The sequence below is a fragment of the Paraburkholderia sp. genome (assembly GCF_035501035.1).
GTDB lineage: Bacteria > Pseudomonadota > Gammaproteobacteria > Burkholderiales > Burkholderiaceae > Paraburkholderia.
The window spans coordinates 1-42,192 of sequence record NZ_DATJWR010000227.1; the positions used below are offsets into that span (position 1 = coordinate 1).

At 64.3% G+C, this 42,192-nt stretch carries 38 protein-coding genes, 1 tRNA gene and 1 pseudogene; 23 read left to right on the top strand and 17 right to left on the bottom strand.

Going from position 1 to position 42,192, the window contains the following annotated elements; translation table 11 throughout:
* Positions 1–123: 123 nt before the first annotated feature.
* A protein-coding gene (locus VMJ11_RS16660) for an IS5 family transposase (protein WP_414694414.1) occupies positions 124–932 on the bottom strand; the annotation gives its coding sequence in 2 pieces (ribosomal slippage) (positions 124–593 and positions 593–932; 810 coding nt in all).
* A gap of 491 nt (positions 933–1,423) precedes the next feature.
* Positions 1,424–2,209, bottom strand: a complete 786-nt coding sequence (locus tag VMJ11_RS16665; protein ID WP_325620489.1) for an IclR family transcriptional regulator — start codon at positions 2,207–2,209, stop codon at positions 1,424–1,426.
* Positions 2,210–2,397: 188 nt separating this feature from the next.
* Here VMJ11_RS16665 and VMJ11_RS16670 point away from each other — a divergent pair, with 188 nt between their 5' ends.
* Together VMJ11_RS16670 and VMJ11_RS16675 are read left to right on the top strand one after the other, a co-directional pair.
* On the top strand, positions 2,398–3,681 hold the full coding sequence (locus tag VMJ11_RS16670; protein ID WP_325620524.1) for an MFS transporter: 1,284 nt from the start codon (positions 2,398–2,400) through the stop codon (positions 3,679–3,681).
* Positions 3,682–3,685: 4 nt separating this feature from the next.
* Positions 3,686–4,132: a type II 3-dehydroquinate dehydratase gene (locus VMJ11_RS16675; RefSeq protein ID WP_325620490.1), complete on the top strand. Its 447-nt coding sequence runs from the start codon at positions 3,686–3,688 to the stop codon at positions 4,130–4,132.
* A 184-nt stretch (positions 4,133–4,316) separates the two neighbouring features.
* Here the strand turns inward: VMJ11_RS16675 and VMJ11_RS16680 are convergent, their stop codons facing one another.
* On the bottom strand, positions 4,317–5,234 hold the full coding sequence (locus tag VMJ11_RS16680) for a LysR family transcriptional regulator (protein ID WP_325620491.1): 918 nt from the start codon (positions 5,232–5,234) through the stop codon (positions 4,317–4,319).
* A gap of 195 nt (positions 5,235–5,429) precedes the next feature.
* Between VMJ11_RS16680 and VMJ11_RS16685 the strand changes: the two genes are divergently transcribed.
* Entirely contained in the window at positions 5,430–6,179 is a 750-nt protein-coding gene (locus VMJ11_RS16685) for an SDR family oxidoreductase (protein WP_325620525.1), read from the top strand.
* A 253-nt stretch (positions 6,180–6,432) separates the two neighbouring features.
* Here VMJ11_RS16685 and VMJ11_RS16690 read toward each other — a convergent pair whose 3' ends face one another.
* Positions 6,433–7,341, bottom strand: a complete 909-nt coding sequence (locus tag VMJ11_RS16690) for a LysR family transcriptional regulator (RefSeq protein WP_325620492.1) — start codon at positions 7,339–7,341, stop codon at positions 6,433–6,435.
* Positions 7,342–7,448: 107 nt separating this feature from the next.
* Here VMJ11_RS16690 and mdlC point away from each other — a divergent pair, with 107 nt between their 5' ends.
* From mdlC to VMJ11_RS16715, 5 genes are all read left to right on the top strand, one after another.
* Positions 7,449–9,119: a benzoylformate decarboxylase gene (gene mdlC / locus VMJ11_RS16695; protein WP_325620493.1), complete on the top strand. Its 1,671-nt coding sequence runs from the start codon at positions 7,449–7,451 to the stop codon at positions 9,117–9,119.
* A gap of 48 nt (positions 9,120–9,167) precedes the next feature.
* Positions 9,168–10,619: an aldehyde dehydrogenase gene (locus VMJ11_RS16700; RefSeq protein ID WP_325620494.1), complete on the top strand. Its 1,452-nt coding sequence runs from the start codon at positions 9,168–9,170 to the stop codon at positions 10,617–10,619.
* 9 nt (positions 10,620–10,628) lie between these two features.
* Positions 10,629–11,552, top strand: a complete 924-nt coding sequence (locus VMJ11_RS16705) for a 2-dehydropantoate 2-reductase (RefSeq protein ID WP_325620495.1) — start codon at positions 10,629–10,631, stop codon at positions 11,550–11,552.
* A gap of 160 nt (positions 11,553–11,712) precedes the next feature.
* Entirely contained in the window at positions 11,713–13,110 is a 1,398-nt protein-coding gene (locus VMJ11_RS16710) for an MFS transporter (protein ID WP_325620496.1), read from the top strand.
* 259 nt (positions 13,111–13,369) lie between these two features.
* Complete coding sequence (locus tag VMJ11_RS16715; RefSeq protein WP_325620497.1) at positions 13,370–14,506, top strand: porin; 1,137 nt, start codon at positions 13,370–13,372, stop codon at positions 14,504–14,506.
* Between the two features lie 72 nt (positions 14,507–14,578).
* Here the strand turns inward: VMJ11_RS16715 and VMJ11_RS16720 are convergent, their stop codons facing one another.
* A complete protein-coding gene (locus tag VMJ11_RS16720; RefSeq protein WP_325620498.1) occupies positions 14,579–15,793 on the bottom strand; it encodes a polysaccharide pyruvyl transferase family protein in 1,215 nt (404 codons plus the stop codon).
* A 7-nt stretch (positions 15,794–15,800) separates the two neighbouring features.
* Positions 15,801–16,031: a hypothetical protein gene (locus VMJ11_RS16725; protein ID WP_325620499.1), complete on the bottom strand. Its 231-nt coding sequence runs from the start codon at positions 16,029–16,031 to the stop codon at positions 15,801–15,803.
* A gap of 479 nt (positions 16,032–16,510) precedes the next feature.
* On the opposite strand from VMJ11_RS16725, the gene VMJ11_RS16730 reads away from it, so the two are divergent.
* Complete coding sequence (locus VMJ11_RS16730) at positions 16,511–16,948, top strand: PRC-barrel domain-containing protein (protein ID WP_325620500.1); 438 nt, start codon at positions 16,511–16,513, stop codon at positions 16,946–16,948.
* Positions 16,949–17,040: 92 nt separating this feature from the next.
* Here VMJ11_RS16730 and VMJ11_RS16735 read toward each other — a convergent pair whose 3' ends face one another.
* Positions 17,041–17,895 carry an urea carboxylase-associated family protein gene (locus tag VMJ11_RS16735; protein WP_325620501.1) on the bottom strand — a complete coding sequence of 285 codons (855 nt, stop codon included), beginning with the start codon at positions 17,893–17,895 and terminating at the stop codon, positions 17,041–17,043.
* A 340-nt stretch (positions 17,896–18,235) separates the two neighbouring features.
* Between VMJ11_RS16735 and VMJ11_RS16740 the strand changes: the two genes are divergently transcribed.
* From VMJ11_RS16740 to VMJ11_RS16750, 3 genes are all read left to right on the top strand, one after another.
* Positions 18,236–19,135 (top strand): LysR family transcriptional regulator, encoded by a 900-nt coding sequence (locus VMJ11_RS16740; protein ID WP_325620502.1) that lies wholly within the window; start codon positions 18,236–18,238, stop codon positions 19,133–19,135.
* A 232-nt stretch (positions 19,136–19,367) separates the two neighbouring features.
* Entirely contained in the window at positions 19,368–19,676 is a 309-nt protein-coding gene (locus VMJ11_RS16745) for an antibiotic biosynthesis monooxygenase (protein WP_325620503.1), read from the top strand.
* A gap of 52 nt (positions 19,677–19,728) precedes the next feature.
* A complete protein-coding gene (locus tag VMJ11_RS16750) occupies positions 19,729–20,742 on the top strand; it encodes a zinc-binding alcohol dehydrogenase family protein (RefSeq protein ID WP_325620504.1) in 1,014 nt (337 codons plus the stop codon).
* Between the two features lie 62 nt (positions 20,743–20,804).
* Here the strand turns inward: VMJ11_RS16750 and VMJ11_RS16755 are convergent, their stop codons facing one another.
* A complete protein-coding gene (locus tag VMJ11_RS16755; protein WP_325620505.1) occupies positions 20,805–21,326 on the bottom strand; it encodes a MarR family transcriptional regulator in 522 nt (173 codons plus the stop codon).
* A 212-nt stretch (positions 21,327–21,538) separates the two neighbouring features.
* Between VMJ11_RS16755 and VMJ11_RS16760 the strand changes: the two genes are divergently transcribed.
* Positions 21,539–23,623, top strand: a complete 2,085-nt coding sequence (locus VMJ11_RS16760; protein ID WP_325620506.1) for an NADPH-dependent 2,4-dienoyl-CoA reductase — start codon at positions 21,539–21,541, stop codon at positions 23,621–23,623.
* A 108-nt stretch (positions 23,624–23,731) separates the two neighbouring features.
* Here VMJ11_RS16760 and VMJ11_RS16765 read toward each other — a convergent pair whose 3' ends face one another.
* Positions 23,732–24,238, bottom strand: a complete 507-nt coding sequence (locus VMJ11_RS16765; RefSeq protein WP_325620507.1) for a universal stress protein — start codon at positions 24,236–24,238, stop codon at positions 23,732–23,734.
* Positions 24,239–24,445: 207 nt separating this feature from the next.
* On the opposite strand from VMJ11_RS16765, the gene VMJ11_RS16770 reads away from it, so the two are divergent.
* Positions 24,446–25,474 (top strand): alpha/beta hydrolase, encoded by a 1,029-nt coding sequence (locus VMJ11_RS16770; RefSeq protein WP_325620508.1) that lies wholly within the window; start codon positions 24,446–24,448, stop codon positions 25,472–25,474.
* A gap of 177 nt (positions 25,475–25,651) precedes the next feature.
* Here the strand turns inward: VMJ11_RS16770 and VMJ11_RS16775 are convergent, their stop codons facing one another.
* Positions 25,652–26,209, bottom strand: coding sequence for a glycine zipper domain-containing protein (locus tag VMJ11_RS16775; RefSeq protein WP_325620509.1), 558 nt, complete (start codon positions 26,207–26,209; stop codon positions 25,652–25,654).
* 89 nt (positions 26,210–26,298) lie between these two features.
* Entirely contained in the window at positions 26,299–27,186 is an 888-nt protein-coding gene (locus tag VMJ11_RS16780; protein WP_325620510.1) for a LysR family transcriptional regulator, read from the bottom strand.
* A 97-nt stretch (positions 27,187–27,283) separates the two neighbouring features.
* Here VMJ11_RS16780 and bla point away from each other — a divergent pair, with 97 nt between their 5' ends.
* Positions 27,284–28,189 carry a class A beta-lactamase gene (gene bla / locus VMJ11_RS16785; RefSeq protein WP_325620511.1) on the top strand — a complete coding sequence of 302 codons (906 nt, stop codon included), beginning with the start codon at positions 27,284–27,286 and terminating at the stop codon, positions 28,187–28,189.
* Positions 28,190–28,457: 268 nt separating this feature from the next.
* A complete protein-coding gene (locus VMJ11_RS16790) occupies positions 28,458–30,188 on the top strand; it encodes a methyl-accepting chemotaxis protein (RefSeq protein WP_325620512.1) in 1,731 nt (576 codons plus the stop codon).
* A 95-nt stretch (positions 30,189–30,283) separates the two neighbouring features.
* Here the strand turns inward: VMJ11_RS16790 and VMJ11_RS16795 are convergent, their stop codons facing one another.
* The gene (locus VMJ11_RS16795) at positions 30,284–31,705 is read right to left on the bottom strand and encodes an aldehyde dehydrogenase family protein (protein ID WP_325620513.1); all 1,422 of its coding nucleotides are present in this window, start codon (positions 31,703–31,705) and stop codon (positions 30,284–30,286) included.
* 99 nt (positions 31,706–31,804) lie between these two features.
* Here VMJ11_RS16795 and VMJ11_RS16800 point away from each other — a divergent pair, with 99 nt between their 5' ends.
* Complete coding sequence (locus VMJ11_RS16800) at positions 31,805–32,770, top strand: LysR family transcriptional regulator (protein WP_325620514.1); 966 nt, start codon at positions 31,805–31,807, stop codon at positions 32,768–32,770.
* A 474-nt stretch (positions 32,771–33,244) separates the two neighbouring features.
* A tRNA-Leu gene (locus VMJ11_RS16805) sits at positions 33,245–33,329 on the top strand.
* A 151-nt stretch (positions 33,330–33,480) separates the two neighbouring features.
* On the opposite strand, the pseudogene VMJ11_RS16810 reads toward VMJ11_RS16805, so the two are convergent.
* A pseudogene (locus tag VMJ11_RS16810) lies at positions 33,481–33,652 on the bottom strand (IS3 family transposase); the annotation flags it as partial.
* A 137-nt stretch (positions 33,653–33,789) separates the two neighbouring features.
* The gene (locus VMJ11_RS16815; RefSeq protein ID WP_325620515.1) at positions 33,790–34,683 is read right to left on the bottom strand and encodes a LysR family transcriptional regulator; all 894 of its coding nucleotides are present in this window, start codon (positions 34,681–34,683) and stop codon (positions 33,790–33,792) included.
* A 778-nt stretch (positions 34,684–35,461) separates the two neighbouring features.
* On the opposite strand from VMJ11_RS16815, the gene VMJ11_RS16820 reads away from it, so the two are divergent.
* Positions 35,462–36,139, top strand: a complete 678-nt coding sequence (locus tag VMJ11_RS16820; protein ID WP_325620516.1) for a heavy metal response regulator transcription factor — start codon at positions 35,462–35,464, stop codon at positions 36,137–36,139.
* Positions 36,136–37,542, top strand: a complete 1,407-nt coding sequence (locus VMJ11_RS16825) for a heavy metal sensor histidine kinase (protein ID WP_325620517.1) — start codon at positions 36,136–36,138, stop codon at positions 37,540–37,542. Before VMJ11_RS16820 ends, VMJ11_RS16825 begins: the two co-directional genes overlap by 4 nt.
* A 280-nt stretch (positions 37,543–37,822) precedes the next feature.
* On the opposite strand, the gene VMJ11_RS16830 is transcribed toward VMJ11_RS16825, so the two are convergent.
* A complete protein-coding gene (locus VMJ11_RS16830; RefSeq protein WP_325620518.1) occupies positions 37,823–38,176 on the bottom strand; it encodes a DUF4148 domain-containing protein in 354 nt (117 codons plus the stop codon).
* Between the two features lie 345 nt (positions 38,177–38,521).
* On the opposite strand from VMJ11_RS16830, the gene VMJ11_RS16835 reads away from it, so the two are divergent.
* Entirely contained in the window at positions 38,522–39,301 is a 780-nt protein-coding gene (locus VMJ11_RS16835; protein ID WP_325620519.1) for an alpha/beta hydrolase, read from the top strand.
* Between the two features lie 81 nt (positions 39,302–39,382).
* Here the strand turns inward: VMJ11_RS16835 and VMJ11_RS16840 are convergent, their stop codons facing one another.
* Positions 39,383–39,535, bottom strand: a complete 153-nt coding sequence (locus VMJ11_RS16840) for a hypothetical protein (RefSeq protein ID WP_325620520.1) — start codon at positions 39,533–39,535, stop codon at positions 39,383–39,385.
* Positions 39,536–39,640: 105 nt separating this feature from the next.
* On the opposite strand from VMJ11_RS16840, the gene VMJ11_RS16845 reads away from it, so the two are divergent.
* Positions 39,641–39,931 carry a hypothetical protein gene (locus VMJ11_RS16845; RefSeq protein WP_325620521.1) on the top strand — a complete coding sequence of 97 codons (291 nt, stop codon included), beginning with the start codon at positions 39,641–39,643 and terminating at the stop codon, positions 39,929–39,931.
* Between the two features lie 378 nt (positions 39,932–40,309).
* Here the strand turns inward: VMJ11_RS16845 and VMJ11_RS16850 are convergent, their stop codons facing one another.
* Positions 40,310–40,633 (bottom strand): hypothetical protein, encoded by a 324-nt coding sequence (locus tag VMJ11_RS16850; protein WP_325620522.1) that lies wholly within the window; start codon positions 40,631–40,633, stop codon positions 40,310–40,312.
* Positions 40,634–41,008: 375 nt separating this feature from the next.
* Between VMJ11_RS16850 and pstS the strand changes: the two genes are divergently transcribed.
* Positions 41,009–42,034 carry a phosphate ABC transporter substrate-binding protein PstS gene (gene pstS / locus VMJ11_RS16855; protein ID WP_325620523.1) on the top strand — a complete coding sequence of 342 codons (1,026 nt, stop codon included), beginning with the start codon at positions 41,009–41,011 and terminating at the stop codon, positions 42,032–42,034.
* The last annotated feature ends 158 nt before the right edge of the window (positions 42,035–42,192 follow it).

A 42,192-nucleotide genomic window follows, 5' to 3' on the forward strand; every position in this document is an offset into this window, starting at 1 on the left:
GGGTCGAAATCGGTAGTTCACAGCCGGCGGCAGACGTGCTTGCCGCGGCCGCTTCTCAGCACCTCGCAGTTGGTCGGGTCGGTTGTCGGGCGCGTGGTGACAGACTTAGAAGCTGTGGCGAAATTAATTAGACAGCTTTAGTCGACTCCAGCAAATCCTGGAACAGGCAAGCGATAGGAAGGCCTCGTGGATATGGGCATATCGTTCATAGCGAATCTTCAATCGTCTGAAGGAGTGCAGCCAGGCAATCGAGCGCTCGACGACCCAACGCGTTTTACCCAGACCGCTACCGTGCGGTGTGCGCAGCCTGGCAAGCAAAGGAGTGATGCCACGCTCGCGCAAGCGTCGGCGGTGCGCGTCGGAACTATAGCCACGGTCGCCCTGCACGATTTTTGGCTTGCGCAACGGGCGTCCGCGCTTGCCGCGCACGCAGGGAATCGCGTCTACCGGCGCATCCAGTTGGGCGACATCGTGAACATTCGCACCAGTCAGGATGACCGCGAGAGGGATGCCTTGCGCGTCGACGATGATGTGGTGCTTGCTGCCGAGCTTGCGCCGGTCCGTCGGATTGGGGCCTGCTTTTTTCCCGCTGCCATCGCGCGAATTGAAGAACTGTCGACGATGGCACGCGCCATATCGAGCTGTCCGCGACGACGCAGCTCCGCCAATAGCGTCTCGTGCATACGTTGCCAGACGCCCGCTTTCTGCCATGCGACCAGTCGTCGCCAGCAAGCGGTGCCCGAACCGCAGCCCATTTCCTGGGGAAGCAGATTCCACGCAATCCCTGAGCGCAGCACAAACACGATGCCGGCCAGTATGGCGCGGTCCGGTGTCGGTTTGCGGCCCGCGTATCGGCGATTGCGCGGCTCTCGCGCAGGCAGCAACGGTTCGATGAGTGACCACAGTTCGTCGTCTATGAATTCTTTGGCCATTGCTTCCTGTCGAGCAAAACAAGATAGAAAGTTACTAAGATTTCCGTTTGTAGTGTCAGGTGAGAATCCACGAAAACCCCTGATAACAGGGCTCCGTTGTGAATTCATGCCTGACTCTACAAGCGCGAAGGTTAGTAACAGCAGTCGGAAAAAGTTAACAGCCCCAATGGGTAATTTCGCAACAGCTTCTTAATGTCACAACGGTGACACTTTTAGTGCGGTCTACTGTCGTCGGGTGCGAACCCGGACCTTTGCAGTACACGCAATGTGCGACGACCCGCAGGAGGCTTCGCTCGGTGGGGATCTGAAGCGATCGAGGCGCAGGTATGGGGGCGCCTCGATCGCGGCTGACCGGGCGCAGCTGGCGCAGGTCGGATGCAGCGCTCAGGCAAGACGCCGGCCCATTTGCGAGGGGGCCAGAAGTCGGATACAGCAGTTCGGGCCGAAGCGCACGAAGTTCGCCGGCCGGCGGGCGTTAGTCTCGTTCCCACTCATCCCTTGCCGAGCGGTGGGCGAGTGGGGAACCCAGCCATATTGCTCAACTGGGCCAGTTCATTGGCCGCCTCGCGCAGCAATACGGAGTACTCATGAATCTTCTCAACCGTCAGACGCACCCGCGGGCCGGCCAGGCTAATGACGCCGACGCAACGCGAGCCGCTAACCACCGGCGCCGCCACCGCTGACATGCGCGGAGCGAACACCTCGTCGATCATCGCGTAGCCGCGCACACGTGCAGCGTGCAGGAAACCCAGCAGCCCTTTTAGCGTCGTCGGCGCATTGGGCCCGAACTCATTCGGCTGTCCAAAACCCTGCTTCAAGACCAGTGCAACCGCCTGCTCATCGGTCATGGTCATGAGCCATGCGTGTCCGGTCGACGTGCAGGAAAGTCGCGCTGCCTGGCCCATGTCGGGATCATAGCGGAAGCCGGTGCGCTGCCCGTCCGCCTTCCCCACCCAGATGATTGCTTCGCCGTCCACCAGCGACAGCCGCGCCAGTTCGCCGGTCTGCGCAGCGACGCGTTCGATGATTGGCTGGGCGATATCCGCGATGCCGGTGAGGCTCAGGAATTCCAGTCCGTTCGACGTCATGCGCATTGTCAGGATGTAGCGGCCGTGATCGACCAATTGCCTGACGTACCCGCCTTCGACCAGGTCGGCTAGCAGGCGGTGGCACGTACTGCGCGGCAAGGCCAGGGCATCGGCAATTGCCAGGAGACCCGCGCCTTCGCCTTGCGACGCGAGGAAATCGAGAATTCTCAATCCGTTCTTGAGCGACATTTCTCGCAGACTTTCATGATGTGAAATGCAGTTCCGGCGCGGAACGTCCCGCGCTCCGAGCGCAAACAATAACACTTGTTCGTGGCCGCAAACGAACGCTTCACCATACCGAACAATGAGGAGACACCATGTCAGTTCTAGCTGACCCAGATATCGCCGCGGGCGGAAGATCCGCGCAGACTCAGTTGATGGCGCGTCGCGCAGTGGCGGGCGCAACCGTCGGTACCGCGCTGGAATGGTTCGACTTCGCGTTGTATGGCGTGGTCGCGGCCACGATCTTTCCGAAGCTGTTTTTCCCGTCGCTCGACCCGACCGCCTCGCTGCTCGCGTCGCTGGCGAGTTTCTGGGCCGGGCTCGCCGCACGGCCGCTTGGGGCGGTGATCTGCGGGATGCTCGGCGACCGTTGGGGACGCCGAAAACTGATGCTGATCACTGTCTCGGTCATGGGCGCTTCGTCGTTCCTGATGGGATTGCTGCCCACTTACCACCAGGTTGGCATCCTCGCGCCAACGTTGCTGGTCTCGCTGCGCATCATCCAGGGGTTCGCGCTCGGCGGGGAATCGACGGGCGCACAACTGATGGCGGTGGAGCACGCGTCTGCAGCGCGACGCGGATGGTATTCGGGCCTGCTCGGCATTTGCTCGCCGCTCAGCCAGATTCTCGCCAATTTCACGCTCTTTACGCTGGCGGCGACGCTTTCGTCAGACGACTTTGATTCCTGGGGATGGCGAATCCCGTTCCTCGCAAGCTTCGTCCTTGTGCTGCTCGGTATCTACATCCGCAGGAAGGTTAGCGAGACACCGGCCTTCGAGGCGCTCAACAAGAGTGGTGCGCGTACACGCGCCGCCAATCCGCTCGGCATCGTGTTCAAGTACCACTGGCGCACGGCGCTTCGCCTGACGCTGTTCTTTTGCGGGCCGGCTGCGCTGTTTTATCTGATCGTGGTTTTCTCTCTGAGCTATCTGACCAAGCATCTCGGCGTACCCAGGCAGACAGGCTTCATGCTGTTGATGGTCGCCAATGTCTGCGCCATCGTGGGCGCACTGGCGGGTGGCTATCTGAGCGACCGGATTGGGCGCAAACGTGCGCTGATGATCGGTTCGTTTTGCACACTAATCTGCTGTCTGGTCTATTTTCCGATTCTCGACCGAAACTCGATCGCCATGACAATGGCCGTGATGGGCGCGTTCCTCGGCTTCACACAGTTCCAGAGTGGCATCCAGCCGATATGGTTTGCCGAGTCCTTTCCGACCGAGGCGCGCTACACGGGGTCGGCACTGTCGTACTCGGGAGCCAACCTGCTCACCGGCGGCCCGATGCCGATCGTCGCTGTGGCGCTGCTCAATGCCTTTCACGGCTCGCCGTGGGCCATCGTAGCCGTTTGTGGCTCGCTGAATCTGCTCTCCTTCCTCATGATCGCGACGTCCCGGGAAACCAAAGGCACGGCCCTGGAACGCAGCACGACACATTGAAACCATGACTCGCAAACTCTACATCCTCAATGGCTCCAACCTGAACATGCTGGGCGTAAGGGAGCCTCACATTTACGGCAGCACCACGCTGAAGGACATCGAACACAACTGCCTGACGCTTGCCGACGCGCTCAAGTTCGACTGCGTATTCCGTCAGACCAACAGCGAAAGCGAGTTGATCGACTGGATTCAGGAAGCGTTCCTGCAGGACGCTGCGCTTATCATCAATCCGGCTGGTTTTTCGTTCGGTCGGATTCCGGTGCTCGACGCAGTCAAGCTCATCCGCCGGCCGGTAGTGGAATTGCATATCACGAACATCCACAGGCGTTCGGAGGAATATCGTCACTCGACGATCTCGGTGGCGGCCACCGCGGTGATCTGCGGGGCAGGCGCAAACGGATATTTGCTGGCGATTCGCGCCATTGAAGATCTGTGGGGCAACCAGACTTGAGCCGGTCCCTCAATTCATGAAGCACGCGGGCTCGCTGCGGGAGCCCGCTTCAGCCGACATGCGCGCGTCGAGTATCGACTGGATTCGGATGCGGATTCAACCGGTCGATGAAACGGTGCGTGCATGTCTTCACGACCGATGGACCGATCGGCGCGGTGCGAGGCGTGTTTCGGACTCCCGTACGTTAGCCCGGCCCGATGCCGTGGACCCGGGCAGGGAAGCACTCCAGCAGCCAGTCGATAAACACACGCAGCCGGTAAGTCAGATAGCGGTTCCGGGGATAGACGACATGGAACGGATAGGACGGCGGTCGCCATTTCGCGAGGATTTCCACCAGTGATCCTTCGCGCAGTGCCGGACTGGCTGAGTGCATGAATGTCTGGATGATCCCGAGCCCCGCCATGGCGGCGCCGAAATGCGCATTGCTTTCGTTGATGCCGATACGGTGCTCGAGCTTGATCTCGAGACTGGCGCCGTCGCGCTCGAACCGGAACGGCATGGCCCTTCCGTTTTGTGACGACACGTAGCTGACCAGGCGGTGCCCGTTCTTCAGCTCTTCCGGATAGGCGGGTACGCCATATTGCTTCAAGTACGCCGGCGCGGCGCAGGTGACCATCACGGCATCGCCGATGTGACGCGCGACGAGCGACGAGTCGTCCAGCGCGCCACCGCGAATCACACAGTCCACGTTGTCGCTGATCAGATCGACAGAGCGGTCTGCCACGCCCAGATCGATCCGGATGTCCGGATAACGCCCCATGAAGTCCGGCAGCAACGGAATCAGCACATCTCTCGCGGTCAAGCCACCCACGTCGATACGCAGATTGCCTCGCGCCCGGCTGCGTGCGACGTTGAACGACGAATCGATGTCTTCGAGGTCGTTGAGGATGCGCGTGGCCTTCGCGTAATAATCCTGGCCCTCCGGCGTCACGGTGACCTTGCGCGTCGTGCGCAGCAATAGCCTCACGCCCAGATGCGCTTCGAGCTCTTGCACCAGCTTGCTCATCGTGGCGTTGGGCATATCCAGTGAATCGGCGGCGCGCGTGAAATTGCCTGATTCCACCACGCGGGTAAAGGCGCGCATTGCCAGTAACTGGTCCATCAGCACTTGCTCCCCGGCAGAAAGTTCGGTTGATTGTACACATAGGTGGATAGTCATTTCATCTTTCGCCATTTATCAACAATCGACCCCTCAGTAAAGTGACGTCATGCACTGCACGACGGCACCGGGAAAGACGAGAAGGCGACATGAATGCAGGCATTTCCCGATTCATCCATTCAAGAACTGGAGCAAGCAATGAACAAGCAACTGGAAGGCAAAATCGCATTGGTCACGGGCGGCAGCACGGGCATTGGACTCGCTGCGGCCGAGGAACTCGCCGCTCAGGGCGCGCGCGTTTTCATCACGGGTCGCCGGCAGGCCGAACTGGACGCGGCCGTCGCTGCGATCGGACCGGCAGCCACGGGCATCCGGGCGGACGCTTCCGTGTTGTCGGAACTCGATGAGGTCTATGCCCAGATCACCAGGACGGCAGGCAAGCTGGACATTCTGTTCGCCAATGCAGGGGGCGGGGACATGATGCCGCTGGGTGCGATTACCGAGGAGCATTTCGATCGCATCTTCGGCACCAACGTACGCGGTGTGCTGTTCACGGTTCAGAAGGCGCTGCCGTTGTTGACCAACGGCGCCTCGGTGATCCTGACTTCCTCGGTCACGTCGATCACGGGCACGGCCAATTTCAGCGTCTACAGCGCCAGCAAGGCAGCAGTTCGAAACTTTGCTCGCTCCTGGGCGTTGGACTTGAAGGATCGGGGCATTCGCATCAATGCGGTGAGCCCCGGCCCGATCCGCACACCCGGTCTCGGCGGCCTCGTACCCGATGAATCCCGGCAGGGGCTGTTCGACGCCCTGGCATCGCAGGTGCCGCTCGGCCGCCTCGGCGAATCCGCGGAAATCGGCAAGGTCGTGGCCTTCCTCGCCTCCGACGCGGCCAGTTACATCAACGGCACCGAGCTGTTCGTGGACGGTGGCATGGCCCAGGTGTGACCGCGGGCGAGTGCTCGCAGCGTGGTAGTGAGGCGGGTGGCTCCCGCCATCGCTTGCGAACGACTCGTCGGCAGGGCGGCGAAGTCGCCGCCGCTCACACAGCAATTCCTGCAGAAATGCTCGCGGAATTCGCGCGCGAGGCGCCGGGCGACATATGGCATCCGCCGGTGATGGCTTCGTGCGTCGGCGTCTCCTGGAAGCGATCGAGCCGCCCCGAGTACGCCGCCGGTCGAGGCAAAGCGAAGCGCCCCCGCTACTGCTGGACCGCCGTCAACGTGCGCAACTGTTCCAGCAGCTTCACCGCGGGACTCGGCAGGATGCCGTGCCGCCGGCGAAACGCCATCAACGTGCGCCGGCCCTCGACGCCGGGCAAGTCGAGCGTATCGAATACGCCTGCCTTGCTTTCGGTGAGATACATGGTCGAGGCCATCCAGCTCAGGAACCCCGAGCGCGCCACGAGGCTCTTGAGCGCCGTGATCGAGCGCGTTTGCACGACGACGTTCGGCAAGCCGAGCCCTTGTGCCGCGAACGCCTGCTCCATGTGCTCGAACGGCGCGGTGCCGCGTGGCGGAATCGCCCATTGCTCGTTGAGCGTATCGGCGAGCGTGAGGCCGGCCTTCGCTCGCAACGGATGATCGAGCGCGGCCACCACGTAGCTGCAGTCTTCCCAGCGGCAATCGCCGATGGCCGAAATCTCGTCGGTATCGGGCACGGCCATGCTGAGCGCGAGGTCGATTTCGCGCTTGACGAGCGCGTCGGCGAGCCGGTCCCACACGCCTTCGAGAATCTCGACGCGCAGCTTCGGCCAGCGGCGCAGCACGCCGCTCACCGCGAGCGGCAACACGAGGCTCGCGATGCTGCCCACCGCGCCCACGCGGATCGTGCCTCGCGCCAGGCCGCGCATGGCGTCGATTTCCTCGCGCGCCTGCTCGGCTTCGCGTTGCAGCAGGATGGCGTGCGGCAAGAGCGCCTCGCCCACGGCGGTGAGGTGCATGCCGCGCGAGTGCCGCTCGAACAGTGGCGCGCCTACCTGTTCTTCGAGGCGGCGGATCGCGCGCGAGAGCGCCGGCTGCGTGACGTGCAGCGTTTGCGCCGCGCGCCCGAGGCTGCCGGCAGAAACGATGGTCGCGAACGCGTGGAGTTGCTGGAGGTTGTAGGTCATGCCTAAAGGTAATGCCTTTCGGCATATTGTGCAATTTTCGGTTGCCTGCACGCTCGCGATAATGGTCCTCCATTGAACGACGCACCTTTTTCGACAGGAGGCCTTGGATGACTGGCAGCGCGCCTCAGCAGAATCCGCAGAATTCGCAGCACGAGCACCCTCAGCAGGATCACGCCGGGCACGGCAACGCATGGACCGTGCGCGACGCGGTCATCGACTTCGCGCGCCGGGTGGGCATGACCTCGATCTTCGCGAACCCCGGCTCGACCGAACTGCCCATGTTCCGCGATTTCCCCGCCGACTTTCGCTATGTGCTCGGCCTTCACGAAGCGGTCGTGGTCGGCATGGCCGACGGCTACGCGCAGGCCACGGGCCGCGCGGCGCTCGTGAACCTGCACTCGGCGGCCGGCGTGGGCAACGCGATGGGCAACATCTTCACGGCATTTCGGAACCGCACGCCGCTCGTCATCACGGCGGGCCAGCAGGCGCGCTCGATCCTGCCGTTCGACCCGTTTCTCGCGGCCACCCAGGCCACCGATCTGCCCAAGCCCTATGTGAAGTGGAGCATCGAGCCGGCGCGCGCGCAGGACGTGCCGCTCGCCATCGCGCGTGCGTGGGCGATCGCCATGCAGGAGCCGCGCGGCCCGGTGTTCGTCTCGATTCCCGTGGACGACTGGGACCGGCGCGCCGAGCCCGTGCCCGAGCGCTCGCTCGCACACACCATGCGCCCCGAGCCCGCCATGCTGGCGAACATCGGCGCGGCGCTCGACGCCTGCGCGCGGCCCGCTTTCGTGGTGGGCGGCGCCGTGGACCGCGCGGGCGCGGCAGAGGACGTGGTGCGGCTCGCGGAACGCCATCGCGCGCGCGTGTTTGTCGCGCCCATGACGGGCCGTTGCAGCTTCCCGGAAAAGCATCCGTTGTTCGCGGGCTTTCTGCCGGCCATGCGCGAGCGCATCGTCGAGCTGCTGGGCGGCCACGATCTCGTGTTCGCAATCGGCGCGCCGGCCTTCAGCTATCACGTGGAGGGCCACGGCCCGCATGTGCCGCCCGGCGCCACGCTTTGTCAGCTGATCGACGATCCCGCCACCGCCGCATGGACGCCACAGGGCATGGCCGCCGTGGGCAACGTGCGCCTCGGCGTGCGTGATCTGTTCGAGCGGCCGGTGTCTGCCGCCGCTCGCGAGCGTGCGATGCCCGCGCCGCGTGCCGTGCCGCTGCGCGCGACGCCGCCCTCCGGGCCGGGCGAGCGCATGTCGGTCGCCTACGCGTTGCAGACGCTCGCCGACGTACGCGACGCGGGCACGACCGTCGTGGAGGAAGCGCCGAGCGCGCGCCCGGTGATGCAGACGTATCTGCCGTTCGAGCGTGCCGGCACGTTCCTCACGATGGACAGCGGCGGCCTCGGCTATGGCATGCCGGCCGCCGTGGGCGTGGCGCTCGCGAAGCCGGGCGAGCGCGTGATCGCGCTGATCGGCGACGGCTCCAGCATGTACTCGATCCAGGCGATCTGGAGCGCAGTGCAGCTCAAGCTGCCGATTACTTTCGTCATCCTGAACAACACGCGCTACGCCGCGCTGCAGGACTTTGCGCCGGTGTTCGGCTTCGCGCCGACCGACCCCGTTCAGGGCACCGACCTGCCCGGCCTCGATTTCGTGGGCCTGGCCGCGGGCATGGGCTGCCCCGGCGTGCGCGTGAGCGAGGCGGCGCAATTGCGCGACACGCTTGCGGGCGCGCTGGCCGGGCAGGGCCCGATGCTGGTGGAGACGCTCGTCGCCTGAACGGTGCACGAGCAACCAACCGATTCACGAATAGCGAGGAAAGAGGACATGCAAACCGTATCGATGCTGATCGAAGGCGTTGAGGTGCAGGCACGCAACGGCGCGACCTTCGAGCGCCGCAATCCGCTCGATGGCACGGTGGCGAGCCGGGCCCCGGCCGCCACGGTGGAAGACGCCGTGGCGGCAGTCGAGGCCGCGGCGGCCGCGTTCCCGGTGTGGTCGGCGATGGGCCCCGGCGAGCGCCGCGCGCTGCTCACGAAGGCCGCGCACGCGCTCGAAGCGAAAGCCGAAGCATTTGCTGCCGCGATGGCGGCCGAAACCGGCGCATCGGGCATCTGGGCCGGCTTCAACGTGCATCTGGCGGCGGCGGGGCTGATCGAAGCCGCCGCGCTCACCACGCAGATAGGCGGCGAGCTGATTCCCTCCGACGTGCCCGGCAGCCTCGCAATGGGCGTGCGCCAGCCGGCCGGCGTCGTGCTTGGCCTCGCGCCGTGGAATGCGCCCGTGATTCTCGCCGTGCGCGCCATCGCGCTGCCGCTCGCGTGCGGCAATACCGTCGTGCTCAAGGGCTCGGAGATCTGCCCGGCCACGCACGGGCTCATCATCGCGGCGCTGCAGGAGGCAGGCTTGCCGCGCGGCACCGTCAACTTCGTGACCAATGCGCCCGCAGATGCCGCACAGGTGGTCGAGGCCATGATCGCGCATCCCAAGGTGCGGCGCGTGAACTTCACGGGCTCGACGCGCGTGGGCCGCATCATCGCCGAATCCAGCGCGCGCCATCTCAAGCCCGCCGTGCTCGAACTGGGCGGCAAGGCGCCGCTCGTCGTGCTCGACGACGCCGATATCGAAGCCGCCGCGCACGCGGCCGCGTTTGGCGCGTTCGCGAATTCCGGCCAGATCTGCATGTCGACGGAGCGCATCATCGTCGACGAGCGCGTTGCCGACGCCTTCGTCGAGCGTCTGGGCGAGCGCGCGCGTGCGCTGCCGCTCGGCGACCCGCGCAAGGGACCGGTCGTGCTCGGCTCGGTGGTGGACATGAGCACCGTGGAGCGCTGCAACGCGCTGGTCGACGACGCGCTCGCCAAAGGCGCGAAGCTCGTGTGCGGCGGCAAGGCCGAGAGCACGCTGATGCCCGCCACGCTGCTCGACCATGTCACGCCCGAAATGCGCATCTATCACGACGAGTCGTTCGGCCCCGTGAAGGGCATCGTGCGCGTGCGTGGCGAGGACGCCGCGATTGCGTGCGCGAACGACAACGCGTACGGCCTCTCTTCGGCGGTGTTCAGCCGCGATACGGCGCGCGCATGGAACGTCGCGCAACGCATCGAATCGGGCATTTGCCACATCAACGGGCCGACGGTGCACGACGAGGCGCAGATGCCGTTCGGCGGCGTGAAGGAAAGCGGCTTCGGGCGCTTCGGCGGCAAGGCGGGCATTGCCGAATTCACCGAACTGCGCTGGATCACGATGCAGACGGCGCCGCGCCACTATCCGTTCTGAGGGCACGCCATGCACATCGCCATACTTGGCGCGGGCGCGATGGGATCGCTGTTCGGCGGCCTGCTGGCCGAAGCGGGCCACCGCGTGACGCTGCTCGACGTCGACGGCGCGCATCTGAACGCCATCAACGAGACCGGGCTGCGGCTCACGACCGACGCCGGCGAGCGCACGGTCGCGAATCTCGAGGCATTGCGCCCCGAAGCCGCGATGCAGCCGGCCGATCTGCTCATCGTTTTCACCAAGACGCTGCACACGCAGGCAGCGCTCGGCGCGGCGCGCGCCGTGCTTGGGTCCCATACCGCGTTGCTCTCGCTGCAGAACGGCCTCGGCAACGCCGAACGGCTCGGGCAGTTTGCCGACCCTGCACGCGTGATGATCGGCGTGACGACCTGGCCCGCCGACAAGAACGGCCCCGGTCGCGTGAGCTCGCACGGCGCGGGCACGATCCGCTTGATGAACGCCGACGGGGCCGCTACGCCGATGCTCTCGCGCACGGTCGAAGCGCTCAACGACGCGGGTCTCGCCTGTACCGCGGACGCGGACGTCTGGGCCGCGATCTGGGAGAAAGTCGCATTCAACGCAGCGCTCAACAGCCTGTGCGCGGTGACGGGCTGCACGGTTGGGGAACTCACGAACGTGGCCGACGGCGAGTCGCTCGCGCTGAAGATCGTCGCGGAGGTTGCGGCGGTGGCGCGGGCGCATGGCGTGGCCGTGGATGAGGCGCACGTGAGCGAGAACGTGCGGTATGCGCTCGCGCATCATCGCGCGCATCGCCCTTCGATGCTCCAGGACGTGCTGGCCGGGCGCAGGACCGAGATCGAGGCCATCAACGGCGCCGTGGTGGAGGCCGCTCGCTTCAAGGCCATCGCGGTGCCGCACACGCAAACGCTGCTGCAACTCGTTCGCCTCGTCGATGCAAAGGACTCCAGATGATGTAGCCGGGAGGCGGAGGGGCATGCCGGCTTCGCCATGCCCAAAGGTTATGGGTTTTGCGCGAAACGGAAACACCCATCGGCGTGCGCGCCGGCTATGCTTTCCAATATGATTACAAACGTATGACTGCGTGCTTACATCGCAGCAAAGGAGACGCTTCATGGATTACGCCACGCCCGCACCCACATCGGGGGCGACGCCGCACGAGCCGGCCGCAGCCGCCGCCCGCACGGTCGATATCGGGCGCACGCTCGATGACGGCCCCTACGCCACGCTACAGAAGATCGCCGTCGTACTGGCGGCGCTGTCGATCGTCGTCGACGGGTTCGACAGCCAGCTGATCGGCTTTGCCATTCCCGTGCTCATCAAGGAGTGGGGCATCACGCGCAACGCATTCGCGCCCGTCGTGGCGGCAGGGCTGATCGGCATGGGCTTCGGCAGTGCGTTCGCCGGCCTTTTCGCGGACCGCTTCGGGCGCCGCTGGGCCGTGATCGGCAGCGTGTTCGTGTTCGGCTCGGCCACCTGCGCGATCGGCCTCGCGCCGGACATCGCGACGATTGCCGCGCTGCGCTTCATCGCCGGCCTCGGCATTGGCGGCGCGTTGCCCAGCGCGACCACGATGACGGCCGAATTCACGCCCGCACGCTTTCGCACGTTCGCGGTGACGGCGACGATCGTGTGCGTGCCGCTCGGCGGCATGGTGGCGGGCCTCTTCGCGGCGGAAGTGCTGCCGCCCTACGGCTGGCGCGGGCTGTTCTTCGCGGGCGGGGTGTTGCCGCTGCTGCTCGCGTTCCTGTTGCTCGTGGCGCTTCCCGAGTCGCCGCGCTTTCTCGCGCGCCGCCCGCACCGCTGGCCCGAGCTCGTGCGGCTGCTCGGCCGCATGGCGCGTCAGGTTGTGCCCGAAGCGATCTTCACCGACGTGCGCGAGCAAACCGCCGAGAAGCACATGGGCTTCACCGCGCTCTTTCGCGACGGCCGCGCGCGCGACACGCTGGCGATCTGGGGGGCGTTCTTCATGTGCCTGCTCGCCGTGTACAGCGCATTCAGCTGGCTGCCCGCCATGCTGACGAGCGAAGGACTGAGCGTGGCGCTGGCGGGCTACGGGCTGAGCGCCTACAACCTGGGCGGTGTGATCGGTGCGCTGCTGTGCGCGCTCGCGATTGCGCGCTTCGGCTCGCGCGGCCCGCTGCTGCTGTGCTGCGCTGGCGGCGCGGCAAGCGCCTGGATGATCCTCGGCGTGGGCGCGACCCAGCACACCGCCTGGCTGATCACGGGACTCGGCGTGCACGGACTCTTCGTCAACGCGGTGCAATCGACCATGTACGCACTTTGCGCCTACGTCTACCCGACGAGCGTGCGCGCGACGGGCACGGCCTCGGCGCTGGCGTTCGGCCGCATGGGTGCGATTCTCAGCGCGTTCGCGGGAGCCGCGGTCATTACCGCGGGCGGCGCGGCCGGCTATCTGACGATGCTCGGTGCGGCCATGGCCGTGGTGCTGGTCGCGCTCGCCATGGTCGGCCGCCATATCCCGAAGGGCGCGGCGCAACGCCGGGCTTGAGGAGGTAACCGTGTCAGGGAGGCCGCCGCGGCGCGCGCGGCTACCCTGACCGGCAGGCGGCGACGCCGATTCACTTCATCGCATCTTGCATGCGGCTTCGCACAGCCTGCTTCGGTTATTCCGCTTGATCAATCAAGAGTACTAAAAAATTGCGCCAGGGGCTGCGCGGTTAGCGGCCGCCCATGGCGCACCCGATCGATAACAACGTCCGGCTGGCGGCGAATCCGCTTGACCGGCAAATCAGGAGAACCTGGAGATCATGAAACTTCGGATCGCAGCGGGGCTGGCGTGCGCCGGCCTGAGCGCAACGGCGTTCGCGCAGAGCAGCGTGACGCTGTATGGCATCGTCGATACCGGCATCGAGTACGTGTCGCACGCGAACGCCGCCGGCGACAGCGTGGTGCGCATGCCTGGCATCACCGGCGAAATGCCATCGCGCTGGGGCATGCGCGGCAGCGAAGGCCTGGGCGGCGGCTGGTCGACCCTCTTCGCGCTGGAGAGCGGCTTCAACATGCGCGGCGGCACCTTGAACCAGGGCGGGCGCCTCTTTGGCCGCCAGGCGTGGGTGGGCCTGAACAGCCCGTATGGCAGCCTGACGTTCGGGCGGCAATACACGATGACGTACTGGGCCATCGCCGATGCCGATCTGCTCGGGCCTGACATCTACGGTGGCACGGCCTCGTTCGACCAGTACCTGCCGAGTTCGCGCAGCGACAACACGGTCGTCTACAAGGGGAGCTACGCGGGGTTCACGCTCGGCGCGACCTGGTCGTTCGGGCGCGATTCGGCGGGAACCGGCAACTCGCCCGGCCAGGGCACCTGCGCCGGGCCCGTGCCGGGAAGCTCGCAGTCGTGCCGCGAATGGTCGGCCATGCTGCGCTACGATCGCAACGGCTACGGTGTCGCGGCCGCATACGACGAACAACGCGGTGGCCCCGGCGCCTCGGCGAACCTGTTCGACGGCACGCCAACGTTCGCGTTGACCAATCCCGGCGATACCGACGTGCGCATCCAGCTCAACGGCTACGGCCAGGTTGGGCCGCTGCGCATCGGCGGCGGCTGGCTGGGGCGGCGCGTCGACACGGTCTCCTCCGCCACGCCCAATGTGCACTCCGACCAGTTCTATCTCACGGCGCAGTATCCGGTGACGGCCGCCTTCATCGTCGACGGCGGCGTGTATCACATCGTCAACGCCGAGAACGACACGCGCGGCACGATCGCAGCGCTGCGCAGCACGTATCTGCTCTCGAAGCGCTCCGCCGTTTATCTGCAGGGCGCCTACCTGTGGAACAGCGCGAAGGCCGCCTACACGGTGAGCCAGGGCGGCGGTGGCACGACGCCCGCGCCGGGTGCGGGGCAACTGGGGCTCATGGCGGGCATCCGGCATAGCTTCTGAAGCGGCGCGGGCATGAGGGGTAGTGTGTGCTGCCTCTCTTCGAGCCACGTCCTCCGGTATCGGGCCGCGGCCTCAATCGAGCTGGGTGGCAAGCGTGTCGAATTCAGTCCGATAGCGCTGCGCGAGCGCGTATGCCGTGTCGCGCAGCAACTTGCGATCGACAGTCAATGCCGCGCCGACAGCGTCGGCCAATGCTTCCACGCGCACCGCGCCTGCAATGCCTTCGGGTTCCCATGTCGCCGGGTAGGCCGATAGCTTGCCAGGCTGCGCGCAATGATCAGGATGACTGATGTTAAGTCGCGCGAGCGCGTAAGCCATCGCCACGATGCGTCCATGCAGACTGCTGCCGCAATAGACGCGGCACCCCGCGATCAGCGCGCAGATGTCCCAGACGTTCAGCGACGCGAATACGAATACCCGTACCGCAGCCTTGCGCAGGCGCGCGGCAACGCGTTCGTACACGGCGAGGTCGTCGTGCCATGGCGCGGCGCCCGCCCGAAACAACACAATGCCGATGCCATGTGCCTGCGCCACGCGCGCGAGCTGCGCGGCTAGCGTATCGAGTGTTGCGTCGTCGCCGAAATCCGCGCTGAACTGCACCGCTGCGTAAGCGCCAGGGAACGTTTGCCGAACTTCGCGCATTGCGCGGTTGGCAGCGTGGCGGCGGATCGTCGTGCCGAACAACGCTACCGTCATCACGGCCGGGTCCGGTATGAGGCGCGCATCGACGCCCCATTGTGCGAGCCACGCCTGGGTTTGCTGGTCGCGCACGGTGACCGAATCGGCAGATTGCAGGGCGGCTAGCACGTGCGTGCGGTGATCGGCGTCGCACGTGTCGAGATCGACGCCGCCCACGGCGTTGAACGCGAGATGCCTCACGCGCACGCCGGGCAACGCGGCTTTCGGCAACACATAAGGCGCGAGCGACGCGAAGCCGAGTTGCGCGCGTGCCCACATGCGCCTGCGGCGCAGCCATTCGCCTTCGGCAGCAATGAGCGCCTGCACGCGCTGCGGCGCGGCGAGCATCACCGCCGCTTGCCACGCGTCGCAGGTCAGCAGCTCGCCGCCCGCGTGGACCACGTCGACGGCACGGCCCCGCGCGAATGCCGCGACGCGCGCGAGGGCAACGGTGGCTGGGCCGCCGTCGCCACGCGGGTCGCGCGCGGCGAGCCCCGCGAACAGCAACTCGCGGCGCGGCAGCATGCGCGCCACCACCTGCGCGATCAGCAGGTCGCCGAAGTTGTGGCGGTCGAACGCGCCGAAAAGCACAGTTGGCGTGTGCGGCATGCGGGCCTCAGGTAACGCGCTGCGCCACGCGTTTCATCGCGGCGCGCACCGCCTGTCGTGCGCGACGATTCTCGCCCTTGCGCATCACGACGGCGATCTCGAGCGTGAGATACGGCAGGCGGCCGCTACCGTGAACGAGCCTTCGGCAATGACAGCATCGGGCGTCGCGAACGCTTCCAGCTTCATGAGAATCCTCATCGTCGGACCGTATCAGGTCAAAACTGTCCAGGATCGGCACGCTGTGTCGGGCCTCTTTTCGCTCAGTAAGGGCGTTTCGCCGGATCCCTCGCTTGCGATAGCCGAGAGACCGTGTGCGGCCTGGACGAGCGCACATCGCAGGAGCAGCACGCTACACCTATCCGAGCTTGTCGCTTTCGCGCACTTCGACCGCAATCGCCATGGCTTTGAACGCCGGCGGACAGATTTCCACCCGCAGCCCGCAGATTACCCCTTTCGCCGCGAACGAAATCAGCGAATGCTGGCACGCGTTCTTCTTCGGGCGCAAATGTCGTGACGCGCAACGTCGGAAATCGTGCGAATGTCATAGACGCTTCGGTACCCAGTGCGTCAAGCGTTGCGAGATCGGCGTTTGAGGGCGTCAGGGCGTGAGCACGCAGGCCGCTTCAGCGCAAATTCGCGCCGTACTGGCTAATATGGCACTGCGCTTGCGAAATCGCCGGCAGCCGGCAAACCAACCTGGAGTGAGGAGCAAACGAAATGCCTTTGCGTAAGACAATATTGACCGTGGCCGCATTCAGCGCCGTGGTGGTCAGTGCCAGTGCGAATGCCCAGATTGCGGGCTCGCAGCCCTTGAGCGTATCGGTCGAGCAGTCGCAGGCACTGCTCGAAGGTTGGAGCGTGAAGAAGAGCGTGCTCGGCAAGCCCGTTTATAACGACGACAACGCGAAAATCGGCACGGTGCGCGACCTGATCGTGGCGCCGGACGGTTCAGTATCCGCAGCGATCGTTTCGGCGGGCGGCTTCCTCGGCGTTGGCACGCATGATGTCGCGGTGCCGATCGCATCGCTCGATGTGCGTCAGGGCAATCTCTATCTGCCCGGCGCAACCAAGGAGGCGCTGAAGGCGACGCCGGCATTCCAGTACGCGAAAGTCGAGTCGCCGCCGAAGCCGAAGAAGGTAGAAAAGCAGCAGTAAGCGTTCAGCCGCTGCGATCCGTCGGGCCATGCGGGCACGCGTTGCGAGCGCGCATGGCCCGATAGCGTTTTTCGCTTGCCGGCCAGCTGAGGTCAGTCGCGGCGCGTCCAGTCCGGCTGTTGCAGCGTCATGCCGTGCAGCCCGCGATACTGCGCGACGGGCGGCGACGACCAGCCCGCGAGCAGATCCGGCGCAAGCCGGTAGACTTCGACGCCGAGAGGCCGGCAGACCTCGAGCGGGTCGCGAGCGTCGGGTCCCCACATCGGCACCGAAAGATCGCCGCCGGGGCACGTCGAAAGCGCGCACAGCAAATCGATCTCCGCGAAGAACTCGAGGTAGTCGCCCTTCTTCGCGGGGCACGCCTTCATGAAGTACTTGTCCTCCAGATTCAGGCCGGTGCACTGGAATACGTTGAGCACGTCATGCACGTCGTACTCGGTGAGCCCGTATGGCGCGATGGCGCGCGTGAGGTTCGAGTGGCAATGGAAGTGGAAGTCCTCGCCGGTCAGCATGCGGTTCACGTACGGGTCGCAGCGCGTGCCGAGCAGGTCGTGCACACGCCCGCCGTGCTCGTCGACGCCGTAGCCGGCCAGGCTATCGTCCGTGATGGTGACCATCGGGCGCAGGAAAGGCAGCGTGGACCACAGGCGGTCGAACGTGCTCACGTGCGCCTGCTGTAGCTGGCGCGTGCGCGAAGCCCACATGCGCTCGCGCGGATTCTGCCGGTTCCACAAGTTGAGGTCGGCCACCTGCGGACCTTCTATCGTCACGATCCGGAAGATGTGGCCGGCGGCCACAGTCCAGGCCCGACCCGAGCGTATCGGTACGACGATCGACTCGATCAGCTCGCGCTGGTCCTGCTTCTCGGCGATGCGGCGGTAGAAGGCCTGGTCCACGTCGAGCGCGGAGCCTTTTGTCGACTGATAGGCGGCGGGGTAGTTCAGCATTGCATCGTACTCCTGTGCAAGCCGGTGGCGCACCGAACGGCGAGGCGGCCTCGCCGGCCAGGAGTGCAAGCGGCGAGGCGATATGGCATGGCGCACCTGGGCAGGTTCTCGTGCTGGGGAGTATAGGAACCGTTGCACGGGAAGACAAACCTTGTTCGACGACCCAATCGGAGCCGTGCCCTGTCCTTTTTCGGGGCGCGAAGGGCCCTGGGCCGCGCCGCTTACCCGGCGGCTTCGTGTACAGTGCGCTTACTCCTTGAGCACAGCGTGTGGGCGGATGGCGCCCGCTGGCCCAACGCCCGCGGCCCAACGTCCATGGCCCATCGACACGCGACGATACATGATCAGACTGGAAGACCTCGTCATCTTTATCAGCGCGGCGGATAACGGAAGCCTTTCGGCTGCCGCGCGCCAGCTCGATCTCACGCCTGCCGTGGCGAGCGTGGGGCTCAAGCGGCTCGAAAGCGAGCTCGGCACGCGCCTGCTCGCGCGCTCCACGCGCAGCCTGCGCCTTACGCCGGACGGGGAGCGCTACCTCGAATACGCGCGCAACATCATGGAGCAGGTGGAGGCCGGGCAGAATGCCGTGGCGCACGGCCGCAAGATGATTGGCGGCACGGTGTCGCTGTCGATTCCCTCCGACCTCGGGCGCAACGTGCTCGCCGCCTGGCTCGACGAATTCCAGGCACAGCATCAGGCGGTGTCGTTGCAGGTGCACATCGGCGACCGCGTGACCGACATGTTCCGCTCGCCGATCGCCATGGCGATTCGCTACGGCGTGCCGGAAGACTCCTCGCTCGTGGCGCTGCCGCTCGCGCCCGAGAACCGGCGCGTGCTGTGCGCCGCGCCCAGCTATTTCGCGCGCCACGGTCGCCCCGAGGCGCCCGCGGACCTCACGCGCCACAACTGCCTGCGCTTCGCGCTGAGCGACATGCTGCACGACCGCTGGACCTTCTACCGCGGCGAGGACGCGACCGTGGTGAGCGTGCACGGCGATCGCACCAGTGACGACGGCGAACTCGTGCGCCGCTGGGCGGTGGCGGGCCACGGCATCGCGTACAAGTCGCGCCTCGACGTGCTGGCCGACATCAAGGCGGGACGCCTCGAAACCGCACTCGACGCATTTCAGGGCGAGGACGCGCCGCTGCACCTCGTCTGCGCGCATCGCACGATGCTCTCGCCGACGGTCAATGCATTGCGCGACTGGTTACGCGATCGCATTGCGGCGCATCTGGCCTGAAGGGCGATTCGAAACCCGGCCCGAGCCGTTTCGGGGCGCACCTGCTGCTTCGCCTTTCCCGCCTTCCCGGTTTTTGGCCGCGAACTGCAGCCGCGAAATCACGCGCGAGCGACGCCGCCCGATCTTCAACGCGTCTTTGAAGCTGAATTCGCAGTTTGCCGCTATGCGGGGCGTGGCCGTTGGCCGATCATGGCTCCCAACACGAACGGCTCGAGCTGGCAAGGAGGCCCGGATGATCGTCGCAATTGCCCGCTTCTATCTGAGAGCAGACAAGATTTTGCATTTCGAGGCGGCATGGCAGCGCGTGTGCCCGCTGCTCACGAACAAGCCGGGCTACCGGGGGCATCGGCTCGGACCGCAGTGCGAAGACGAGGGCTGCTATGTGCTGGAGGTCGAGTGGAACTCGCTCGACTCACAAAGCGCGTTCATGATGCACGGCGATTTTCGGGCCTTCCTGCACACGCTATGGCCGTACTTCTCGGCCGACCCCGACCTGTACCACTTCGAGCCGCTCGCGCAGAGCACCGCCGCGTTGCGCTAGCGAACCAGATGCAACCGGCTTCCCGCAAATTGATTGTCTGGAGGTATTCACGATGAAAGCGATTGGCTACTACCGTAATCTTCCGATCAACGACCCCGAATCGCTGATCGATCTCGAACTGCCCGACCCGCAGCCGGGCCCACGCGATCTGCTCGTCGAAGTGCACGCGGTATCGGTCAATCCGGTCGACGTGAAGGTGCGCGCGAGGATGGCGCCCGAAGAGGGGCAGCCGAAGGTGATCGGCTGGGATGCGAGCGGCGTCGTGCGGGCCGTCGGCAAGGACGTGACGCTGTTCAAGCCTGGCGAGCGCGTCTGGTATGCGGGCTCGCTGCTGCGCCCGGGCACCAACAGCGAACTGCACGTGGTGGACGAGCGCATTGTGGGCCACATGCCGCAGACGCTGAGCTTCGCCGAGGCGGCCGCTTTGCCGCTCACCACCATCACGGCGTGGGAACTGCTGTTCGACCGCCTCAACGTACCGGAGGGCGCGGCGCCTTCGGGCGACTCGCTGCTCGTGATCGGCGCGGCTGGCGGCGTGGGCTCGATTCTCGTGCAACTGGCGCGCAAGCTCACGGGCCTGACCGTGATCGGCACCGCGTCGCGGCCCGAGACTTCGCAGTGGGTTGGCGAACTGGGCGCGCACCACGTAATCGATCATACGAAGCCGATATCGCAGGAGTTGAAACGCATCGGCATGGATGGCGTCGATTATGTCGCGAGCCTCAACCAGACCGATCGCCATTTCGACGAGATCGTCGCGTCGATCAATCCGCAAGGCCACATTGCGCTGATCGATGACCCGGAGCTGTTCGACTTCCGCAAGCTCAAGACGAAGAGCGTGGCGCTGCACTGGGAGTTCATGTACACGCGCTCGATGTTCTCGACGAAGGACCAGATTCGCCAGCATCGCCTGCTCGATCGCGTGGCTTCGCTCATCGACGAAGGCGTGTTGCGCACGACGCTCAACGAGCGCTTCGGGACCATCAACGCGACGAATCTGCGCCGCGCCCACGAACTCCTGGAAACCAACCGTTCGCGCGGCAAGATCGTGCTCGAAGGCTTCTAAGCTAACGCGGCGGCTCGCGCGCCTGCCGCAAGAGTTGCGAGGGCAACTGGGCGAGCGCGCGATCACACCTCGGTGCGCTGCGTGGGGTCGTCCAGATCGCCATTGGCCGGCGGCGCGCCGAGATCGATATCGTTCATGCCCTTGTTGAGCTGATTCAGGAAGTGAACGAGCGAAACCTTGTCGTCGAAGCGAAAACTCGCGAGCGCCTGGCGGTAGAACTCGTAGATCTTCGGCTGGAGGCTGTCCCAGAACACCTTGCCCTTCTCGGTGAGGACGACTTTTTTCGCGCGCCTGTCGACGGTATCGGTCACGCGCAGCACGTGCTCGTCGCGCTCGAGGCGCTTGAGCACGCCATCGAGACTCTGCCGGCTCACCACGAGATAGTCCGCGAGTTCGGAAAACGACATGCCCTGCGCGACCTGCGGACGCGAAAGCGCGCCAAGCACCGACCACTGCACGGTCGTGATGCCGAGCGCTCGCGTCGTCTGTCTGTCGAGCGTGTTGCCCGCCTGGAACAGCCGGAAGAACAGCCGGTTGTGGATGGACGAGACGGATTGATCGTACGTAGGGTCGTTCTGGGTCATGGGCGCCTGCTTCGGTCGCCGCGCTCGTGCGGCGGGCAATGAGACAAATACCTGATACGAAAATATTGGCCGGAAGTCAATGGTGCGTCGATATGGGCAGTACGCCTTCTCCTACCCCCAATATATGTCAAGATATTGACGCAAATTCGGCGCTCACCTAGAGTGTGGAAACGACGCGCGAGAACATCGAAAGAACATCGAGGGACATCCCCATGGCGACCTTCCACAGGCTTTTGACCCCGCTTACCGTCGGCTCGACGGTGCTGCCCAACCGCATGGTGATGGGCGCCATGCACACGCGGCTCGAAACGCTCGACCGTCCGCATGAGCGTCTCGCCGCGTTCTATGCGGCGCGGGCGGCCGGGGAAATCGGCCTGATCCTGAGCGGCGGGTTTGCGCCGAATCCCGAAGGCGTGATGGAGGCGGGCGGCCCCCTCTTCAATCGCGCGGAGCAGCTCGACGAGCATCGCGTCGTCACGCGCGCCGTACACGAAGCCGGTGGAAAAATCGTGCTGCAGATCCTGCACGCGGGCCGCTATGCGAAGGTGCCCGAGTGCGTGGCGCCAACGGCCGCCAAGGCGAGAATCAACGCGTATGCCCCGCGCGCGCTGAGCACGCAAGAAGTGCGCGCGTGCGTCGCCGATTTCGCCAATACGGCGGCGCTGGCGGTTCTCGCCGGTTACGACGGCGTCGAGATCATGGGCTCCGAGGGCTATCTCATCAACGAGTTCACGGCCGCCTCGACCAACCAGCGCGACGATGAGTACGGCGGTAGCTTCGAAGGCCGCATCCGGTTCCCGCTCGACATCGTGCGTGAAGTGCGCGCGCGCATGGGGCGCGAGCCGATGCTGATCTATCGCATCTCGTCGATCGACCTCGTGGAGGGCGGCATGAGCGGCGCCGAGATCGCGGCGTTCGCGAAAGAGATCGAAGCGGCCGGGGCGGACCTCATCAACACGGGCGTGGGCTGGCACGAATCGGCGGTGCCGACGATCGCGGCTTGCGTGCCGCGCGCGGCCTGGCGCGACGCGATCCGCAACGTGAAGGAGGCGGTGTCGATCCCGGTGATGGCGTCGAACCGCATCAACATGCCTGACGTGGCGGAGGCATTGATCGCCTCGGGCGTGGCCGATCTCGTTTCGATGGCGCGTCCGCTGCTCGCCGATCCCGACTTCGCGCAGAAGACGCGGCTCGGCATTGCCGACGAGATCAACACCTGCATCGGCTGCAATCAGGCGTGCCTCGATCGCATCTTCACGGAACGCACGGCGACTTGCCTCGTCAATCCGCGCGCCGGCCGCGAGATCGAGTTCGCGACGGGCAAGGCCCGTCACGCGAAGCGCATTGCCGTGGTGGGCGGCGGGCCGGCCGGCATGGCGTTCGCGATTCATGCCGCCGAGCGCGGGCACGCGCTCACGCTGTTCGAAGCTGAAGCGCAACTGGGCGGCCAGCTCAATCTCGCGAAGGTCGTGCCGGGCAAGGCCGAATTCCACGAGATGCTGCGCTATTTCGAGGTGCGGCTGAAGCGTCTGGGCGTAACGTTGCGTCTCGGGCAGGCCGCGAGCGCCGATGAACTCGCGGGCGTTGCATTCGACGAGATTGTCATCGCCACGGGCGTCACCCCGCGCGTGCCCGATATCGCCGGCATCGATCATCCCAAGGTGGTGTCGTATATCGACGTGCTGGCTGGCAAGGTCGAGGTGGGCGAGCGGGCGGCCATCATCGGCGCGGGCGGCATCGGCTTCGACGTGGCCGAGTATCTGCTGGGCGACGCGCGGGAATCGCTGGACCGTGGCGTGTTTTTCCGTGCATGGGGCGTCGATCCGGCCAACGCGCGCGACGGCGGCATCACGCGCATGGAAGGCCATGGCGCGCCGCGCCGCAGTGTCCACATGTTCCAGCGCAAGACGGAACCGCTGGGCAAAGGCCTCGGTAAATCGACAGGGTGGATCCTGAAAGCGAAGCTGCGCAAAGCGGGCGCGATGATGATCCCGGGCGCGACCTACGACGCGATCGACGACGAAGGCCTGCACTACAGCGTCGACGGCAAGCCGCACTTGCTCGCCGTCGATCATGTCGTGCTGTGCGCGGGCCAGCATTCGAACCGCACGCTCTACGACGAACTGCTTGCACGCGGCGCGAAGCCGAAGGTGATAGGCGGCGCGGATTTCGCCGCCGAACTCGACGCGCTGCGCGCGCGCGATCGATCAGGCGGCGCGCCTCGCGACGATGCTATAGATGTTGCGATAGGCGTCCGCTTGCTCGGCGAGTTCGTTCTCGCACGCGTTGCGCTGTGAGCGCCGTGCTCACGCACGCCGTATCTTCTCGCTCGACTTTTTCAGCATGAGCATCAGTGCCGACTCGATCTCCTTGCGTTTCGCGTTCGTTTCCTGCGTGGGCACGAACTACGCCGCGCGCGAGAGCTTGCGCGCGGCAGGCACGCCACCACGCTCGCACATTCGCGCAGTCGCGGGCTCGCGCGGCACGACCTGGATCGGCGTGTCGGTGCCGCGCCGCACGTCCGCGGCGACGTCCTCGGCCAGCCACCACGGCCAGCGCGGCTTGCGCGCGCCGACGACGATCAGGTCGGCGCCGGCTTCATCGGCCAGCGAAGCAATTGCGCGGCCCACGTTCATGCTCGCCACCGGCAGTGTGAGCATGCGCGTTTCAGCGGGGCAGGCGGCGGCGTCCAGTACGTCCGCAATGCGCCGGACCGTATCGCGTCCGTTGGCTTCGAGGATGTCGAGTATGAGCGCGCAGTCGAAATCGGCCGCCGCTGTGAAGCACGGCGTGGGATCGACCACGTGCAGCGCTATCACACGCGCACCGTAAGTTCGGGCGACCTCGATGGCCGATTCGAGAACGGTGTCGGCTGAGGTTTCGCTTACCGCGACGAGAATCTTCGTGATCATTTCGGGTGTCTCTGCGAAGTCGAACGGTGAGGCACGACAGCGTGTGTTCGCGCTGTGCGTGATCCATGGACGTATCTTCACCCGGCAGAATGAGTGGAAAATTAGCCCGGCACGGTGAAGCGACGGCGCGGCCTGTGCTCATCTCGCGCTAACATTCGGCGCGCTACGCTCGCAGGCATCGAATGCATCGACCTGGGGGACTCAACCATGATGCCTATTCATCGCAAGCACGAGAAGGCGGCGGTAACGGGCGGCCGGCCCGCGCGCGGTATGCGTCACCGTTTGCGCCGTTCCGCGCGCTTGCTGGTTTGCGCGGGTTTGCTCATCGCGCAGGCGTGTTCTGTTACGGAAGCGAAGCCGGTTGCGTGGCACGAAGACATGCAATGTTCGAGCGTTGCGCCCCGGCCCGATCGTGACGGTGCGTTGAAGGAAGAAGTGCTCAGTACGCCGAATGGATCGATCGGCTATTTCCGCTTCGGTCATGGCAGCCCGATCGTGCTCATCACCGGCTACCGGGCGACCGTGGCTGAATGGAATGCCTACTTTCTTGCGGCGCTGGCGAAGCATCACGAGGTGATCGTCTTCGACAATCGCGGCATCGGGCAGTCTCAGGCGCACAACGCGAGCTACACCGCGCGCGATCTCGCGGGCGATACCGCCGCCCTGATTCGCGGCCTGAATCTGAAGCACGTCACGGTGCTGGGTTGGTCGATGGGCGGAATCGTTGCCCAGCAGCTTGCGATCGATGAGCCCGATCTGGTTTCGAAGCTCGTGCTGCTTTCGTCGGTGCCGCCCGGTCCGCGCGCCGCGCTGCCGACGGCCAGTGTCAACGAAGTCTTGTCGGGAAGCGGCGACGGGCATTTCGAGCGCGTGATGGCGGCGCTGTTCCCGCCTTCTGCGGTAGAGAGCGCGCAATCGTGCTTTCTCGACGACATGTTCACGCCGGCGGGCTACGCCGAACCGGCCGTTCCCGCCAACGTGACGCGCGCGCAGGAGACGCTGATGCAGCGCTGGAAGCAGGACAGCCGGGCGCTCAGGCAACTCGATCGCGTGACGGTTCCGACGCTCGTGCTCGCCGGCACGAACGACCAGGTGCTGTGGCCGCGCAATGCGGTGCTGCTGAGCCATGCGCTGCCCTATGCCACGCTGGTGGAAGTGAACAACGGCGGCCACGCGATGATGTACCAGTATCCGTATCAACTGGCTGGGCGCATCGATACCTTCATCGCAAGGTGAAAGTGGAAAGCGCGGTGTCCGATGTGGATACCGCGCGTGTTTCGCGTGGGAGTTGGGGAAACGAGGGAAAAGCGAAGGGGCGATTTGCGTCGCCATTGCGCAATCGCTTCACGACGCGCAATGGCGGGTTCTCCCGGCAGCGGCAACGGCGATGGCGCCGGTTGCCGCTGCCAGTGATCACCAGGTCCAATAACTGCCGAAGCGCGCCGGATAGCCCCAGACGGGCGGCGGCGCATAAACCACGGGCGGCGCGGCATAGACAGGCGTCGTGGCATAGACGGTGGGCGGCGCGATGTGGTTGCCTTTCGACGCCATGCATTGCGAGTATGCGGCGTCGTACCGCGCCTGCAGACCGGCCGACGACGCCTGCGCGTTATTCGCGCCGACAGCGCTACCGAGCAGCAGCCCCGCGCCCGCGCCGATCGCGGCGCCCACGCCGGCATTGCCCGCCGCTGCGCCGAGCAGCGCCCCCGCGGCCGCGCCGCCCACGGTGCCGATGGCGGTACTGCCGGCACCCGATTGCAGGGCGCCTTGCGAGGCCTGGCCAGCGTTGTCCGCGCGGAACGCGTAGTCGCGACAGGCGTAGTCCTCCTGCTGGAACTCGCTCAGCGGCTTGCCGCTGGGCGGCAGCGCGACGACGGATGGGCCGGTGGGCGGGATGGCGGCGCAGCCGGCCAGCGCCACGGCGACGACGCCGAGCGGCAGCGCGAGGCGTGCAATACGTGAGCGTTTCATGATTCTTCCCCGTTGACGATTCAATGCCTGCCATCGTAAGGGGGAAGGATTAGCGCTGAATTAGGTCGCCGGGCGTGGCGGCGGTTTCGTCAAGGCAGCGGATCGGGCGCGCCGGCCTGCGCTTCCTTCACGATCCACTGGTCGAACGCGCGCATGGCCGGCGTCGCGGCTTTTCCCTTTTGCGATGTGAGCCAGTAGCTGCCCGCCTGCACCTCGATCTCGAACGGCTGCACGAGCCGGCCCGCGGCGAGGTCGCGTTCGAACATCGAAGCGGGCGCGAGCGCGATGCCGGCGCCTTGTATCGCGGCCTCCACCATCAGCCGCGACGAGTCGAACACGGGCCCGCGCACGGGGCGTGGCGCAAGTCCGGCGGCTTCGAACCAGAGCGCCCAGTCGTCGGCGCGATACGAGCGCAGCAGCTTTTCGTTGGCGAGATCGGCGGGCGTGCGCACGCGCTGCGCGATTTCGGGCGTGCAGAGCGCGCAGAGGGGCGCATCGAACAGCTTCGCGGCGCGCGAGCCCGGCCAGGTGCCGTCGCCGAACCGTATGGCGAAGTCGAGGCCTTCCGCGGCGAGATCGACCAGATTGTTGTTCGTCATGATGCGCAGCTCGACGAACGGATGGGCTTCGTGGAACGACTTCAGGCGCGGCATCAGCCAGCCCACCGCGAAGGTTCCCACGGCACCCACGGTCAGCACCTCGTGAAAGTGACCGCCTTCGAACTGCCGCAGCACAGCCTCGATGCGGTCGAATGCGTCGCTGAGCACGGGGCGTAGCGCGAGGCCTTCGTCGGTGATCGCGAGGCCGCGCGGCAGGCGCTTGAACAACGTCGCGCCGAGGCGCTCTTCGAGCATCCTCACCTGCTGGCTCACGGCCGCCTGCGTGACGTTGAGCTCCACGGCAGCGCGCGTGAAGCTCAGATGCCGCGCTGCCGATTCGAAGGCGCGCAACGCATTGAGGGGCAGATACGGTCGCATGATGGAGCCATAAGATTTTCTGGGGAGTGGCGCAATTTATCATCGTTTGCCACGGCGTTGCGAACAAGCCATAGTGGCGGCTCTTCAGGGAGAGGTCATGATCACGCGACGTAGATTCACGATGACGATGTTGGGCGGCGCAATAGCTGGCGTTGCAGCTCGGGCGTTTGCTGCGGGGGCGGTGGCGTCGCCGCAACGGGACGCGGCGCCGGCCGGCGCACTCGAAAAGCAGCTTGCGGCAATCGAGGCGCAGGTGGGCGGGCGGCTCGGCGTGGCGATACTCGACACGGCTGGCGGCCAGGCTCGAGGCTGGCGCATGCACGAACGTTTTCCGATGTGCAGCACGTTCAAGTTCCTGCTGGCCTCGGCGGTGTTGGCGCGCAAGGACCGGGGCGACGAGGATCTCGCGCGCAGGATCGTGTATTCGCCCGCACAGGTCGTCGCCTGGTCGCCGGTGAGCGGTCCGCACGCGGGCCGCGACGGCATGACGGTGGCCGGGCTGTGCGAAGCCGCGCTCACGCACAGCGACAACACGGCGGCCAATCTGCTGCTCGAGAGCATCGGTGGGCCTGCGGCGGTCACGACCTTCGCACGCAGCCTGGGCGACACAGTGACGCGGCTCGATCGCAACGAGCCGACGCTCAACGAAGCGGTAGAAGGAGACCCGCGCGATACGACCACGCCTGCCGCGATGCTCGCCGACATGCGCGATCTGTTGCTCGGCAAGCAACTTGCGGCGGCTTCGCGCGAGCAGCTCATTGCGTGGCTCGTCGCCAACCAGACGGGCGACGCGCGCTTGCGCGCGGGCTTGCCGAAGGACTGGCGCGTGGGCGACAAGACGGGCACGGGCGACCGGGGCACGGCGAACGATATCGCCATCATCTGGCCCACCGGGCGCGCGCCGATCCTGGTGGCGACGTATCTCACGGGCGCGACGCACGCAAGCCCGGCGCAGCGCGACGCGGCGATCGCGAAAGTCGGGGCATTGGCTGCGCAGATTTGAGGGGAGGCGGGCGCGTTTCGAAAACGCTGGCATGAGCGCGCGGTGGAATCTTCATATGAAAAGGCATGCTGAGTAATTGCCGGATCGATCGTTCGTGCGCGTGATCGAGACGCACGATGCATGGCGGGCAGACGGCTTGAAAAGTGCACGCCGGCTCGCTCTGCACCTGGATGACGCGTCTTGCTTACGTGTTGTCATATTTGCAACAGTGACTCAATTTTTCCGCGCCGTGGTCGACATACAGTCGACCTCTCACTACGGCGTACTCATGTCATTCCTTACCCGAATCAAGATTGGCCCGCGCCTCGGCGCGGGCTTTGCCATTGTGCTGCTCCTGCTCGCCGCAGTCGGCGGTATCGGGCTCGTTCAATCCTCCCGCATCTTCGACGGCACGCGCGAGATTGGTGACAACTGGCTGCCGAGCATCGAGACGCTCGGCAACATGCGCAACATCGCTCAAGACGTGCGGCGCACTTCACTGCGCATGCTGCTCGCCGCCGACGCGAGCGAGAAGGCCTCGCTGCACGACCGGCACGCGCAGATGATCGGCCAGTTCGGCACGACGCTCGACGCTTATTCGAAGCTCGTTTCCTCGGCGGAAGAGCGCCGTCTGTTCGATTCGATCGGCACAGCGTGGTCGCATTATCTGGACGACGACAAGAAGATCGACGCGCTCGCCAGTTCGGCAGATGGTGGTTCAGCCGATGCGCGCGCGTCGCTTTCGAACGCCTCGGCGCAAACGTTTCAAGCCGTGATGGATCTCATCAATCAAGACGTGACCCTCAATCACAACGGCTCGACTGCGGAAGTCGCGGCGGCGAAGGCGGCGTATGAAAGCGCGCTCGCGTGGACGGTCGGCCTCATCGTGATTGCCATGGTATTCGGTGCGGCGATTGCGCTGTTCATCACGCGTTCGATCACCGTGCCGATCGCGCGTGCGGTGGAAGTGGCCGAGACGGTTGCCCGCGGCGATCTGACCGCGCGCATCGACGTGCACGGCAGCGACGAAGCGAGCCAGTTGCTCGGCGCGCTGCGCCACATGAACGAGCGTCTCGTCGATCTCGTGGGCCGCGTGCGCACGGGCAGCGAAGGCATCGCCACGGCGTCCGCGCAGATCGCGGCCGGCAATACCGATCTGAGCCAGCGCACCGAAGAGCAAGCCGCTTCGCTCGAAGAAACGGCCGCGAGCATGGAAGAGCTCACGGCGACCGTCAAGCAGAACGCCGACAACGCCACGCAAGGCAACACGCTGGCGGGCCAGGCCTCTCAAACGGCGACGCGCGGTGGCGAGGTGGTGGGCCGCGTGGTCGATACGATGCGCGAAATCGCCAGCAGCTCCGAGCAGGTGGCGCAGATCATCTCGGTGATCGAGGGCATTGCGTTCCAGACGAACATTCTTGCGCTCAACGCGGCGGTGGAAGCGGCGCGCGCGGGCGAGCAGGGACGCGGCTTCGCGGTCGTGGCCGGCGAAGTGCGCACGCTCGCGCAGCGCAGTGCGACGGCGGCGCGCGAGATCAAGGAGCTCATCAGCGTATCGGTCGAGCGCGTGAACAACGGCACGGCGCTCGTGGACGACGCGGGCCGCACGATGGGCGAGATCGTGCAGTCGGTCAAGCGCGTGGCCGATCTGATGAACGAAATTTCGGCGGCCTCGGGCGAGCAGCGCACCGGCATCGAGCAGGTCAATCAGGCCGTGACGCAGATGGACGAGGTCACGCAGCAGAACGCCGCGCTCGTGGAAGAGGCATCGGCGGCTGCGCAGTCGATGTCCACGCAGGCAGCAGCGTTGCGCGAGCTCGTTTCGGTGTTCAATATCGGCGCGGCAGGGCGGCCTGCAACCGGGGTTGTGGTACAGAAAGTTGCGGGCGCAACGATCAAGCGCACCGCAACGTCGAAGCGAGCGCCGGCTGTCGCGCGAGCGAGCACGGTGCCCGCGCAAAAGACCGAGCGCCGCGAGCCGGCCGTGGCAACTTCCGATGACGACTGGCAGACCTTTTGATGTGCTGTTGATGTACTGATGGCACACGCGTAGGTGCATTCAACGCCCCGGCAGCCGGGGCGTTTGTATTGATGCGTCGCTCGCACGCAGACGCTTTACAACACGCCCAGCGTCGACTTTGGCTCGAGAAATGCTTCGAGGCCGTAGACGCCATACTCGCGCCCGATACCCGACTGCTTGAAGCCGCCGAACGGCGCAGCGGGCTCGTGTGCGAGCGTGTTGACCAGCACGCGGCCTGCTTCGATCTGCGCGGCCACGCGGCGCGCGCGCCCGAGATCACGCGAGAGCACATAGGCCTGCAGCCCGTAATTCGTGTCGTTGGCGATTTCGATGGCGTGTTCGGTATCGCGATACGCGATGATCGAAAGCACCGGCCCGAAGATTTCCTCGCGCGCGATGGTCATGTCGTTCGTTACGCCGCTAAAGACGGTGGGACGCACGAACCAGCCCGAGTCGACGCCCTCGGGGCGCCCCGCGCCACCCGCAATCAGGCGTGCGCCTTCGTCGGTGCCGATGCGGATGTAACGCTGCACACGGTCCCACTGCTTCTGGCTCACCATCGGCCCAATGCTCGTGCGCGCATCGCGTGGGTCACCTGCCCGAATGTCCGCAATGGCGGCCACGACGCTCGCTTCGAAGGCCGCGAGCCGCGATTGCGGCACCAGAATGCGCGTGCCCGCAATGCATGCCTGCCCACTGTTCATGAAGCCCGCCTGCAGCGCAAGCGCTGCGGCTTCGTCGAAATTCGCGTCGTCGAGCACGATGACGGGCGACTTGCCGCCGAGTTCGAGCGTCACGCGCTTGAGCGTTTCGGCCGCCGTGCGCAGAATCGTCTTGCCAACTGCGGTCGAGCCCGTGAACGAAAGCTTGGCGACGTCGGGATGCGCGGCGATGCGTGCGCCTACAGTGTCGCCGCGGCCCGTGACGATATTGAAAACGCCCGGCGGCAAGCCGGCCGAATGCAGTGCTTCGGTCACGATGCGCGTCTGCATCGCGCTCAGCTCGCTCGGCTTGATGACGGCCGTGCAGCCCGCGGCGAGGGCGGCCGCGAGCTTGCCGCAGATGAAGCCCGCGTCGCTGTTCCAGGGCGTGATGAGGCCCGCGACGCCAAGCGGCTGCATGGTCACCTCGGCAGTACCGGCGCGCCGCGTGAACGCGTAGCCGTCCAGCACCTTCGCCGCGTCGCCCAGCACGCTGGCTGCGTGCTTGGCCATCCAGCGACCGCGCGAGACTGGCGCGCCGTACTCCTCGACGATCGCCTCGAAGAGCGCGTCCTCGCTGGCGGCGACGGCCTCGTGCAGCCGCATGAGCATGTCGATGCGCTCCTGCTTCGTGGTACGCGAGAACGCCGGGAACGCACGCTTCGCGGCTGCAATGGCCGCATTCGCGTCCGCTTCATCGGCAAGGCGCACCCGGCCGATCACGGCTTCGGAGGCGGGGTTGAACAGCTCGAAGTATTCCTCGCCGTGCGGCGTGACGAACGCGCCGTCGATATAGATCCTGTCGATGATCTGCATGGCTGCTCCAGTAAACATGGCTGATGGCTCACGATAGACCGACGGCATTGCGTTGACTAGCCATACAATGACGGATGACTTGTTGAGTGATTTCGGACAATGAAAACATCAGGCCTGGTGGAACTCGAAGCCGTGCTGGCCGTTGCGCGCCACCGCAGCTTCCGCGCGGCGGCGGACGAATTGAGTGTGTCGACTTCGGCACTCAGCCATGCGGTGGCGGCGCTCGAAGCGCGCATCGGCGTGCGGCTTTTCAATCGCACCACGCGCAGCGTCGCGTTGACCGAGGCTGGCGCGCAGTTCGTTGGCACGGTTGCGCCCGCACTGTCGACGATTCGCGACGCACTCGACCAGGCAGGGAGCTTTCGCGACGTACCTTCGGGCACGCTGCGCATCAACACTTCGGTGGGCGCGGCGAAACAGGTCATGCCGGTTCTCATCGCCTTTTTGCAGCGCTATCCCGAGATGAAGCTCGATCTCGTCACGGAAGGGCGGCTCATCGACATCGTGGTCGAAGGGTACGATGCCGGCATTCGACTCGCGGAAATCGTGCCGCAGGACATGATCGCCGTGTCGTTCGGCGATCGGCAGCGCTTCGCCGTCGTTGGCAGTCCAGAATATTTCGCGAGGCACGAACCGCCGCGTACGCCCGCTGACCTGAAGTCACATCGGTGCATACGCAGCCGTATGCCGAGCGGGCAGATCTATCAATGGGAGTTCGAACGGCGCGGGCAGGCCGTGCGCGTGGATGGCGAAGGCGCATTGACGCTCGACGAACCCGAACTCATGCTCGCTGCGGCGCGGGCGGGCCTGGGCCTCACGTATCTGACCGAGTGGAACGTGCGTGCGGATCTGGAGGCGGGCACGCTCGTGCGCGTGCTGGAGGACTGGACGCCGCCGCTCGACGGACTTTGCCTCTACTATCCCGGGCGCCGCCACGTGCCGGCTGGACTGCGCGCGCTGATCGAGACAATCCGCGAACACGCCGGTGCCGCTAGCAAGCGGGCGCGTCACCAGGCTGCAAAGCCGGCGAAGAAGCCGCGGCGCGCGCTTGCCACAAGGCGCTGACCGAAGCAGGGAGCCTGAATGCCGCGAGCATTGGCGGCTACACGCTGTTGACCGTGTGCCTGCGTTACGCGACGCGCGTGTGCGCGTGCACGCCAAGCGCGTCTCGATGCAGGCGAATCTGGCGAGTGGAGCGAACAGGCGCTACTGGAATGCGGCCGGGGTCGAATCAGTTGGGCGTCGCACACTGAGGCACGCTGGCGATGAGCTCCACGCTGGAGTTCGAGGCGGGGGCGCTACGTTTCAAAAATTCTTTGCGCAGGGCCTTCAAAAACGCGAGAGGAGTCGATACAATGGCGACCCTTCAAGCCCAGCTGGCGAAATGGGTAGACGCACTATCTCGAGAGGGTAGCGCAGAAAGGCATGCGGGTTCTTATCCAAACATGCTTTTGGTGCACGCTGCAGAGTGCTGTCTATGCCTTGGCTGACAGGGTTGTCCGCGATACGGGGTCCATTGCGTCCCGGATTGCACGTAGTGCCGACGTGGTGAAATTGGTAGACACGCTATCTTGAGGGGGTAGTGGCGAAAGCTGTGCGAGTTCGAGTCTCGCCGTCGGCACCAAAACGATGTTCAGACAGGCCGTAAAGCGCCAATCGCAACTGGCATCGTTCACATCTGCAGCTGGTCGCTGCACGCTCCCGCTTCAATCCAATCGTGGCATCCGTTCTGGAATAGCCGCGTCTTCCTCGATGCTGGCTGTCCGGGCCGGACCTGGCCTCAGGCCGATGTCGACAGCGAAGGCGCGAGTCTTTTCGGCGATGTAGCACGAGCCGTTATCCGATCCATTCGATTTGCGCTGGTGCTACGAGGGCGTTGCCAAAGCGATGCTCGACGGCTGCGAGCATCGCGTCACGCACAATGCTCCCGCTGTGGCCGTCGTTGGTTTGCTTCACCGTGCGCCGGTCACGCTAATCAGCGGGGCGGGCGAGCTTCGCCGCCACGGGAGCAAGCGCCGCAGCCCGAATGAGGCGGTTGCGAACCAGGTGAAAGCGGTGCAGGGCTGGCATGCCCGGTGATCGCGTCACGCCGTTTTTCGAGCCACCACGCGCAGGACGTCCACAAAGTTTCGAGCCGTGACGGACTTCTCTCGGGGTCGGTAGATCAAGGCTATGGTTGTCTTCAGGGACTGGTCTACGACCTTTTTGTACGTGACGCCTGTTGCATGTATCTGGCGAATGGATGCTGGAATCAGTGTCACGCCGAATCCCGCGGCGACCATGTTCACAGTCGACGACAGTTGGGGCGATTCCATTTCCACTCTCGGCGAGTATCCGGCCGCGCGGCAGGCGCTGATGATCGAATCGTAGAGATTCGGGCCGATCGAGCGAGGGAACAGAACGAACGAATCCGCAGAGAGCTGGGCAAGTTCCACACTTCGCTGTCTGCTCAACCGATGCCCGGTGGGCAATACCGCGACCATCTCCTCTTCCGCCAGAGACGCTGTTAGTCGCGCTCGACACTCCAGAGGCAGCCTCACCATGGCGCAATCCACCTTTCCCTCGGTGACTTTATCGAGAAGCGCCGTGCTGTTGCTTTCCTCTGTCTTCACGACGACGCCCGGGTAAGTCTGGCGGAACTTCCGTAGCGTGGAAGCGACCGACGGATGGAAATCAGTGGATCCCGCGAATCCGAACGAGAGGTGGCCACTTTCGCCACGGGCGGCCTTCTTTACGTGCTCGAAGGCATCGTTCGCTTCGTCCAGTACTCGCTGCGCGCGCTCTCTGAAGATGACTCCGGCCTCCGTCAACACCACGCGGTGGGGGTATCGCATGAATAGCTTCGTCTCTAGTTCTCTTTCGAGTTTCAGGATCTGCTGGCTCAGGGGCGGCTGGGCAATGCCGAGCCGCTTCGCTGCGACCGTGACATAAAGATGTTCCGCAACAGTGAAGAAGTACCGCAGTTGTCGAAATTCCATTGGCGTGTCCTCCCGATTTCCGAGCGATTTCGCACGCTCACCTAAGCGCAAGCATATCTCCACCGTGGGCGTTGCCAGACGTTTTCGTCTCGAAGAGGGGCGCATGAAGTATTGGATCGAATGACGGCGAGTTCCTAAGCTAGCGGCTATCAACTCAGCGCCCACCCGATCCGATGCGTGCCGAAGTGATCCACACCCCGGCACGCATGTCCGAAGCTTTCGAATCCAGGAGATTTTCATGTCTGCCATTCTTGAATGGGCTACCGCCGCTACCGGACGGGCAATCGTTTCGGTACGGGCAAGGCACTCTCGGTTGTGCGCCCGGGCTCGCTGGTCGAGCAGTGGCGGGTGCTCAAGTCTTGCGTAGTTTCAATAAAGGATTCCTAATCTGTGTCATTGGAGGAACGTGCGGTGCCGATGTTGAATCGCACTCCGCGCAAGCGCGTACTCACGCTGGCCGGATACACCATTGGTGATCGTTGGCTGGCTGTTGGTTCTTCAAAACAGGAGCGTGACCGGGCTACTACAAAAAATATCAGGGCGGGGCCCGCTGCCGTTCGTCATTTCCCTGTAATGATTGAGTAACGCTCCTGTTCGAGCGCACTGCTTAGACTGCTATTACGCCCCGCTGGTATAGGGGCGAAAACTGGCTCAAAATCATTGACGCGCGCAGCGCTGCGCTCCTGGTTGAAAGCAACGGTGGAGCCATTCGGCATACGAATCGCATTCGAAGGCAATTGAGGCTCTCACGCGCATAAAAGCGCAGGGATCGGACGCTATGAAAATCCTCGTCATTGAAGACGAAGCCAAGACCAGCGAATACATTCAGAACGGCTTGACGGAAGCGGGCTATGTGGTGGACGTGGCCACGAACGGCATCGACGGGCTGCACCTCGCGCAGGAAATGGGTTATGACCTGATCCTGCTCGACGTCATGATGCCGGAGATGGATGGCTGGACCGTCATGAAGAAGCTCGGTGCGCGCACGAAGACCCCGGTGCTATTTCTGAGCGCGCGCGGCACACTCGAAGACCGGCTGAAGGGCCTCGACCTCGGCGCCGACGATTATCTCGTCAAACCTTTCTCGTTTGCCGAGTTGCTGGCGCGCATCCGCATCATATTGCGGCGCGGTCAGCCTCAAAAGCAGGAGGAACAGGTGTTCGAAGTAGGGGATCTGCGGGTCGATGTGCCGAAGCGGCGAGTCGAGCGGGACGGCGTGCGCATTACGCTCACCAACAAGGAATTCAACCTGCTGGCGTTCTTTCTGGAGCATCAAGGTCAGGTGCTGTCGCGCGCCTTGATTGCTTCGCGCGTATGGGACATGAATTTCGACAGCGACAGCAACGTGGTCGATGTCGCTGTGCGCCGGTTGCGTCAGAAGATCGACGACCCATTTCCGGTTCGCCTGATCCATACGGTTCACGGCGTGGGATACCGTTTCGAGCACGAAGCATGAAGCGACTTTCGCTCACCACTCGGCTTGCGTTGTTATACGCACTCATCGTATTTTTCGCGATGGCGTTGCTCGGCACCTTGCTGTACCGCGGTCTGGAGCGGCAACTGATGGTGCGCGACGACGCGGCGCTGGTGACGAGAGTGGACCAGCTTCGCACGCTAATGAACGATGTCGACGTGCGCGCGCTGATACGTGACAAGCCCCATCTCTTCGCGAACATGCTCGGCAATACGGAATCACTGCTGATCGTGGGCTTTCCGGGCGAGACGCCACTTATTGTGGTGAATCCAGGTCACAGGGCGGTGCCGGACATGAGGCCTGTGCCCGTGGACGTTCCGCTCACGCTCGGCGCCGTTCAACATACGCGTGCGGCGGATGGCACGCCGTTCATCTACGTCGCCGCTGCGGCGCACGACCTGGCCGGCAAGCAGGATCTGCAGATCATCTCCGGCCGCTTGCTGACTGAACGCACGCGATTATTGCACGCATACCGCAATCAGATACTGCTATTCGCCTCCAGCGGCGCGATCCTCGTTGCGTTGCTCGCTTTCGTCCTCGCGCGCCGCAACATGCAGCCGTTGCGGGTGCTCGCTGCGCGAACGGGGGTCATCGGCATCAGCACCCTTTCGACCCGCATCGAGCAGCGCGCCGCGCCGCCCGAGCTCGACGCGCTGATTGCCGCATTCAACGGCATGCTCGATCGGCTCGAGCGCGGGTTCACGCAGCTCAAGCAGGTATCGGCGGACATGGCGCATGATCTGCGCACGCCAATCGGCAATCTGCTGGGGCAGACCGAAGTGGGATTGAGCCAGACCCGCGATATCGCGTATTATCAGCGGCTTCTCGGCTCGAATTACGAGGAGCTGCAACGCCTGTCGAAGATGATTGACAACATGCTTTTTCTCGCGCGCACCGAGCAGGCCGACAACGCCATCGAGCGCAAGGATTTGCCGCTCGCCGAGGAATTCGAGCGCATGCAGGAGTATTTCGAGGGTCTCGCGGAGGACCACAACGTGCGCCTCGAGTGGCGCGGCGAAGGCTATGTCTGCGCCGATCCGCAACTGCTGCGCCGCGCGCTGGGGAATTTGCTCGCGAATGCGTTGCGGTATGCCGAACCGGGAACGGCGATTTCGACCATGGCGGAGCAGGGACCTGAGGCAACGAGGCTCCATGTCGAGAATCGCGGGCCGACGATCGAGCCGCAACATCTCGAACGGATCTTCGATCGCTTCTATCGGGCGGATCCGTCTCGGCATCGGTCATCGGAGTCTAGCGGACTCGGGCTTTCGATCGTGCGCAGCATCATGCTGCTGCACGGAGGAACGTGGCACGCATCGAGCAGCAACGGCGTGACGCGCTTTACGCTCGTGTTCCCGCGGCCGCACGAGCAGCGAAGCCGGTAAGTGCTTCACGGTTCGCATGCGGACAGACGCACCGGTCAACAAATTGGCGCGCATCGATGCAAGCGCGATCGTCGAGGTGTGGCATGGTCAGTCGCGTAGGTGCCATCGGGAGGCCCGGTTCGCGGGAAACCGCGAAGCTGCTCGTGCCGTTTCCCGGGCGCGGCGCGATCGTCACACGCATTGCGCTGATCGCTCGCCTTTGCGACGGGCGAGATCGGCGGGCCGTCGCAGCTGGATCACTGAACGTCGTCTCCAGCCCGCGACGGCACCCCCGGCGGTTTCAGCTACCAAAATAAAGCGTGCAAAAGCTGGCCGGGCCCACACAGTCAGGTTGTGCGGCCGTACGCGTGTGAGAACCGGCCGACGATTCGCCCTCCAGCGAGGCACCACCTACATCGCGTTGCGCTGAATTTTGCGTGTATTGCGCCGCTGCGACCTTGGCCTCGGCTGCCTGGGCGTCAGCCGGATAGTTGAAGTCGTCGCCGCGGCCCGGGCTGTATCCGGCCTGCTCGACACGCACGAGATCCGCGCGGACTTCGGCACGGGTCAGGGGTTGGGTGGACTGCGCAAAGCTATATGCCGGAACGGTGACGGCGGAAGCAGCAACCAGAATGCTGAGAAGAAGCTTGGACATGATCAGTACTCCTGTATACGCGATAAGTGGATGAGTCCGGAAAGCAAGCCGCAGTATCGACTGTGCATAGACGCGAAGACAGGATCAGAAAAATGCAACCTGAAACATGGCTTAAGCGAGGCAAAGCGTTACTGCTTGGGTGCAGTCTAGTCACGCGCTTCCAACGGCAAGGTTACCCGGTCGTTACAAAAAAATAACAAGTCTTCCGTCCCTTTGAATCGACTCACCGACGCTGGCACGTCATTTTTTTGTAATGGCTGGGTAACCCTCGCGTGCGAGGCAGCTTTTTAGACTGGCCGTGTTGTCAATCGCCTGGTTCACTTCGCGTCATTCCAAGGAGCTGCAATGTCTTTCTCTTATTTCCGCTCGGCCGTTGCACATGCAGCAGCGGCGCTTTGTCTGGTTGCCGGTGCCGTTACGACAGCGCAGGCCGCACCCATCAAGAACGTCGTTCTCGTGCACGGCGCCTTCGTGGGTGGCGCGGGATGGCGTCCCGTGTATGACATTCTCACCAGGGACGGCTACAGCGTGACGCTCGTGCAAGAACCGCTGACGTCGTTCAAGGACGACGTGACGGCTACCCGGCGCGTCATTGATAGCCTCGACGGCCCGTGCGTGCTCGTTGGCCATAGCTATGGCGGAGCCATCATCACGGAGGCGGGCAACGATGAACACGTGAAGTCGTTGGTCTACATTGCCGCTCACGCACTCGATGTCGGCGAAACCGAAGTCTCGAATGGCAAGCGCTATCCGAACGCGACGCCTCATGAGGACATAGTGAAAACGGCGGATGACTATCTCTACCTGAATCCCGCTGACTATCCGCGCGATTTCGCTGCCGACCTTCCGATCGCGCAGGCTGAATTCGAGGCACATGAACAAATGCCGACGGCGGCAGGCGTATTTACGTCGCAAATTCCTGATCCGGCCTGGAAGATCAAGCCTACGTTCTACCTGGTTGCGAAGGCGGACAAGATCATCAACCCGGACCTCGAGCGCATGTACGCGAAGCGCGCTCACGCCCACACGGTGGAAGTCGAGGGCGCCAGCCATTCGGTTTACGAGTCGCATCCAACGGAAGTTGCCGCTCTGATCGAACAGGCGGCTCAGCAAGAGGGACAGTGACGGTTCGCTTCAAGCCGTCGCGTGCGCAGCCGACACGCAATGGCTCGATGGACTCAAGCTCGACTCGCGCGCCATGCACGTTTAGAGGCTGGCGAGCGAGCGTATGCCGTGCCAGCTTGCCACCCAGCACACTTGCCAGATCTTCCAGCCCATCCAGCGTCGAATCGAACCATCCACGCTCCGGTACTGCTTCGACCACTCGACCGGCCCCATATTCCAGCGGACGCGAAACATAACATGTCTTGTTTTGTGTCCGTCATCGGAAAGAACCGCTTCATGTGTTACCGTGTATGTTCAGAGCCAGCAGGACGTGTTTCGGCAGATCACCAAAGGACGCTCATGGAATTCAGCAATGGCGCTGTACTTGAAGCTCTTCGACTTGCTTTGCATCGACAAATACCGTGGCACAAGCGGCCGGCAATCTTCACGTCGCTTCGCTCGCAAGGTCTGATCCAGACCATTGACCAGAAACCTCCCCCCAGTACGAAGTATCTCCCGACACTCCAGATTGCTATCCTGACCGATAAAGGACAAAAGGAAATCCAGCGCATCGAGGCATCGAAGCATGTTTCTGGATGGCTGGACGACGACTACTTCGCAACGTTCCTTGCAGACGTTGCCTTTGCCTGACCATCAAGGGCCGATCGTTGGGTTACAACATGGCGGCCCTGATCGGCGAGCCACATTTCGACAACGCGTCGCGGCACAAACGCAGGAACACGAGTTCAGACAAGTGAGACGCACTGGCCATGTTGCATGCGATGGTCTTGGCTTGTCCCGCCGACGGTCCAGGCAAGAGCGCCCCAGTTGGCGGGCAGACTTCGAGACGCACCATCACGCACCATCACGCACGATCACGCAAGACCTGCGCGGTGCTCCGAATGCCGAATATGGCTCCATCGGCGAGATGGATGGTAGCCTGCTTGAGCCGATTCAACGCTTTCCGATGCTCCAATGATCGCATTGAAGGTTCAAAGGATTTTGGGTTACGCACGGATCGTGCGCCGACTAGACTGCACGCTGATCCACTGCATGCCGACTTGCGCTGCCTTGCTCCTTGCTCGTTGAAGTGAAATCGATCGCCCGAAGGGCAACCGTATCTGAACTGGCGACTGAACGCTTGATGCGCGCTTGAGCAAGGATGTGATGCAGACTCGAATAGAAGTGTTCGAGTTGTCTGGCGTCCGAAACTGCCGGCTCGAGGTTGAATACGTCTTCGAGCACGCGGCGGGATATATGGAAACGTTGAATGCCTTGGACGATGCGAACTTCGAAGACGACGCCGTCACTATTGTGCGGCACTGCTGCCCAGATGAGCGAATGGCCAACCATGAGGCCCCCTTTTTATTGGGTCAGATCGAAAGTCTATGAATTCATGTTCGCATATCTCCGCGTGCGGCGAATGTTTTCAAAAATGTGAGTGCTCTTGATTCGACATTTTCGCCACGGTTGGCTTATTTCCGCGCTGCAAGCCACGATAGACTCAAAAATTCTGACGATGATGGTGTGCTCACGGCCGCAATCTGGCGAGAATAGCCAATGCTGACCCCATATCGGAAGTTGGCAGTTTCCGGGCTCGTTGCCGACATTGACCTTTTCATTTAGCTTTCCTCTCGAACCAGGCAAGTTATCCCAGTCGCTGTAACGCAATTGTCATCTCCGAGACGTATCGTGCGGCGCGTCTGGAACGATATTGCGGAGTCGGTCATGAGATCCCAGCTTTTCGTCGTCACCCTGTACGTACTCGGCACGACCCTGGCGCAGGCCGCCGACATCACCGGCGCGGGCAGTACCTTCGCAGCGCCGATCTATACGAAATGGGCGGATGCCTATCAAAAGTCGGGCGGCGGCAAGGTCAACTACCAGGGCATCGGTTCGTCGGGCGGCATCAAGCAGATTCAGGCGAAGACCGTCGATTTCGCGGGCTCGGACGCCCCGCTGAAGGACGAAGACCTGGCCAAAAACGGCCTGTTCCAGTTCCCGACGGTGGTCGGCGGCGTCGTGCCGGCGATTAACGTGCCGGGTATCAAGCCGGGTGAACTCACGCTGTCGGGCCCGGTGCTCGGCGACATCTACCTCGGCAAGATCAAGAAGTGGAACGATCCGGCCATCGTCGCGCTGAACCCGAAGGTCAAACTGCCTGACCTCGACATCGCCGTGGTGCGCCGCGCCGACGGTTCCGGCACCACTTTCATCTGGACGAACTATCTCTCGAAGGTCAGCCCCGAATGGAAGAGCAAGGTCGGCGAAGGCACGACCGTGGCCTGGCCGACGGGCACGGGCGGCAAGGGCAACGACGGCGTCGCGGCCTTCGTGCAGCGTCTGCCGGGTGCGATCGGCTACGTCGAGTGGGCGTACGCCAAGCAAAACCACATGGTCTACACCGCCATGAAGAACGAATCGGGCGCGGTTGTCCAACCGGCCACCGAAACGTTCAAGGCAGCGGCTGTCGGCGCGGACTGGAAGAAGTCGTTCTACCAGATCCTCACGAACGAGCCGGGCAAGGACGCATGGCCGGTCGTCGGCGCGACCTTCGTGCTGCTGCACACCGCGCAGGACAAGCCGGCGCAGGGCAAGGAGACGCTCAAGTTTTTCGACTGGGCGTTCAAGAACGGCGGTGCTGCGGCTGACGGCCTCGACTACATCTCGCTGCCGCAATCCGTGGTGAACGAGATCGAATCGCAGTGGAAGGCGAAAGTTAAGGACGCGTCGGGCAAACCGATAGCCGAGTAAGGCCGAGTGAGTATCGGCGCGCTGCACCATGCGCGCCAGTGAAGGCGCCGCTCGATGCGATCAGTCATGATCCTGGCACTGCGCGGCTTGGGCCATCGCCGCAATTCCAGTCGATTGCTTCAGTCTCCGCGATACCGCAGGTACGAACCGGCCCTCGG

Coding starts and splice junctions, on each gene's coding strand:
- VMJ11_RS16700 (WP_325620494.1), top strand. CDS start 9,168: ATGCAAACCGTATCGATGCTGATCGAAGGCGTTGAGGTGCAGGCACGC.
- bla (WP_325620511.1), top strand. CDS start 27,284: ATGATCACGCGACGTAGATTCACGATGACGATGTTGGGCGGCGCAATA.
- mdlC (WP_325620493.1), top strand. CDS start 7,449: ATGACTGGCAGCGCGCCTCAGCAGAATCCGCAGAATTCGCAGCACGAG.
- VMJ11_RS16820 (WP_325620516.1), top strand. CDS start 35,462: ATGAAAATCCTCGTCATTGAAGACGAAGCCAAGACCAGCGAATACATT.
- VMJ11_RS16680 (WP_325620491.1), bottom strand. CDS start 5,234: ATGGACCAGTTACTGGCAATGCGCGCCTTTACCCGCGTGGTGGAATCA.
- VMJ11_RS16740 (WP_325620502.1), top strand. CDS start 18,236: ATGATCAGACTGGAAGACCTCGTCATCTTTATCAGCGCGGCGGATAAC.
- VMJ11_RS16800 (WP_325620514.1), top strand. CDS start 31,805: ATGAAAACATCAGGCCTGGTGGAACTCGAAGCCGTGCTGGCCGTTGCG.
- VMJ11_RS16815 (WP_325620515.1), bottom strand. CDS start 34,683: ATGGAATTTCGACAACTGCGGTACTTCTTCACTGTTGCGGAACATCTT.
- VMJ11_RS16775 (WP_325620509.1), bottom strand. CDS start 26,209: ATGAAACGCTCACGTATTGCACGCCTCGCGCTGCCGCTCGGCGTCGTC.
- VMJ11_RS16830 (WP_325620518.1), bottom strand. CDS start 38,176: ATGTCCAAGCTTCTTCTCAGCATTCTGGTTGCTGCTTCCGCCGTCACC.
- VMJ11_RS16730 (WP_325620500.1), top strand. CDS start 16,511: ATGCCTTTGCGTAAGACAATATTGACCGTGGCCGCATTCAGCGCCGTG.
- VMJ11_RS16665 (WP_325620489.1), bottom strand. CDS start 2,209: ATGTCGCTCAAGAACGGATTGAGAATTCTCGATTTCCTCGCGTCGCAA.
- VMJ11_RS16790 (WP_325620512.1), top strand. CDS start 28,458: ATGTCATTCCTTACCCGAATCAAGATTGGCCCGCGCCTCGGCGCGGGC.
- pstS (WP_325620523.1), top strand. CDS start 41,009: ATGAGATCCCAGCTTTTCGTCGTCACCCTGTACGTACTCGGCACGACC.
- VMJ11_RS16795 (WP_325620513.1), bottom strand. CDS start 31,705: ATGCAGATCATCGACAGGATCTATATCGACGGCGCGTTCGTCACGCCG.
- VMJ11_RS16835 (WP_325620519.1), top strand. CDS start 38,522: ATGTCTTTCTCTTATTTCCGCTCGGCCGTTGCACATGCAGCAGCGGCG.
- VMJ11_RS16675 (WP_325620490.1), top strand. CDS start 3,686: ATGACTCGCAAACTCTACATCCTCAATGGCTCCAACCTGAACATGCTG.
- VMJ11_RS16705 (WP_325620495.1), top strand. CDS start 10,629: ATGCACATCGCCATACTTGGCGCGGGCGCGATGGGATCGCTGTTCGGC.
- VMJ11_RS16780 (WP_325620510.1), bottom strand. CDS start 27,186: ATGCGACCGTATCTGCCCCTCAATGCGTTGCGCGCCTTCGAATCGGCA.
- VMJ11_RS16710 (WP_325620496.1), top strand. CDS start 11,713: ATGGATTACGCCACGCCCGCACCCACATCGGGGGCGACGCCGCACGAG.
- VMJ11_RS16670 (WP_325620524.1), top strand. CDS start 2,398: ATGGCGCGTCGCGCAGTGGCGGGCGCAACCGTCGGTACCGCGCTGGAA.
- VMJ11_RS16765 (WP_325620507.1), bottom strand. CDS start 24,238: ATGATCACGAAGATTCTCGTCGCGGTAAGCGAAACCTCAGCCGACACC.
- VMJ11_RS16850 (WP_325620522.1), bottom strand. CDS start 40,633: ATGGTTGGCCATTCGCTCATCTGGGCAGCAGTGCCGCACAATAGTGAC.
- VMJ11_RS16760 (WP_325620506.1), top strand. CDS start 21,539: ATGGCGACCTTCCACAGGCTTTTGACCCCGCTTACCGTCGGCTCGACG.
- VMJ11_RS16840 (WP_325620520.1), bottom strand. CDS start 39,535: ATGTTTCGCGTCCGCTGGAATATGGGGCCGGTCGAGTGGTCGAAGCAG.
- VMJ11_RS16715 (WP_325620497.1), top strand. CDS start 13,370: ATGAAACTTCGGATCGCAGCGGGGCTGGCGTGCGCCGGCCTGAGCGCA.
- VMJ11_RS16755 (WP_325620505.1), bottom strand. CDS start 21,326: ATGACCCAGAACGACCCTACGTACGATCAATCCGTCTCGTCCATCCAC.
- VMJ11_RS16745 (WP_325620503.1), top strand. CDS start 19,368: ATGATCGTCGCAATTGCCCGCTTCTATCTGAGAGCAGACAAGATTTTG.
- VMJ11_RS16825 (WP_325620517.1), top strand. CDS start 36,136: ATGAAGCGACTTTCGCTCACCACTCGGCTTGCGTTGTTATACGCACTC.
- VMJ11_RS16750 (WP_325620504.1), top strand. CDS start 19,729: ATGAAAGCGATTGGCTACTACCGTAATCTTCCGATCAACGACCCCGAA.
- VMJ11_RS16770 (WP_325620508.1), top strand. CDS start 24,446: ATGATGCCTATTCATCGCAAGCACGAGAAGGCGGCGGTAACGGGCGGC.
- VMJ11_RS16720 (WP_325620498.1), bottom strand. CDS start 15,793: ATGCCGCACACGCCAACTGTGCTTTTCGGCGCGTTCGACCGCCACAAC.
- VMJ11_RS16685 (WP_325620525.1), top strand. CDS start 5,430: ATGAACAAGCAACTGGAAGGCAAAATCGCATTGGTCACGGGCGGCAGC.
- VMJ11_RS16845 (WP_325620521.1), top strand. CDS start 39,641: ATGGAATTCAGCAATGGCGCTGTACTTGAAGCTCTTCGACTTGCTTTG.
- VMJ11_RS16735 (WP_325620501.1), bottom strand. CDS start 17,895: ATGCTGAACTACCCCGCCGCCTATCAGTCGACAAAAGGCTCCGCGCTC.
- VMJ11_RS16690 (WP_325620492.1), bottom strand. CDS start 7,341: ATGACCTACAACCTCCAGCAACTCCACGCGTTCGCGACCATCGTTTCT.